Genomic DNA, 55,881 nt, shown 5'->3' with positions numbered 1-55,881 from the left:
CTCACCGAGAAGTGGGGCGTCTCCACGATCGCGCTGGTCACCGGCTGGTCGATGGGCGCCGGCCAGACCTACCAGTGGGCGGTGAGCCACCCGGAGATGGTGCAGCGCGCGGCCCCGTTCTGCGGCTCCAGCCGCACCGCGCCGCACAACCAGGTCTTCCTGGAGTCGCTCCGCGAGGCGCTGCGCGCCGACGCGGCGTGGGCCGACGGCGACTACGACCCCGCGCGCCCGCCGATCAAGGGCCTGCGCGCCTTCGCCCGGATCTACTCCGGATGGGGCTTCTCCCAGGCCTTCTACTGGCACGAGACGTGGCGCGAGCTGGACTTCACCTCGCTCGACGACTTCCTCTACGGCTTCTGGGAGCAGTTCTTCCGCGACGGCCGCGATCCGAACAACCTGATCGCGATGATCGGTACCTGGCACGCCGGGAACGTGGGCAACACCCCCGGGTTCGACGGTGACCACGAGGCCGCGCTGCGCTCGATCACGTGCCCGCTGCTGGCGATGCCCGCGGAGAAGGACCTCTACTTCCCGCCGGAGGACGAGGTGTGGGCCTCGCAGTTCATCGAGCACGGCGAGGTGCGGGTGATCCCCGGCGTGTGGGGCCATTTCGCGGGCGGCGGCGCCAACCCTGTCGACACGGCGTTCATCGACGCGGGCCTGCGTGAGCTGCTGGCGCGGCCCGGTCGGTCGCAGGCGTAGATCCCGCTCTCACGTTTCCTGCACCCCGCGCGTCTCCGGGGCATCTCGACCTGGATCTGTCACTGTCGCAAGGCTTCCGGTGGCTCGTGCAGTGCCGCCTGCGCCATGAATCCGCTTCCCGTGGTGGCGCCCTGCCACCGGTGGCGAAGTCCGCGCTCCTGGCGCTGGAGGCGGTGTGAAGCCCTGCCCTCGCGTCCGTTCGCACAACATGATCCGCAGGCAGTGTGACCCAGGTCATCATGAAGAAACTGTGAATTGCAGTTGGCAAATTGCATGTAGCCATGATTGAGTTCAGTTCGTCAAGACATCGAGGCCGTCCCCCGGCCGCGTAGAGGAGTCGAACAATCATGCGTCGAATCAAGATCGGTATGGCAGCTGCGGCCGTCGCGGCCTGCGCCGTCTCGGTGATGTCGGTGGGGCCCGCCTCCGCTCAGATCACCCCGCAGAACCCGTCGGGCCCCGTCAAGGGTGGCAAGCAGACGATCTCGTCGTCGGAGGGCGTCGCGGGTCAGATCTCACTGTTCGACCTCAAGGCGAAGCTGTTCCCGCCGCTCGCGGGCGATAACAAGTCGCGCCTGGCCTATGTCGACGGCAAGGCCGAGGGCACCATCACCCAGGCGCCGGGCGAGATCCAGGCGGCCACCGTCGAGGTGGGCTACGTGGTGGCCTGCGGCGTCAAGGACGGCGGCTTCGAGTCGTGGATCGGTTCCAACCAGTCCATCAGCGGCGGCGTGGGCGCCGTGGGCGCCATGGGCGGCCTGATCCCCGCCGGTGCGCTCGGCGGCGGCGTCGGCGGCACCCTGGGCCTGAGCCAGAACCAGGTCATCAAGACCGCACCGGGTGGCATCGTCTATCTCCCGGTGGGCACCAAGACGATTCAGAAGCCGAAGGTCGGCGAGAGCTTCGGCGTGCGCTTCGGTGAGAAGCGCGTGAGCATCGAGGGCTGCATCGGCAGCGTCGACGCCGTCGCCTACTCCACCCTCACGGTCTCCTCGCGGAATTTCGACGATATGAAGACCGTGTACAGCGAGGTCATGCGCTTCGCCTAGTCCGTGCGGAGTCCCCGGGAGGCCGGAGTGCGATCGTCGCGCTCCGGCCTCTCGTCGGTCATCGTCACGATCCGGTCGGCGCGGGCCGCGGTCGCCTCGATGAACACCGCATTGGTCTCATCGGTGCCCAGCGCACGGGCGCGCGCCTCGTCGATCGATCGACCGAATCGCCTGTGCCGCGCGATGAGCCGCTCCCGGCGCAGGTCCGGATCGATCGCGAGGAACCACACCTCGTCGATCGCCGCCCGCGCCGTGGGCCACGCGCCGGTGTCCGCGAGCAGGTAGTTCCCCTCGGTCACCACGAGTGGGACCCCGGGTGCCACCTCCACGGCGCCCGCAATCGACGCCTCGAGGCCGCGATCGAACCGGGGCGCGTACACCGTGGCGTCCGCGGCCCGCAGCCGGTGCAGCAGGTGGGCGAAGCCGGAATCGTCGAAGGTGTCGATGGCCCCCTTGCGTTCCCAGCTGCCGTGCGCGCGCAGTACGGGATCGTCGAGGTGGTATCCGTCCATCGGCACCAGTACCGCGTCGGCGCCCAGCGCCGCCACGAGCAGTTCCGCCAGTGTGGACTTGCCCGATGCCGGTGCGCCGGTGATACCCAGCACGGAGCGTCCCGGGCGGGCCGCCAGGGCGCGGGCGTCATCGACGAGCGCCTCGAACGAGTCCGTCATCGTGTCCCCCTCACCGTCTGCAGCCATGCCCGCACGCCCGGGTGGCGGCACTTGTCCGAGGCCCGGGCCGCCGCGGAGCGCAGCGCCTCCGGCACCGGCGTCCCACGGGCGATCTCGAACGCGTAGGCGCCGTGCAGCACGTCGCCGGCGCCGAGCGTATCGACCACGGCCACGGACGGCACGTCGACGGTGCCCGGCGCACCGTCGAGCAGGTAGCGGATCGGGCCGCCACCATCGGAGACGGCGACCATCCGTGGGCCCGGGAAGGGTTCGGGCGCCTGGAAATCCGCCGAACAGATCACATGCGTGGCGCTCGGCAGCAGCTCGGCGAACACCGGCCGCCACCGGCCGGCGTCGATCACGGTGGGTGCGCCGGCGGCCAGCGCCGCGGACAGGGCGGCGCGGGCCGCGTCCGGACCGTGCCCGTCGAGCAGCACGACATCGCACCCGGTGGCGTCGATCGGCGGGACCGCGGCGGGGTACCCGGAGCCGTCGTAGGAGACGATCTGCCGATCGCCCGATCCGGCGTGCACGGTGATCGCGGAGACCGGCGGCTCGAAGCCCGTGGGCGCCAGGTCGATCAGCTGCACACCGCACCGCGTCAGATCGTCGCGGATCAGGCGGCCGAGCGGACCGTCGCCCACCGGGGCGGCGAGCACCGCGGCCCCGCCGAGCGCGGCGAAGGTGGCGGCCGCGTTGAGCGCCGGCCCGCCGCCCGCGACGTCCTGCCGGGTGGCGGTGACCTTCGCGTTGGGGCGGGGCAGCTCGTCGACCCGCTGGATCACATCGACGGTGGCGAGCCCCACGAACAGTCCGCGCGGCGCGCCGGGTGGACGGGCGAGGTCAGGCCCCACCCGCTGCCTCCACGTCGGTCGGTTCCAGCGCGCCGGTCATCAGCGCCACGACATCGGCCATCGACCGCTGCTTCGGATCGACCACGGCGGCCCGCCGCCCCAGCCGGTGCACGTGGATGCGATCGGCCACCTCGAAGACGTGCGGCATGTCGTGGCTGATCAGGATCACCGGGGTGCCGCGGTCGCGGATCTCCCGGATGAGGTCGATCACCTGGCCCGATTCGCGTACGCCGAGTGCGGCGGTCGGCTCGTCCATGATGATCACCTTCTTGCCGAAGGCAGCCGCCCGGACCACCGCCACGCCCTGCCGCTGCCCACCGGAGAGGGTCTCGACCGCCTGTGTCGGTGACTTGATCCCGATCTTGAGGTCGGCGAGGTGCTGCGCCGCCGCATCGCGCATGGCCTTGCGGTCGAGCTGGCGGAAGACGCTGCCGAGCACACCGGGTTTGCGGATCTCCCTGCCCAGGTACACGTTCGCCGCGATGTCCAGCGCGGGGATCACGGCCAGATCCTGGTACACGGTCTCGATCCCCGCGTTGCGCGCATCGAGCGTGCTGCGGAAGTGCACCGGCCGGCCGTCGAGCAGGATCTCGCCCTCGTTCGGCACCAGCGCCCCGGACAGGGCCTTGATCAGGCTGGACTTGCCGGCGCCGTTGTCGCCGATCACCGCCAGCACCTCGCCCGCGCGGAGCTCGAAATCGGCGCCCGCGATGGCCTGCACCTGACCGTAGTTCTTCACCAGGCCGCGCGCCTGCAGCACCGGCGCGCTCATTGCAGCCTCCGTCGTGAGAGCTGGTCCAGCGCAACGGCTGCGATCACCAGGACGCCGGTCGCGATGTTCTGGTACAGGTTGTCGATCCCCACCAGGGTGAGGCCGTTGCGCAGCACGCCCACGATGAGCGCGCCCACCAGGGTGCCGAGGATGGCTCCCCGGCCGCCGAACAGGCTGGTGCCGCCGATCACCACGGCGGTGATGGTGTCGAGGTTCGCGGTCTGGAAGGCGTTCGGATCGGCGGTGGGGATGCGCCCCAAGGCCGCCCACGCGGCGATCGCCGCGATCACGCCGGAAACCAGGTACACGCCGAAGATCGTCTTCGAGGTCTTGATACCGGCCAGCGATGCCGAGACCGGATTCCCGCCCACGGCGTAGATGTGCCGGCCGGTGGCGGTGCGGTTGAGCACGTACCAGGCGGCCGCGTACACCGCGAGCAGTACCACCAACCCCACGGTGAGGGGGAATCCGAAGACGTCGAAGGAGGTTCCGAGCGCGGTGAGCGGACCGTCGGCCACCCGATAGGTCTGCGAACCGGCGTAGAGCTGGGTGGCGGCCGCGACGATGGTGAACATGCCCAGCGTCACGATGAAGGGCGGCAGTTTGAGCAGCGTCACCAGTGCCCCGTTCACCGCGCCGATCAGCATGCACACCGCCAGGGCGATCACCATGGCGAGCACGGGGTCGGTACCGGCCAGCTTGGCCAGGATCACCGTTCCCAGCACGCACGTGGCGCCGATCGACAGGTCGATCCCCGCGGTGAGGATGATCAGGGACTGCGCCACGGCCAGGATCCCGATCACCATGGACTGCTGCAGGATCAGCGAGATGTTGTAGCCCGTCGCGAAGCGCGGCGTGAGGATGAAGAAGATCACGCACGCCACGATCAGGGCGGCGAGCGGCCCGGCGAGCGGCTCGCGCAGGGTGCGGGCCAGGGTGAGGCGGGACAGGCTCACGCCTGGCCCCAGCAGTTCTGGGCGCCCCACGCGGTGTCCTTGGATTCCACGCCGGCCACCGGCTTATCGGTCACCAGCTGCGAGCCGGTGTTGACGAAGCCGGTGGGCTTGGTGCCGTCCTTGGCGAAGGCGACTACGGCGTCCACGCCCTGTTCGGCCATCTTCGCGGGGAACTGCAGCACGGTGGCGCCGATGATGCCCTTCTTCACGTTGTCGACGCCGGTGCAGCTGCCGTCGATGGACCCCACGGTGAGCTGCTCGGCCTTGCCCGCCTTCTTCGCGGCCTCGTAGCCGCCGGCCGCGGCGGGTTCGTTGATCGTGTACAGCGCGTTGGCATCCGGGACGCGCTGCAGGAGGTTCTCCATCGCCGTCTGCGCCTTGGTCTGGTCGCCGTTGGTGTTCTCCTTACCCACCACCTCGGGGCTGTTCTCGGCGAGCCCGATGCCCTGCAGGAAGCCCTGGTGCCGGTAGTCGGAGACGCTGCTGCCCGCGGTCCCGTCGAGCATGAGCAGCTTCGGCGGCTTCCCGGCGAGCGCGCCCTTGACCCAGGCGCCCTGGAGGCGGCCCGCCTCCCGGTTGTCGGTGGCGAAGGTGGCGTCCACGGCGTCCGCGGGCTCGGTGGCGGTGTCCAGTGCGATCACCACGACGCCGGCATCGCGGGCCTTCTTGATGGCGGCGAGGATGCCGGTGGACGAGTTGGGGGTGATCAGGATGCCCTTCGCGCCCTGGCTCACCAGGTTCTCGATGGCGGCCACCTGGCCCTCGTTGTCACCGTCGAACTTGCCGGCGAGGGCCACGAGGTTCGCGCCCTTGGCGTCGGCCTGCGCCTTCGCCGCCTCGCGGATCTTCACGAAGAAGGGATTGGTGTCGGTCTTCGTGATGAGACCCACCGTGACCCCGCCGCCCGACGAGCCGCCGCCGTCGCGGTTGCAGGCGGCCACCGAGGTGAGACCGAGGGTGAGGGCGCAGCACATCGCTGCCACGCGGACGCTCTTGCGGCTGGACATGGGAACTCCGTTCGACGGTTCTTCGTGTGTCGTGGGTCACACGAGGGTTCTGATGCCGGACGCTATACCCGCCGATCAATCCCGCGCAAGGGTTTGCGCAAACGCTTGCGCGGGTCCGGCACTGGTGCACAATCGAGTCATGGGGACCATGGCCGACGTCGCCGCGGCGGCGGGCGTTTCGATCAGCACGGTCTCGCACGTGATCAACGAGACCCGGCGGGTCGACCCGCGCACCCGCGAGGCCGTGCTGGCCGCGATCGGGTCCACCGGCTACCGCCGCAACGCGCTCGCGACGGCGCTCGCCACCTCACGGTCCGGCGTTCTGGCGCTGAGCATCTCGGCCGGGCGCAATCCGTACTTCGGGCCGCTGATGCGCGCCATCGAATCCCGCGCCACCGAGCTGGGATACACGCTCATGATGGGCGATTCGCACGACGACCCCGTGATCGAGAACCGGCTCGTGGAATCGCTGCTCGATCGCCGCGTGGACGGGGTGATCCTCGCGCCCGCACCGCGGTCGGAGCGGGAGACCATCCCCACGGTCCGCCGCAGCGGTACCCCGATCGTGCTGATCGACCGGCTCTCGCCCGCCGACGTCGACCAGGTGGCCTCCGAGGGCGCCGAGCCGGTGGCGCGGCTCACCGCCCACCTCGCGGAGCTCGGCCACCGGCGCATCGGGGTGCTCACCGGGCACCCGGGCATCCAATCGACGGTGGAGCGGATCGAGGGCTTCACCGCGGCGATGGCGCGAGCCGGGCTGCGTGCCGCGCCCCGGCACGTGCGCTGCGGCGATTCCCGTGCGGACGAGGCGCGCGCGCAGACCCTGGCGATGTTCCGCGCGCGGGGGCCGCGCCCCACCGCCCTGGTGGTGCTCAACAACGAGATGACGGTGGGCACGATGCGCGCCCTGCGCGAGCTCGACCTGCGCGTGCCGCACGACGTCGCGCTCGTCGCCTACGACGATTTCGAATGGTCGGACCTGTTCTCCCCCGGCCTGACCGCCGCCGCGCAGAACGTGGACGCGATCGGCCGCCGGGCCGTGGACCTGCTGGTGGAGCGGATCGACGGCTTCGACGGGCCGCGCAGGGTCGAGCGGGTGCCCACTGAGTTCCATCACCGGGACTCATGCGGATGTGAGCGCACGAGCGCCGGGGTTTAGTATCGAGCCATGGTCATCTTCTTCGAGATCCTGATGGCGGTGGCATCGGTCGCGATCTTCGCGTTCGCCATCTTCGTGATCTTCCGCGTCCTCACCGACGGCCAGTAATCGCCGTGAGTGACGAGCAGCAGCCCGAGGCGGTCCCCGGCGCTGGTCAGGAGGCGCTCGACGCTGCGATCGAGCGCGCCGAGACCACCTCGTCGCGGAACATCCCAAACCTGCCCGGCCTCCCGCTGGCGGATAACACCGCCAACCTGCGCCAGGGCCCCGATCTGCACCCCGGCCTGCTCGGCCTGCTGCCCCTGGTGGGCATCTGGCGCGGCGAGGGCGAGGGCCACGACGCCGCGGGCGACTACCACTACGGCCAGCAGATCATCGTGAGCCACGACGGCCAGAACTACCTGTCCTGGGAGTCGCGCTCGTGGAAGCTCGACGACAAGGGCGAGTTCTCGGAGCCCGACCTGCGCGAGTCCGGCTTCTGGCGGATCGGCGAGGACGACGAGATCGAGTTCCTCGTGACGCACGCCAGCGGTATCGTCGAGCTGTACTACGGCAAGCCGGTCTCGCAGACCGCGTGGGAGCTCGAGTCCGACGTGGTGATCCGCAGCAAGTCCTCGCCGCTGGCCGGCGCCGCGAAGCGGCTGTACGGCCTGGTCGAGCAGGGCGGCGCGCTCGCCTACGTCGAGGAGCGCGTGGACGCCGACGGGGAGCTCATCCCCCGGCTCTCGGCGAAACTGGGCCGCTACGCGGGCTGATCCGCACGGGCGGCCAGCCGCTCGAACTCCGCCTGCAGCTCGTCCGGATACTGCATCGGCAGTGAGTGGTTCCCCTCCGGCCATACCCTGACCGTCGCATTCGGCAGGGTCCGCGCCGTGCGGGCGGCGGCGTCCGCATCGGTGACCGCACTGCGCGCGCCGAGCCCCACGAAGACCGGCATCGCGAGCCGCGCGAGTGCCGCCGTGTCCAGTTGCACGGGCGTCGGCAGGGCCGCGCGGTACCCGGCCGCGCCGGCGTCGATCATCGCGCCGATCGCACTCGCGCTCGCCTCACCGTCGTCCGCGCCACCGATCGTCTCGAGCCCCTTGCGGCGCCACGATCCGGGGAGGAAGGGCAGGGCGGAGGGCAGCGTGGCGACGTACATCTGCCATTGCAGGCCGGCGAACACCAGCACGGGCTCCCACAGGGTCAGGCTCGCGACCCGGTGCGGGTGGTGCTCGGCGAGGTTCGCCGCGGTCCAGCCGCCGAAGGAGTGCCCGATCAGGTGCGCCCGGGCGATCCCGAGCGCGGTCAGCGTCTCGTCGAGCCACGCGGCCTGATCGTCGGGGCCTTCCAGCGGACGGTCCTGCACGCTCATTCCGGCATCGCCGAGCGCATCGATCGCGTACACCTCCCGATCGCCGAGCCGGCGCAGCGTATCGGCCCACATCGGCACTCCCGAGGACCGGCCGGGAATGAGGACCACCGGCGCGGTTCCGGGCCTCGGCGCTCCGAACCGGTAGGCGCGCACGATGCCGAATGCCGTTCGCACGTCCCGCGTCTCGGCCGGCGTCGGTAGTGCGGCGAAGGCGCGGTCGTACTGCGCCAGGTAGGCCGTGCGCGCTGCGGCGGAACGCCAGTATCCGACGGGGCTCGGGTCCCGCACCAGATAGGCGCCGATGGCGGTCGTGACGGCGGCCGCGGCGAGTCCGGCGGCCACCGTGCGGCGGATGCGCTGTCCCATGACGAACCTCTTTCCAATGCACTCGCATCGTAACAGTGTTGCGATGCGAGCGCATTGCTACGATCGGCGCATGCCGAAGCGGGTGGATCACGCGGAACGTCGCGCCGAGATCGATGCGCTCGTGTGGGCGATCATCGCCGAGGAGGGCATCGCCGCCGTCACGCTGCGGTCGATCGCGGCCCGCGGCGGCTTCTCGATGGGCCGGGTCCAGCACTACTTCCCCACGCGCGAGGCGATCATCGCGCACGCGCTCACATCCTTCCTCGCCCTCGCCGAGCAGGCCCACCCCATCCCCGACGACCGGAATGAGGCCCTGCTCGTCCTGCTCACCCACGCACTCCCGCACGACGGATCGCAGCCGCTCGGAGCCAAGGTCTGGTACGCCTACCTCGCCGAATCGATCACCGATCCGCAGATCGCCGAGATCGTCGGCGCAGCACTGCGCGGCAGCGAGGACCTCGCGACCGAGCTGCTCGACGGGGACCGCACCCGCGCCCGATTCCTGCTCGCCGCCGCCGACGGGTTCGCCTACCGAGCCCTGGCCGGCCTCATGACACCCGAGGCCGCCGAGGCGGCGATCCGCGAGCTCGTCGAAGCCCACCCTTGAACGCACCGTCAATCGGAGAACATCCACTAACTTCGAAGACCGTGATATGTCCCGATTAAGACCGTTTCTCTTGTGAACTATCGCACACGGACGGCCCCCTGGAGTGCGTCTCGAAGACGGCAGTCTCACACTCTGAAACATGATGTCCGGTCTGACACAGCAATGGGATTGCGCGTTGGGTGAATGGGTGGTGTGGGCTCCGAGCCGCCGTTCACGAGAGGCTATGAATGCGGCCGCACTGACCGATGGCGAACCGTCATTCATTCAGGAGGACCACCTCCGGAGCGGCACCGACGAGGAGCAGTCGATCCAGCGGCTCGTCTACGTCACCTTCACCATGAACGATGTCTACGACGAGGCCGTGATGGAGCGCGCGTTCACCGAATACGCACGCCGGCACAGCTCGTATCACGCGCAGTACGTCAAGTGCGACTGCGGCTATCGCGCCCGGTACATCGAGCCCGAGCAGATGGAGCTCGAGGTGGTCGCGAACTCGGAGTCGAACGGGCCCGGCGTCACGGCGAAGGACTACCTGCAGTCCGGCCTGCCCGGCCTCGACGAATGGTCGTCCTTCGCCTTCGGGGTCACGGGGATCGAGTCGGCGCGCGCGGATTCCGCGGCTCCGCAGTTCACGGTGCTCATCGCCGCGGATCACCTGTTCACCGATGCGATCTCCTTGTCGATCTCGTTCTACGAGTTGGTGTCCCGGTACTCCGCCTTGCGAGCGGGCCGGGAGTACGTCTCGCCGCCGGTGCGCTCGTATCGCGACTTCAGCGATGAGCAGCGGGCGCGGGCGCGGGAACTGAGCCCCGACCATCCGGAGGTCACCCGGTGGCGCGAGATCGTACGCCGGGCCGGCGGGATGCCGCGGTTCCCGCTCCCGCTCGGTGTCGAGCCCGGTCGCGGCGCGGCGCCGCAGATCGCGGTGGAGACGGCCTTCCTCGATCCGGACCGGGTCGCGGCCTTCGCGGCGGCCGCGAAGCGCTGTGGCGGCGCGATGGGCAGTGCCCTGCTGGCCGTGCAGGCGGAACTCGAACGCGAGCTCACCGGCAGTGATCTGTTCACCATGATGGCGCCGCGCTCGCACCGCCCGGATCCGACCGATCTGATGGCGGTGGGCTGGTACATCACCCTGGTCCCGGTGCAGTTCTCGACGGAAGGCGACTTCCCGACCCTCGTGCGCGCGGCGCATCAGGCACTGGCCACTGCGCGCGAACTCGAACGGCTTCCCGTGTTCCCGGTGATCGACGTTCTTCGCGATGATCCGGAATTCCCGGTGGAACACGGATTCGATGCCCCGATGCTTTCCTACATCGATATCACGCGCACTCCGGGAGCGGAATTGGCGCGCAGTCACGATGTCTCCATCTTCGCCAATGCCACCCCGATGCGCGAGGTGTACATGTGGATCAATCGCGATGCCGGAGGTCTCGATTTCCGCGCGATGTATCCGGGGAACCCGACGGCGGAGTCGTCGGTGCAGACCTACTTCACACTACTCCGGGATCGCCTCGGCGAGCTCTCGAACGCCTGACCCGGGCGGAGAACGCGCGTAAACTTATGGGATGGCAAGACGCGATGCCGTCCGGGGTGCCCGTCTCTTGGCGGCGGTGCTCGCCGTGAGCCTGGTGAGCGCCGCGTGCGCCGGGCCGGGTGCGCCGCCACCGGCCACCAGCACCTCCTCGGCACCCGCCCCGGGGGCGCTGCTGGAGCAGCGTCCCCTCACGGGAATCGACCCGACCACGCTGTCGGCGGGGTCGATGACCTACCTGCGCTACCGCTCGACCGCGCCGTCGGGCGGCCCGGTCGAGGTGTCCGGCGCGGTCTTCCTCCCGGTCGGAAGCCCACCGGAGGGCGGCTGGCCGGTCGCGGCCTTCGGCCATGGCACCTCGGGCGTCGCGAACACCTGCGCGCCCACCGCGTCGCCGGATCTGTTCGGCTCCGCTCCCGTCGTCGCGCAGCTGCTGGCGCGGGGCACCGCCGTGGTGATGACGAACTACCAGGGGCTGGACGGGCCGGGGCAGGCCCCGTACGGCGACGCCCTCTCGTCGGGATACGACCTGCTCGATTCCGTACGCGCGGCCCGCGCGACTGGACTCCCGCTGGCGGGGCGGACGGTGCTGGTCGGGGTCTCCCAGGGCGGGCGGGCCACCGAATCCGCCGCGGAGTCGGCACCGGAGTACGCGCCCGAGCTCGACCTGCGCGGGTCGGTGCTCCTCTCCCCCGGGCTGATCACGAGGTTCGCCGAGGCGGTGTCCGCCGGAACACTGAATGCGCCGGAGCAGTACCTGGTGCTCCCCTATCTGGTGGCGGGCGGGCGCTCCGTGAACCCCGGCTTCGGGTACGACCAGGTGCTGCGGGGTGACCTGCTGAGCGCGGCGCCGCGGCTCGCCGCCCAGTGCACCGGTCAGACCGGTCCGGCGGACCTCGCGATGGCGGCCGCCGCGCGCCCGGCCGATGCCGCTTTCGCCTCGCCCGATGCGGAGCGCTTCTTCCGCGAGCGCGAGCAGCGCACGAACCTGCCGCGCACCAAGCATGCGCTGCCCACCTACATCGGGCGCGGCGATAACGACCGGCTGGTGTCGACTTCGTGGACCGCCGAGGGCGTGGCCGCGATGTGCGCACTGGGCACGCCGGTGCAGGACGTGGTGGTGCCCGGGGGCCACGACGCGCCGGGGGCCATCGCCGATCGGTGGCTGGGCTGGATCGCGGACCTGCTCGGCCCGCAGCCGGCCTTCACTGCGACCTGTCCGGGGTGAGGGTACGGAAAACCCCTCCGGGCGTGAACCTCACGCGCCGAAGGGGTTTCCGTCATCTCAGGTGGGTGGCCGCCTAGCGGTCAGCCACCTCCTTGATCCTGAAATTCACCATTTCTCGGATCACCTCCTTTCCGTTGACGTCTCCGACGGTACGCCCGCGCGAAACCCTCGGCAACGGAATTTATCGAAGGATGTAACCGCAGGTCAGGACCCGTTCTCGCCGTACCAGCCGGCGATCTGCTTCGACGAGGCCCAGCGGGAGTAGGTGGGCGCCTGCGGCCACCCCTCGGGCGCGTCCTGCCACTCCTCCTGGCGGCCGTAGGGCAGCACGTCGAGTAGGCCGAAGGTGTAGGAGAGCTGCTCGGCACCGCGGCTGAAGGTCTGCCACACGTGGTACACCGTGTCGCCGTCGCGGATGAAGGTGTTGTAGGCGAAGCCCCCGCCGGGCCCCGCGCCCACCTCGGTGCCGAAATCCGAACCGGCGGTGGAGTACCAGGTCATCGTGTTCCCCACACGCTTCTTGTAGGCGAGGACCTCGTCCATCGGCCCGTTGGTGATCACCACCATCCGCGCGTCCCAGTTGTCCAGGAACTCGGTGCGCGCGTATTGCGAAGTGACGCCGGTACATCCGGGGCACTGCCACTCGTTCCCGTCGGTCCACATGTGGTGGTAGGTCACCAGTTGGCTGTGGCCGTCGAAGACCTCGGCCAGGGTCACCTCGGAACCGTCCTCGGCGATGAGCCGGTACTCCGGAAGCTGCACGGCGGGCAGCTGGCGCCGTTGCGCGGCGATGGCGTCGAGCTCGCGCGTCGCCGCCTTCTCCCGGATGCGCAACGTGTCGATCTCGGCCTGCCAGGTCTCCCGGTCGACGACCGGCGGAACGGCGGTGGCGGTAGTGGTGGACGTGGTGCTCATGGCGGACTCCTTGAAATGTTCACAGCGTACACATCTGTTATGTTCACACCGTACACTTCAGAGTCGGGAGGCACAAGGGGATGGCGTATCACCACGGAGATCTGGCGTCGGCACTGGTGGAGGCGGGTCTCGAGGTCACCCGCACCGGCGGACCGTCGGCCCTGACCATCCGTGAGGTGACCCGCCGCGTGGGCGTGAGCCCGAACGCCGCCTACCGGCATTTCCCCGACCGCCTGGCACTGCTGCGCGCGGTGAGCGCCGCGATCGAGGACCGCATGGCCGGGGCGATGGATGCGATCGGCGCGGGCGCCGGCCCCGTCGAACGCCTGCGCGCCGTGGGCCTGGGCTACATCGCCTTCGCGCTCGCCGAACCGGGCTGGTTCTCGGTGTGCTTCTTCGGCGACGAGGCCCCCACCCCCGATTCACTCGCCGAGATCGCGCCCTACGCCGCGCTCTCCGATGCGCTCGACCTCATGGTGCACGCCGGCCTGCTCCGCCCCGAGGACCGGCGATCCGCCACCTGGACCTGCTGGTCGATGGTGCACGGCTTCGCCGAGATGGCACTGCGCGGTCCGCTGCACCACCTCCCCGGCGATCAGCAATGGCCACTGGCCGAGGCCGCCGTCGACGCCTGCATCCGCGGCATCACGGCCTGACCGCTCACGAATTCGGGCTCAGCGCGCCTACGCGGGCAGATCTTCCCGTGTCGCGGCGCTGCGCCTCACATCGTGAACACGCACCCCGGCGGGTGGCGCCGCATGCCCCGCGACCACCACAGTGCGACCGGGGAAAAGCCCCGCCGGATCGAGGATCTCCCGCAGCAGCCGCGCCGCGTCGGCGCGGTCGAGGTGCTCGGTGGGCTCGTCCAGCAGCACGACGGGCGCCGTACTCACCAGCGCCCGGGCCAGCAGCAGGCGGCGGCGTTGCCCGCCGGACAGTGAGTCCGCGCCCTGCTCCAGCGGCGTCCGCACACCGTCGGGCAGGCCTTCGATCCACTCCCCCAGGCCCACCGCCCGCAGCGCGAGCCGCACCTCCTCGTCGCTCACATCGCCCCGCGCCACCCGGCAGTTCTCCGCGATCGAGGTGGCGAAGACGTGGGCGTCCTCACCGAAGAAGGCCACGGCCGCAGGGAGATCGGCGTAGTCGGCGGCGGGCCGTCCGTCCACGAGTACCTCGCCGCCGCGGCCGTCCAGCCCGGCGAGCGCGAGCAACAGGGTGGTCTTCCCCGCCCCGGACTCGCCGCGCACCGCCAGCCGCTCGCCCGGCGCGAGGGCGATATCGCCCAGCCGCAGGCTCGGGTGAGACGGTGCCGACGCGGTCCCGACGGGCACCGCGGGCAGGGTCAGCAGGGGCGCGAGGCGCGAGGCGGCATCGGCCGAGCGCACGTACTGGCGGGCGGCGTCGGGCAGCGGGGCGAGGGCTTCGAAGGCGCTGAGCGGCAACAGCACCAGGATCCCCAGCGTGGTGGGATCGGCGTGCCCCGCGCGGCCGAAGGCCAGCAGCAGCGCGGCGATCGCCGCGACACCGACGGCGAGCGGCAGCGCGGCATCGGCCAGCGCGCCGATCCGCGCGGACCGATCGACGGCGGACCGTCGGGCTGCCTCGGCGGCATCGGCCCGGTTCCGCACCTCGTCGAGGCGTCCGGCCACGGCGAGCTCCCCCGCGTGATCGAGCACCGCGGACGCGGCGGCACCGAAGTCCTCACTCCCGGCGGCCTCGGCGCGGGCGCGGTCCCCGCTCGCGCGGACCACGAGCCGGGGTGCGAGCACGCCCGCCACCACCAGGCACACCGCCAGCACCGCCCCGGCCGCCGGATCGACGAACCACATCCACGCCACGCCGGCCGCGGAGACGGTCGCGGCGACAGCGGCGGGAATCAGCGTGCGCACCAGCACGTCACCCACCGCGTCGACATCGGCGCCCGTCCGCGCGAGCAGCTCACCATCGGTGCGCCGCAGGGTGTCCGCGGGCGCCGCCGCGGCGAGCCGGGTGTACAGCGCCACCCGCAGTTCCGTCAGCCCCGACAGCGCCAACCGGTGCGTCGCGAGGCGTTCCACGTAGCGCATGAGGCCGCGGGTGATGCCCAGCGCCCGCACCGCGGTCACCGCGAGCGAGAGTGTGAGCACGGGCGGCATCGTCCACGCCTTGGTGATCAACCAGGCCGACAGTCCGGCGAGCGCCAGCGCGCTGCCGGCGGTGAGCACGCCCGCTCCCACCGCACCGGCCACCGCGATCGGGCGAACGCGCAGCGCGCGCAGGCACACGAGGAGATCACGCACGGCGCACCTCCAGCACCTGATCGGCGGCGGCGAGCACCTGCTGATCGTGCCCGACGATCACCACCAGCGCGCCGTCCTGGGCGCGGGCCCGCAGCGCCGCCAGTACCCGCTGTGCCAGCGCGGCATCGAGGTGGGCGGTGGGCTCGTCGAAGAGCAGCACTTCGCGGCCGAGCGCGAGGGTACGGGCGAGCGCGAGGCGCTGCCGCTGCCCGGCGGACAGTCCCACGCCACCGGTGCCCACGGGTCGCTGCCACCCGGCCTCGTCGACCACCTCGTCCAGGCCGGTCTCCGCGACGACGCCCGGCACCGTCTCCGGATCGGGGGCGCCGAGCAACGTGAAATTGTGTGCCAGCGTTCCCGGTTCGAGGTACGGGTGCTGTGGGCACCAGGCCACGCGGTCCCACCAGGCGGGCCCGCCGGCCAGAGGCGCACCGTCGACGGTCACGGTCCCGCCGTCGGCCGCGGTGAGTCCGGCGAGCACGGTCAGCAGGGTCGATTTTCCGGTGCCGTTGGGCCCGGTCAGCACGGTGACGGTGCCGGGGCGCAGCCGCGCCGAGAAGTCCGACGGTGCCGCCCCGTCGCGTCCGTGCACGGTGACGCCCCGCAGCTCGATGATCCCGGGCGCGGCGGTGCCCCGGCCGGTGACGGGCGAAGGATCGTCGAGCAGCGCGAAGACGCGCGAGGTGGCCTCGAGTCCCTGCTCGGCGGCATGGAACTGCGCACCGACCGAGCGCAGCGGCCGGTACACCTCGGGCGCCAGGATCAGGGCGAAGACGCCGGGCAGCAGATCCATATCGCCGAAGACGAGCCGCAGGCCGATGCTCACCGCGACGAGCGCCACGCACAGGGTGGCGAGCAGTTCGAGCGCCATCGAGGAGAGGAAGGCGATGCGCAGGGCGCCCATGGTCTCGGTGGCGTTGCGGTCGCCGAGGTCGCGCACCGCGCGCTCGGGTCCGCGCTGGCGGCCCAGGGCGCGCAGCGTGGGAAGCCCCGCCACCAGATCGAGCGGTCGCGCCGAGAGCCGGGCCATGGCCTCGAGCCGGCGCCGGGTGCGCTCGCGCGTGAGCAGGCCGATCAACACCATGAAGATCGGCAGCAGCGGCAGGGTGCCCAGTGCGATGGCCCCGGAGATCGGGTCGGCGAGGAAGATCACGAGAACCAGTGCCGGGGTGGCGATCACGCTGAGCGCGAGCGCCGGGAGGTAGCCGGTGAGGTAGGGCGGCAGCTCGTCCAGGCCGCGAGTGAGCGCGGTCCGCAGCTCCTCGCGGTCCGTGCCCCCGGGCAGCCGGCCGGGACCGATCGCACCCAGCGCGGCGGAGCGCAGCTGGGAGACCGTGCGGTCTGCGGCGCGCCGTTCGATCCGACCGCGCAGGTACGCCGCCAGCACGCGCACCGCCGCCGCCACCGCGGCCACGATCAGCGGACTCCGCAGGTCCGCCATGGGTACCGCGCCGCTCACCAGGCGGGCGAGCACCGTCGCCGTGCCGTAGGCGAGCGCGATCAGCGCGAGCGTCTCCACCACCCCGCACGCCACCACCGTCGCCAGGAGCCCGCGGGAGGCCCGCGCGTACCGCAGCAGTCGCGGGTCCACGGGGCCCCGCGGAGCGGTGGCCGTCGGATCCGCGGCGGGAGCGGCGGTGTCAGACACGAGGACTGAGGCCGATCGAGGGCGGAATCTGCTCGGCGGAGATGCGCTTGCGGAAGACCCAGTAGGTCCAGGCCTGGTAGATCATCACCATCGGCAGCAGCACGATGGTGCACCAGGACATCACCACCAGGGTGTAGTGCGAGGAGGCGGCGTCGGCGATGCTGATCGACCGCGCGGGGTCGGTGGCGTTGAGGACGTTCGGCGCCAGCGAGCCGAACATCAGCACGCTCACCGCGGCCACCACGGCACAGGTCGACAGGAACGCCGCCAGCTCCTTGCCTCCGCGGATCAGCAGGCCGGCGGCCACCAGCCCGGCGGCGGCCACCGCCACGGCGGCCCAGGTCCAGCCCTTGCCGTGGGCGAGCTGCGTCCACACGGCGAAGCCGGCGCCGATCACCGTGACCGGCAACCACATCCGGCCGGCGATCCTGCGGGCGTCGTGGCGGACGGTGCCGTCGGACTTGAGCGCTACGAAGATCGCGCCGTGCAGCAGGAACAGGCCGAGCAGGGCGAGTCCGCCGAGCAGGCCGTAGGGGTTGAGCAGGTCCCAGACCTCGGAGGTCATCCGTCCGCGTTCGTCGATGTCCACCCCGGCGAGGATGTTCGCGAACACCAGGCCCCAGGCGAAGGCGGGGATCCAGGAGCCCAGGCCGATGCCGAAATCGGCCCAGCCGCGCCAGCGCGGATCGTTGATCTTGCCGCGCCACTCGATCGAGCACACCCGGGTGATCAGGCCCACCAGGATCGCGAGCAGCACCAGGTAGAAGCCGGAGAAGACGGTGGCGTACCACACCGGGAAGGCCGCGAACATGGCCGCGCCGGCGGTGATCAGCCACACCTCGTTGCCGTCCCAGACGGGGCCGATGGTGTTGAGCAGCACCCGTCGCCGGGTGTCGTAGTCCGCGGGGTGGCGACGCTTGTCGCCCATGATCGGCATCAGCATGCCCACGCCGAAGTCGAAGCCCTCCAGCACGAAGTAGCCGGTGAAGAGGAAGGCGATGGCGAGGAACCAGTAATCGGGGAGAGTCATGTCCGGCTCCTAGTACGCGAAGGAGAGCTGGTCCGAGGGCTTACCCGCGCCGGGTGGCGCACCGTCGGGATCGTCACCGTCCGGCCCGTCCGCGGGGGCGTCGTCCGGGTTGTGCAGGTGCGGTCCCTCGATCACGTAGCGGCGCAGCAGCGCGAACCACAGCAGGTACAGCACGCCGTAGACGGCGGCGAAGGTCACCAGGGAGAAGGCCATCATGGCCGTCGAATGGCCGGAGACCGCCTCGGCGACGGTGAGCCGGATGGTCTGATCGCCGTTCGGGTTCGGCACCACCACCCAGGGTTGGCGGCCCATCTCGGTGAACACCCAGCCCGAGGTGTTCGCCAGGAAGGGCGTGGGCAGGGCTATCAGGCAGATCCTGCTGAACCATCGCTGGTCCGGGATCCGTCCACGGCGGGTGACCCACAGGCCGGCCAGCGCCAGCACGCCCGAGCCGATCGACCAGCCCATCATGGCGCGGAACGCCCAGTACGAGACGAACAGGTTGGGGCGGTAGTCGCCGGGGCCGAACTTCTCGACGGCCTCGGCCTGCAGTTCGGTGACGCCCTTGAGGGTGGAGTTGGGATCACCGTTGGCCAGGAACGAGGTGAGGTACGGGACCGAGAGCACGTGCTGCACGGATTCGCAGTCGTTGTGGGTGCCGATCGTGAGCAGCGAGAAGCTGGCTCCGGTCTCGGTGTGGCACAGCGATTCCGCCGAGGCCATCTTCATCGGCTGCTGCTCGAACATCAGCTTGGCCTGGGCATCGCCGGTGATGGCGAGTCCCACGGCCGATACCAGCATCACGCCGAGGCCGAACCGGGTGAGCGGGCGGAACATCTGCGCGAGCTCCAGTGCATCGGGGTCGCCGCGGCGCATACCGCGCACCATCCACCAGCCGCCGATCGCGGCCACGAAGGTGCCGGCGGTGAGCCACGCACCGAAGACGGTGTGCGGGAAGGCCGCCAGTGTGGTCGAGTTGGTGAGCACCTCCCAGATGCTGGTGAGCTCTGCCCGCTTGGTCTCCGGGTTGTAGGTGGCGCCCACCGGGTGCTGCATCCACGAGTTGGCGGCCACGATGAAGTAGGCGGAGGCGTTCACGCCCAGGGCCACCAGCCAGATGCAGCCCAGGTGAACGAGTTTCGGCAGCCGCGTCCAGCCGAAGATCCACAGGCCGAGGAAGGTGGACTCCATGAAGAAGGCCACCAGGCCCTCCAGGGCGAGCGGGGCGCCGAAGACGTCGCCCACGAACTTGCTGTACTCGCTCCAGGCCATGCCGAATTGGAACTCCTGGACGATGCCGGTGGCCACGCCCAGGGCGAAGTTGATGAGGAAGAGCTTGCCGAAGAAGTTCGTGCCGCGCAGCCAGGCCTTCTTACCGGTCACCAACCACAGCGTCTGCATCGTCGCGACCATCGGCGCCAGGCCGATGGTCAGCGGCACCAGGATGAAGTGCATCACCGTGGTCATGCCGAACTGCCAGCGGGCGATCTCCAGTGCGGTCATGCTTCGCTCCCTGGGCCGAGGGGGCGGATCGGCGCCGTTGCCGACCCGTGTTACTACCACTCGTAGTATCTACTACGGATAGTAGTAGATACTCAGCGCTATCCCAAGCACTGAGGCAGGAGTCACCTCACGCCGCGGATCGCACTCTGCAACCGTTCGCCATCGCATACACTCCGGACAGATCACGTCTCCGGGGGGAGTCCAATGAATCCGCAGCGCTTCGATTCGCCGTACCGTCCGTGGCCACCGCAGCCTGGGCAGGCGCGACCCAGTCGGCCCGCTCGCTCCACCGGAGCGCTGATCGGCATTGTCGTCGCCGCGACGGCCGTTGTCATAGCGCTGATCGTCGTAGGGACGGCGGTCGCCCTGAACCGCGCCGAGCGCCCAGCCGCAGCGTCGGCAATGAGCAGCGGGCGCGCACCGTCGGTCACCACCCCGTCGAAGCCGATGGGCATCGGACCCGGCTTCGGACTTTCCGACCCTCCGCCCAAGGAACCGCTCATCACCACCGTCACGAACAGCACTATCGGCGGCGACAAAGACTGGCTACATTTCCAGACCGGCGGAGGTCGAACGATCGACCTCAAGGCCACGCTAGTCCGGCCCGGCCGCGACTACCCCGACTGCCGGACGCTCGACAGGTCCGGCAAGCTCGCGCGCCTCGGCTGCACGCAATCGGCTGACATGGTGCACTCCGCGGACGGCGGGCAATTGTTCCTCAACACGGTGGTCTTCTCCATGCGGGACGAGGCCGCGGCGCAGACCGCCGAATCCGGCTACCAAGACCACGACCTGACCGAACTCGACGGTACCTATCGCACCGGGTACGCCAAGGCCAAGTACCGGATTTCGACCGTTCGCAACTTCTTCGTCGTCACACTGGCCACCGCAGCAGCGGCAACACCCGAGGCCACGATGAGCCAATACCTTCGCGTTTATCACGGCAGTGTGGACGGCGTGTTGATCGCCATGAATATGGGCCGCAAGTGATCCTGGCCCAGCGGTGATGCCAGTTCACGGTGCCTGGGGAGGAGCCCTGTGAATCCATTGTCACCGCCCGGCGTGCCCGATGAGGAGCGCGCATCGTTCGACTCGGATCTGCCGCAGCCGGAGGGCGCGTTCGTCTCCGCGCACCGGCCCCGCAATCCGACCTACGACGAGCCCGATCCGGCCGAAGAGTCAGAGCCCTCGTGGGCCGAAGCGGAGGACATTGCCCCGGCTTCCACCCCCGAACCTGATGAGGCAGCAGCACCCTGGTCGGACGCCGGCGGCGAAGTCGACGACTACACCGACGACTACGTCCAGGCCACCGACGAGCCGTCGGTGTCGAGTGTTTTCATCGATTGGCTCGGAAAGCTCTGCATCGGCATCGTTCTCATGATGATAGCCATCGGTGCTGCCACCGGCTTCACCTCGTGGCGCGTCGGTCAAACGGTGCCCACTCCCACTGGGTCACCGACCGCGGCGAGCCGCGATGCGGGAAGAGCGCTCTATCAGGACATGGGCGGCCGCAAGGATTGGAACTACCGATCGGGGCCGGTGCAGTTGCAGGCGACCTGGGTCAGTGGCGTCGACTACGCCACCTGCGCCGACATCGACGCGACCGGGAAGCTGGCGCAGTACCGCTGCCGGAACGCGGCGGAATCGACGCACTCGGCGGAGAACGGCCAGCTACTGCTCACCCAGTACCTGTTCGCGCTGCCCGACGAGGCCCGTGCAGGTGCCGCCGCCACGAGCGTCATCCCGCCGGACGTCCGCACGCGTCCCGACACCACAATCGACGGCGCGACCACCCGCGACGCACGCGTCACAGCTGAGAAGAACATGGTCCTGCTCACCATCGTCACCGCGACCGCGGCGGTCCCACCCTCCACCGTGGACACCTATCTCACCCACCGCCACGGCGACACGCTCGGCGCCCTCAGCCTCCGGTGACCGCGGACCGTCGCTCCATGCGGCGCTGGTGCAGGACGCTGGCCGCCACCACGAACACCGCGAGGCCGGTCGAGAGGCCGACCGCGCTGCGCTGGCTGGGATCGACGATCATCGCCACGATGATGAAGACGATGAACGCGATCACCGCGTACGTGGCCCACGGGAAGAACCACATCCGCAGCGGCGAGGGCTCGGTGGCCCTGCGGCGCAGAGCGATCTGACTGAGCGCGATCACCAGGTACACGAACAGCGCCACCGCGCCGGTGGTCGCCAGCAGGTAGCCGAAGAGCTTCTCCGGGAGCACGTAGTTGCCGATCACCGCGAGGAAGCCCAGCAGCATCGACGCCAGCACCGAGACCGCGGGCACGCCGCGCTTCGTGGTGCGGCCCGCGGCGGCGGGAGCGTCGCCGCGCTGCGCGAGCGAGTACAGCATCCGGGACGCCGTGTAGAGCGCGCTGTTGAGGCACGAGGCCACCGCCACCAGAACCACCACGTCCATGATCCCCGCGGCCGCCGGGATGTTCATACCCTGGAGCACCGCCTGGTACGAGCCGGTCGCCGAGTCCAGCGAGTTCCACGGCACCAGCGCGACCACCACGAAGATCGACCCGATGTAGAACAGGCAGATCCGCCACACCACGGAGTTCACGGCCTTGGTGATGCCCTTGGCCGGCTCCGGCGATTCGGCGGCGGCGATCGTCACGATCTCCGAGCCCATGAACGTGAACATCGTGGTGAGCATCGCCGCGATCACTGCGCTCGCCCCGTTCGGCATGAAGCCGCCGGTGTCCCAGAGGTGGTGCACGCCGGACACGCCCGAGCCGGGCAGCAACCCGAAGATCGCGAGCACGCCCAGCGCCAGGAAGGCGGCGATCGCCAGCACCTTGATCAGGGCGAACCAGAACTCGAACTCGCCGTAGTTACCCACCGAGAGCAGGTTCGTCACCGTCAGCAGCACCACCACCAGCAGCGCCCACGACCACTGCGGGCCGCCCACCACCTTCGCCATGATCACCGCCGCGGCGGTGGCCTCCACCGGGATCACCAGCACCCAGAACAGCCAGTACAGCCACCCGATGCTGCACCCCGCCCAGCGTCCCAGGGCCCGCTCCGCGTAGGTCGAGAAGGAGCCGGTGTCCGGCTGCGCCGTGGCCATCTCGCCGAGCATCCGCATCACCAGGATCACCAGCAGCCCGGCCAGGGCGTACGAGATGAGAACCGCCGGACCGGCCAGTTTGATCGCGTTCGCCGAGCCCACGAACAGTCCCGCCCCGATCACACCCGCGATCGAGATCATCGTGATGTGCCGGGGCTTGAGGCTCGTCCCCAGTTCGTTACCGCCCGAGCGATCGGCGACCTGCGTATTCATCCACGGGACACTAGCGCCGTGACGGAACCGCCGCAGGGCATGCCGGGATTGTCCGAATGATCCCCAAAAGCCCGCGCGCGAGCGATCTTTCAGGGGGTGTTCGCGATACCCGACTCCAGCAGCGAGCGCACCGTCTCGTCCATCGGGGCATCGGGAAGGGCCCGACCGTTGAGGGTGTGCACCCGCGCGCACAGGGTGATCGACGAGATCAGCCACACCCCGTCGTTCATCACCAGGTCCACGGGGAACAGCGGCTCGATCGCGGTCTCGACGCCCTTGTCGTGGGCGGCGTCGAACAGCGCGCGCACGCTGGTCCCGGGCAGGATGCCTTGCTCGTCGGGCGGCGTCACCAGCGTGCGGCCGCGGGCGATCACCACGGTGGCGCGCGGCGCCTCCAGGACCCGCCCCTCGCTGGAGGTGAAGATCACGTCGTCGGCGCCCTGCTCCGCCGCGTACCGGGTGGCCGCCATGTTCACCGCGTACGAGAGGGTCTTGGCACCCATCAGCAGCCACGGCGCGTTCTGCGCGAGCTCGGTCGAGTAGCCGCGATTGAGGGTGATCGCCGAGACCCCGTCGCGCCGGGCCGCCAGCGCCCGCTCCGGGACCGGCGAAACGGTGACGTAGGCGGTCGGCGTCGAGGGATCGGACTCCCGCCCGCGGGTGTAGACGAGGCGGAGCGCACCGTCGACCCCCTCGCCCGCGGCCTCCGCGAAGAGCACCGCCGCGCGTTCCATCGCGGCCCACCAGGCACCGTCGTTCGGGGCCGGCAGGCCCAGCGCGGCGGCGGACCCGGCTAGCCGGTCCAGGTGCGCCCGCGCCTTGAGCGGGCGCCCGCCGCGCACGAGCACGGTCTCGAAACAGCCGTCCCCGCGGACGGCGCCGAGATCGTCGGCGTAGAGCAGAGGAGTCGAGGGATCGTGCGCGGAGCCGTCGAGGGTCACCACCACGGAAGCGTCGGCCATGGCCGCAAGATTAGGGCACGCGGAATCGGGCCGCCCGGGCGGCGGGCGTAGAGTCGAGTAGTGGTCGATTCCGAACATGTCACGTCCGGTATAGCGAATCCCGACGACACCCCGGATGCCGGTGTGACCTGGCATTTCGGTGACCCGTTCGGGGAGCAGCGCGCCGCCGAGCGCGGCGCCGCGGTGGTCGACCGATCGCACCGCCGCGTGATCACCCTGACCGGCCCCGAGCGGCTGTCGTGGCTGCACTCGATCACCAGCCAGCACCTGACTTCCCTGCCCGACGGCGCCTCGGTGCAGAACCTCAACCTCGACGGCAGCGGCCGCGTGCTCGACCACTTCTGGGTCACCGATGTCGACGGCACCACGTACATCGACACCGAGCCCGCGGCGCTCGCGCCGAAGGAGGCGCCGCTCTCCCCCGACCTCGCGACCTACCTGCAGCGGATGGTCTTCCGCGCGCAGGTGGAGGTGCGCGACCGTCCGGACCTCGCGGTGGTCACCGTTGTCGGCCCCGACGCGGCCACCGTCGCCGAGGGGGTCTCCGGGATCCGTCGCGCCGAACCCGACGAGGTGAACCTCATCGTGCCCCGCGACGATCTCGCCGGCACCGTCGCCGCCCTCGTGGCCGGCGGGGCGCAGCCGGCCGGCACCTGGGCCTACGAGGCCCGACGGGTCGCCGCCGCCCGTCCCCGCGCCGGCCTCGACACCGACGACAAGACGATCCCGCACGAGGTGAACTGGATCGGACCGGCCGTGCACCTCGACAAGGGCTGCTACCGCGGGCAGGAGACCATCGCCCGCGTGCACAACATCGGCCGCCCGCCGCGCCGGCTGGTGCTGCTGCACCTCGACGGCTCCGCCGACGCCCGGCCCTCCACCGGTGATCCGGTGACGCTCGACGGGCGCACCGTCGGGCGGCTCGGCACCGTGGTCGAGCACGCCGACTACGGCCCCATCGCCCTCGCGCTGATCAAGCGGTCGATCCCCGACGATGCGAAGCTCGACGCGGGCGGCGCCGCGGCGGCGATCGACACCGACGTCACCCCGGCGGCCGATTCCGGCGATCAGGCCGGACGGTCCGCCGTCGACCGGCTGCGCGGCCGGTGACACACCCCGGGACGCCGCCGATGCAGCAGGTGCTCGCGGTGTGCGTCGTCGCGCAGGAGCACCACCTCGATCCCCGCAAACCGGAGCAGCGCACCGCCATCGACAAGCGGCCCGCCGAGGGCCCCGTCGAGGTCGGCCCGCTGGGCCCGCTCACCGACCACGTCTGCGATCCCAAGCACCACGGCGGCGAGGAACAGGCCGTGTACGCCTACTCGCAGCACGAGGCCGACCGCTGGGCGCAGGAACTGGGCCGGGAACTGCCGCTCGGCTGGTTCGGGGAGAACCTCCGCGTGGACGGCCCCACCACCGACCTCGTGGTGGGCACCCGGCTCCGGGTGGGCGCGGTCCTCGAACTCGAGGCCACCATCCCGCGCACCCCGTGCCGGACCTTCGCGCTGTGGTCGAAGGAGGACGGCTGGCTCAAGCGGTTCACCGAGCGCGGCGATACCGGCGCCTACTTCCGGGTGCTCACACCGGGACCGGTGGCCGCCGGCGACCCGGTGGCCGTGGTGCACGTGCCCGAACACGGCGCCACCCTTCGAGATCTGTTCCATGCGACACGTCCGGAGCGACTCGAAAACCTCCTGACCGGCCGTGACCTGCCACCGAAGGTGGAGCGGGACGCCCGTCGGGCTCTCAATAGAGCAAAGTGACACCCAGGCGGCAGCAGCATCGCCGATCGCACGCTAAACTGGACCCCAGGAAGAATTTGTACACGGAGAAAGGGGCCGCCACCCGCCGGGCAATCCGGTAGCTGGCCGCCCCTTCATTGCGCAAGGGGGTCCCCCATGGGCCGCGGCCGAGCAAAGGCGAAGCAGACCAAGGTGGCACGGGAGCTGAAGTACAGCACGCCGAGCACCGACCTGAAGAGGCTGCAAGACGAGCTGGCGGGTGGCGGGCACGACGAGGCTGATGTACTCGCCTCTCACCCCGAGTGGAGCGATGTCGCAGGCGAGCCGTACCGCGAAGAGGAGTGGCGCCGCGCCTGAGGCGCGCCACCTCCGCTCACACCCTGAACGCCGAAGGGAACCGCAACCCGGATCGGGTCGCGGTTCCCTCGACGTTGTGCGCTAGAACTTCGGATGTGAGCCGCTCAGCACGGCACCGCCGGGCGCAGCCCCGCCGTCCTGGCTGGACTTCTTGATCGACCCCAGCACCCAGCTGTCGATGTGGCGTGCCGTGAGCACGGCCAGAGCGCGATCGACGTCCTCGGGCGCCACGATCGCGACCATGCCCACGCCCATGTTGAAGGTCTTCTCCATCTCGGCCTGCTCCACCCGGCCGCGCTGCGCGATCAGGGCGAAGACGGCCGACGGGCTCCACGTGTTGCGGTCGAGGTCGGCCACCAGGCCGTCCGGGATCACGCGCGCCAGGTTGGCCTCCAGGCCGCCGCCGGTCACATGGCAGAAGGTGCGGACCTGGGTCTCCTGGGTGAGCCGCAGGCAGTCCAGAGCGTAGATCGCGGTGGGCTCGAGCAGCTCCTCGCCCAGGGTGCGGCCGAACTCCTCGACGTAGCCACCGAGATCCATGTGGCCCCACTCCAGGAGCACCTTGCGGGCCAGGCTGTAGCCGTTGCTGTGCAGGCCGGAGCTCTTCATGGCGATCACCACGTCGCCCGCGCGCACGTTGTCGGGGCCGAGCACCTCATCGGCCTCGACGACGCCCACGCCGGTCGCGGACAGGTCGTACTCGCCCTCGCCCATCAGGCCGGGATGCTCGGCGGTCTCGCCGCCCAGCAGGGCGCAGCCGGCGCGCACGCAGCCCTCGGCGATGCCGCCGACCAACTCGGCGACGACCTCCGGGACCACCTTGCCCACGGCGATGTAGTCCTGCAGGAACAGCGGCTCGGCGCCGGTCACCACGAGATCGTCGACCACCATGGCCACCAGGTCGATGCCCACGGTGTCGTGCTTGCCCATGGCCTGCGCGACGGCGATCTTGGTGCCCACACCGTCGGTGGAGGCGGCCAGCACGGGCTCGCGGTACTTCTTCAGGGCGAACAGGCCGGCGAAGCCGCCGAGACCGCCCATGACCTCCGGGCGGGTGGCGCGCTTGGCGTGCGGCTTGAACAGCTCGACGGCGCGGTCACCGGCCTCGATGTCGACTCCGGCGGCGGCGTACGAGGCGCCCTGCGGCGGCTGGTTAATGGAATCCGTCACGGGGTCATAGGCTACCGGACTCCGAGCCCGCCAGCCCCCGCCGGATTACGGCCGCCGCAGCGCCGAGGCGTTGTCGTTCTCCGCGCGCAGCGGGTCACCGTCGGGCGAGCCCGACTTGAGCATGTTCTCCAGCACGGCCTTGCCCATCGACGTGGACTCGGGCAGAGCGATGGGGTACTCGCCGTCGAAGCAGGCGCGGCACATCTGGCTGCCCTCGTGTTCGGTGGCGGCGGTCATCTCGTCCAGCGAGATGTAGCCCAGGCTGTCGGCGCCGATCGCGGCCCGCACCGATTCGACCATGGCCTCCATGGAGTCGGCGCCGCCGCCGTTGGCGATCAGCTCGGCCGGGGAGGCGAAGTCGATGCCGTAGAAGCACGGCCACTTCACCGGCGACGAGGCGATGCGCACGTGGATCTCGGCGGCGCCGGCCTCGCGGAGCATCCGGATCAGAGCGCGCTGGGTGTTGCCGCGGACGATCGAATCGTCCACCACCACAAGGCGCTTGCCGCGAATCACCTCGCGCAGCGGGTTCAGCTTGAGCCGGATGCCGAGTTGGCGGATGGTCTGGCTGGGCTGGATGAAGGTGCGGCCCACATAGGCGTTCTTCATCAGGCCCTGGCCGTAGGGGATGCCCGATTCCTGGGCGTAGCCCACCGCGGCGGGGGTACCCGACTCGGGCACCGGGATCACCAGATCACCCTCGGCGGGGTGCTCGCGGGCCAGGCGGCGACCGATGTCGACGCGGGTCGAGTGCACCGAGCGGCCGTGGATCACCGAGTCGGGGCGGGCCAGGTAGACGTACTCGAAGATGCAGGTCTTCGGTGTGGGCTCGGCGAACTTGGTGGACCGCACACCGTCCTCGTCGATGGCCAGCAGCTCACCCGGCTCGATGTCGCGCACGAATGAGGCGCCCACGATGTCGAAGGCCGCGGTCTCGGAGGCCACCACCCAGCCGCGGTCGAGGCGGCCGAGCGAGAGCGGGCGCACGCCGTGCGGGTCGCGCGCCGCGTACAGCGTGTGCTCGTCCATGAAGGTGAGGCAGAAGGCGCCCTTCAGCGTGGGCAGCAGCTCCATCGCGGCCTGCTCCAGCGTGCGGTCCGCGGCGGCGTGCGCGAGCAGGGCGCCCACCACATCGGAGTCCGAGGAGGCGGCGTTGCCGGGGTTGCGTCCGGAGATGCCCAGGTCGGCGGCGCGCTGGGCGAGCTCGGCGGTGTTCACGAGGTTGCCGTTGTGCCCGAGCGCCACGCCGTTGCCGGCGTTGGTGGTGCGGAAGATCGGCTGGCTGTTCTCCCACGTGGTGGAGCCGGTGGTGGAGTAGCGGCAGTGGCCGATGGCCACGTGGCCGGGCATCGAGCTCAGCGTCTGCTCGTCGAAGACCTGGCTCACCAGGCCGAGATCCTTGAAGACCAGCACCTGCTGGCCGTCGCCCACCGCGATGCCGGCGGCCTCCTGGCCGCGGTGCTGCAGGGCGTAGAGGCCGTAGTAGGAGAGTTTGGCGACGTCCTCGCCGGTGGCCCAGACGCCGAAGACTCCGCATTCCTCGCGGGGCTCCTGCTCGTCCTGGTCCTGCTCGACGACGGTAAGCGGAAGCTGCTGCACGGCGACTCCTGAGGCTGGCTGGGGCGGGCCGCTTCCGATTCTACGGGTGCGAAGGCCCCGAATCGAATCGACGAGTAGGTTTTGCGCCATGGGGAACAAGATCGACCCCGCGCAGACGCGGGCGGCGGTGCTGGCGGTGCGGGATTGGATCGAGAACGACGATGCGCCGCAGCCGCCGCGGGCCGCGGTCGCGGCGGCCGTGCGGAGCACCGCGCGCACCCTCGCGCAGGACGCGCCGGGCGGTTCGGTGGAGGTCCGGGTGCCGCCCTTCGTCGCGGTGCAGTGCATCGACGGTCCGCGGCACACCCGCGGCACGCCCCCGAACGTGGTCGAGTGCGTGCCGCGGGTCTGGCTCCGGCTGGCCACCGGTCTGCTCGATTTCGACGATGCCACCGAGGCGGCGTCGGTGCAGGCCAGCGGCCTGCGGGCGGGCGAGGTGGCCCACCTGCTGCCGCTGCTGCGGCTCTAGCGCGCGGCGTTCACCTTGTTCACCGCGGCGGTGAGGGCCTTGGCGACGTCGCCGCGGTCGGCGACCGGGTTGGCGCCCGCGCCGGCGCCGGTGATCAGCACGGCGTAGCCGCGGGCGGTCGTGCCGGCGAGCAGCTGCTCCTGCTTGATCGGCTTGGTCTTGCCGTCCACGGTCACGGTGCCGGTGGACTTCGCGAGCACGGCCTTGCTGCCGGCGGGGGCGCCGGGCAGCGTCACGGGCGACGACGAGACGTCCATGACCAGCTTGTCCCTGGTGCCGGCGATGTCGTTCATCTCCACCCGGACGTTGTCACAGCCGGGCGGGTTGGCCAGCGCCTTGTTGATGTCGCCGCCCTCGGAGAGCACCTCGGAGATCGCGGACTTCTTGGCCTCGTTGACGCCCACGACGATCGGCTGGTTGCCGGCGCGCTCGAAGGCGCCCCGGTCGATCACGGGCGCGCACTGCGCGGGCGTGACCTTGGCCTTGGTGAGGCCGTCTCCCACATCGCGCAGGATGCTGGCGAGCTCCTTCGAGGACACCGGCTTCACCTCGTACCCGGCCGGGAATTCGGCCTGGGTGAGCAGCAGCTGGGCGGCCGGGGTGGTGGGCTTGCCGGGGGCCGGTGCGGCCTGGGCGATGCCCGCCGGGGCGGCGAGCGCCAGAGCGGCGACGACGACGGCGGCCCGTCGGAGTGCGTGCATGGGGGTTCCCTCCGGGTGGGTGTGAAAGCTGTGAGCGACGTTAAGAAATCTAACACCCGAAATGCACCACCACGAAGGGCCCCGATACCGATCCGGCATCGGGGTCCCGTGCGCCCACGTCAGCGGGCGTCGCGGACCTTCGCGGTGGCCTTGGTGAGCGCCTGGGCGAATCCGGCGCGGTCCAGGCGCCCGCCCTGCGAGCCGGACGCGGTGACCACCACCGTGTAGCCGCGCACCTGCGCCACGCCCTCGAGCTGGTTCACGTTCACCTTGCGCTCACGGCCGGGCTTTCCATCTTTGCCCGCCACGACCACGGTGCCGGTGCCCTGGGTCGAGATCACGGTCGCGCCGGCCGGCTGGCCGGGCACCTGCGTGAGCGACAGTTTGATGTTGATGACCGCCTTGGCGGGGAGCTGCGCGGTGGGTTCGAGCTCGACCTTGACGTCGCTGCAGTTCTGCAGCGTGGTGCGGCTGAGCGCGGCCTGCTCGGTGGAGAGCACCTCCACCAGACCGGTGGACATCTGCTCGTTGAAGGCGCTGATCATGGGCAGGTTGGTGGCCTTGTCCTGCAGCGCGGGCGTCACCTTGGGCGCGCACTCGGCGGGCGTCACCTTCACGCGGCTGGCGAACTGGCTCAGCGGTGCCACGATGTCGAGCTTCTCGGCCACGGAGAAGGGCATTATCTCGTAGCCGGCGGGGAATTCGCCCTCCCCGAGCAGCAGCTGCTCGACGGGCGTCGTCGGCTTGTCGCCCGGCGCGGCCTGGGCCACGGCGAGGGGAGCGATCAGGGCGGCGACGGCCGTGCCCGCGGCGAGGGTGGTACGCAGAGAACGCACGAGAACTCCTGAATTTCGTTGCACCGACTCATGAATTGCGTCAGCGCGAATGGTTATCCGCCTGCACTGTAAACCAGCGCTTGCAATTGCGAATAGGTGTCGGCCGGATCACCATTTCTCGCCCGGTTCTCCCCCGGCGGGCCCACGGGTTCTGTCAGGCTTCGGGCATGGGAGCCGATGTCGACGCCAGGGTGTTCACGCGCGAGGACCGGATGCGGTTCCGCCGGCAGGTGCAGCGCGGGACCGATGCGATCGCCCGCATGCTGGCCGAGGGCCTGTTCACGGACGACGGTGCGCCCCCGGAGCCGCTGCTCGGCATGGAGGTGGAGCTCAATCTGGTCGACGACGGCATGGAGCCGGCGATGGCCAATGCGGAGGCGCTCGACGCCATTGCCGATCCCGATTTCCAGACCGAATTGGGTCAGTTCAACATCGAGATCAATGTAGCGCCGCGCCCCTTCGTCGATCAGCACACGATCAGCCTCGAGGATTCACTGCGCGCGTCGTTGAATCGCGCCGATGAACGGGCCCGCGCCTCCGGTTCGCATCTGGTGATGATCGGCATGCTGCCCACGCTCGGTGAGGAGCATTTCGCGAAGCAGTGGTTCTCGGCGAACCCGCGCTACGACCTGCTCAACGAACAGGTCTTCGCGGCCCGCGGCGAGGACATCGAGATCGATATCGAGGGCGCGCCGATGCCGGGGGCGATCGTGGGCGAGCGCCTCGACATCACCTCGGACACGATCCTTCCCGAGGCGGCGTGCACCTCGCTGCAGCTGCACCTGCGGGTGGCGCCGGAGGATTTCGCCGCCCATTGGAACGCGGCGCAGGCGATCGCGGGCGTGCAGGTGGCGATCGCGGCGAACTCGCCCTTCCTGGCGGGGAAGGCGCTGTGGCACGAGTCGCGGATCCCGTTGTTCGAGCAGGCCACCGACACCCGGCCGATCGAGTTGCGCAATCAGGGGGTGCGGCCGCGGGTGTGGTTCGGGGAGCGGTGGATCACCTCCACCTTCGACCTGTTCGAGGAGAACACCCGCTACTTCCCGGCGCTGCTCCCGGTGTGCACCGATGTCGACCCGCTGGAGGTGGTCGACCGGGGCGAGGCGCCCGAGCTGCCGGAGCTGCGGATGCACAACGGCACCGTGTACCGATGGAACCGTCCGGTGTACGACGTGGTCGACGGCCATGCGCACCTGCGGGTGGAGAACCGGGTGCTCCCCGCGGGGCCCACGGTGGTGGACACGATGGCGAACGCCGCCTTCTACTACGGGATGGTGCGTGCGCTGGTCGAGGCCGACCGCCCGATCTGGACGCAGATGAGCTTCGACGCCGCCACCGAGAACCTGCACTCCGGGGCCCGCGACGGCTTCGATGCGGGCCTGTACTGGCCGAACGTGGGGTGGATCCGCCCCGACGAGCTGGTCTTGCGCCGCCTACTGCCGCTGGTCGACGAGGGCCTCAAGGCCTACGGGGTGGGCTCGCGGTCGCGGGACCGGTACCTCACGCTGCTGGAGGGACGGTGCGTGCAGCGGCAGACCGGATCGTCGTGGCAGCGGGCCGCCGTCGCCGCCCGCGAGGCCGCGGGCGAGACCCGCGAACGCGCCCTGCGCGGCATGCTCGCCGATTACGTCGAGCTGATGCACGAGGGGGAGCCGGTGCACACCTGGGCGGTGTGACGGGCCTCAGCCGAGTAGGTGCCGCAGCGCGCCGCCGAGGTCCGGGGTGCGGAACGGATGGCCGCGGTCCTCGAGGACGGCGGGCCGCACCCGCTGGCTGGCGAGCGCGAGGTCCTGTGCGCCCTCGCGGCCGAGGAGCAGCGCGGGACCGAAGGAGGGCACGGGGAACAGGGTGGGCCGGTGCAGCACGTGGCCCAGTTCCCGGGTGTAGTCGGCGTTGCGCACCACGGACGGGGCGACGGCGTTGACCGGTCCGGAAAGCGTGGTGTCCCACAGGCTTCGGTGGTAGATGTCGACGAGGTCGTCGATCCCGATCCAGGGCTGCCACTGCTCGCCGCTGCCGAGACGTCCGCCGAGGCCGGCCCGGAACAGGGGCAGTTGCAGTTTGAGGGTGCCGCCCTGCGGTGATTGGACGATGCCGGTGCGCACCGAGACCACCCGGGTACCGTCTCCGGCGCCCTCGCGGGCGGCGTCTTCCCAGCGGCGCACCACGTCGGAGAGGAAGTCGGCGGTGGCGGGCGGCGCGGATTCCTCGGTGAGCACCTCGTCCCCCCGGTCCCGGCCGTAGACACCCACAGCGGAGGCGCTCACGAAGGTCCGCACGCCCGCTGCGGTGGCGGCGCGGGCCAGCAGCCGCGTGGGTTCGATGCGGCTGTCGGCGATGGCTTCCTTGTGCTCTCGGGTGAACCGGCCGGCGATCCCGGCGCCCGCGAGATGGATCACGGCGTCGACGCCGTCGAGCGCCGCCGGGTCGGGGGCCTCCGGGTTCCAGGTGCGCTCGGAATCCGCGCCGGGCTCCCCGCGCACCAGCCTGATCACCCGGTGTCCACCGGTGCTCAGAAACGCCGTGAGCGCCGTGCCGACGAGTCCGGACGCGCCGGTCACCGCGACCGTCGACGGGCCCAGTCCCGCCTCCGCGGCCCGACGGTGCGCGGCGAGGTCGGCCGCCAGCTGCCGGTACCGGTACTCGATGACCTCCGAGAGGAGTTGCTCGGGCACCGGCGTCCGTACGTCGTCGCTCACCCGGGTGTGCTGCGGGTCCACGGGTTCGAAGTCGTGGATGTGCCGCCACGGGAACAGCCCGGCGGGCAGCGAGCGGGCGCCGTCCACCGCCACCTCGTCGACGAATCGGCGGCCGGGCACGTACGCGCTCGGATCGTGCTTGGCGAACCACTGCAGGCCGCCCGGCAGGTCGATCACGGTGACTCCGTCCGCGAGCGAGGAGGCCTGCGAGTCCAGCCGCATCGGCACCCAGGGCGCCATCAGTCGGGTGAACGCCCCGGGCCGGGAGAACCACGCGAAGACCTCGTCGACGGGTGATTCGATGACTGCTGATCTCCGGATGCCCATGCTCCTCACGGTAGCGCCGCCGGGGGTGCGCGGCCATGCCGGAAATCTCACGCCATCGCGCCCCATCCGCACGGGCGTCGGCTCCGAATACGGGGCATGAGAACGGAGAACAGGCGGCTGGCGGTGGTCGGCAGCGGCGTGGCCGGGCTGGTCGCGGCGCACGTCCTGAGCAGGACCGCGGCGGTCACCCTGTACGAGCGCGATCGTCGGCTGGGGGGCCACGCCCACACCCATCAGGTGGATCTCGGGGTGGGTCACCCGGTGTCCGTCGATTCGGGTTTCATCGTGCACAACGACACCACCTACCCCGTGCTGTGCGGCCTGTTCGACGAGCTCGGTGTGGCCACGCGCGACACCGAGATGTCGATGTCGATCCGCGACGATGCGCACGGCGTGGAGTTCGCGGGCGGCAAGGGCCTGCGCGGTCTACTGCCCACCGCCCGGCACCTCACGGACCCCCAGCACCTGCGCCTGCTCGCGGAGGTGCCGCGTTTCCACCGTGCCGCGCGCCGGCACCTGGACGAGGGCGGGGAGGATCTCCCGCTCGCCGAGTTCGTGCGCCGCGAGCAGCTCAGTGATCGTGTGGTGCGGCACTTCCTGCTGCCCCTGGTGGCCGCGGTGTGGTCCTGCCCGCCCGGCCGGGTCGGCGAGTACCCGGCGCGCTACCTGTTCCGGTTCCTCGCCAATCACGGGATGCTGTCGGTGGGGAGATCGTTGCAGTGGCGCACCGTGGTCGGTGGTTCGGCGCGGTACGTCGAGAAGATCGCGGCCGGGATCGCGGATGTGCGCACGGGTGCCGGGGTGCGCAGCCTGCGCCGGGAGGCCTCGGGGGTGCGGATCCTGGACGACACCGGCCGCATCGAGCAGTTCGACGGTGCGGTGGTCGCCGTGCACCCGCACCAGGCGCTCGCCCTGCTGGGCGATCCGACTCCCGCGCAGCGCGCGCTCCTGAGCGCGATCGAGTACTCCCCGAATCCCGGTCTGCTGCACACGGACACCTCGCTGCTGCCGCGCCACGAGAACGCCCGCGGCTCCTGGAACTACCTGGCGACCGGCGACGCGGGGCGGGTCTCGGTGACCTACGACCTCACCCGCCTGATGGGTCTGCCCACGGGCGGCGACCGCGCGCTGGTGACGCTCGGGGGCGACGAACTGGTCGATCCGTCCCGGGTGATCGCGGAATTGGACTACGAACACCCTGCGTTCACCACCGCATCGGTGGCCGCGGCGCAGCGTCTCCCGGAGCTGTCCGATGGGGTCCTCGCCTTCGCCGGGGCCTACCACGGGTGGGGCTTCCACGAGGACGGCGCGGCCTCGGGCCTGCGGGCGGCGGAACGGCTCACCGGAGCGAGATCATGAGGGCGGCCCTGTACGACACCGAGATCGGGCACGCTCGGCGCTCGCCGGTCCGGCACTCCTTCCGGCACCGGAGCGCCAGCTGGTTCATCGACGTCGACGCGCCACCGGACCTTCCGCGCTGGCTGCGGCCGCTCGCGACCTTCCGCGCCCGGGACCATCTCTCCCCGGTGCGCAGCGGCGCGGACACCCTGCGCGCGCGGGTCGAGCAGACCCTGCGCGCGCAGGGCGTCGCTCCCCCGGGCGGCAGCATCACCGCCCTGCTCAACGCGCGGTGCCTCGGCTACGTCTTCGATCCACTCACCGTGTTCTGGTGTCACGACCGCGCGGGTTCGGTGCGGGCGGTGATCGCGGAGGTGCACAACACCTACGGCGGCCGGCACGCCTACGTGCTCGAAGCCGGCGCCGAATCGGGCGCCGTGGTGGACAAGGATTTCTACGTCTCACCGTTCAACCCGGTGGAGGGCCGCTACCGGCTGCGGATGCCCGAGCCGGGTGCGCGGCTGGCGATCGACGTGGTGCTCGAACGCCCGGATCAGGCGCCCTTCGTCGCCACGTGGCGCGGCACCCGCAGACCCGCCACCGCGCGCGGCGTGCTCGCCTCCCAACTGCGCGCGCCCCTGGCCCCGCTGGTGGTCTCGGCCCTGATCCGGGTGCACGGCATCCGCCTCTGGGCGGCCGGCCTCCCCCTCGTGCCCCGCGACCGCGCCCGGCCCACCGCCCGCACCACCACCGTCCCCGTCCCCGTCGAACAGGAAGCGAACCCGTGACCGCTGAACTCGAGGCCCGACGCACCGACCGTCCCCACCCGACCGCGCCCGCCCCCACCGGCGCGCGCGCCGCACTGCTCGGCCGCGGCGCGCGAATCCTGTTGACCCACGCCTGTGCACGCTGCGGTGTGTCGCTGTCGAGCACCGCAGACCCGGCACCGGCCGGGCCGGCCATCGTGCTGCACGACCCGGATGCGGTGGCCCGCCGGATCGGGACCTCCCGGCTGATCGGATTCGGCGAGGCCTATGTCGCCGGCGAGTGGGATTCCCCCGACCTGGCCGGGACGCTCACCGCGCTCGCGGGGCGCATGCCCCGCCTCGTTCCCCGCTGGCTGCAGGCACTGCGTCCACTCGCCGCGGTGCGGCGGCCGCGCACCGAGCTCGGTACGCCCGATCACGTGCAGGACAACGTGTCCCACCACTACGACCTGTCGAACGAACTGTTCGCGCGTTTCCTCGACGAGACGCTCACCTACTCCAGTGCGCTGTTCTCCGCCGCGGAACTCCCCGACGGCGCGCCCGGTGTCACCCGCGCTCCCGCGGTGGCGGAGGTCCCGCGGTCCGCCCTGCCTGACGCGCAGGCCGCGAAGATCGACCGGCTCCTCGACGCTGCGGGCGTCGGTCCCGGCACCCGGGTCCTGGAGGTGGGTACCGGCTGGGGCGAGCTCTGCCTGCGGGCGGCCCGCCGCGGCGCCGAGGTGCGCTCGGTGACCCTCTCGGTCGAGCAGCGCGATCTGGCGATGCAGCGGGTGGCCGAGGCCGGCCTGTCGCACGCGGTCCGGATCGACCTGCTCGACTACCGGGACGTCTTCGGCGAGTACGACGCCGTGGTCTCGGTCGAGATGATCGAGGCGGTCGGTGCCGCGCACTGGGACGAGTACTTCGCCGCGTTGGCTCGATTGCTCGCTCCCGGTGGACGGATCGCTGTGCAGGCGATCACCATGCCGCACGATCGCATGCTGGCCACCCTGCGCACGTACACCTGGATCCAGAAGTACGTCTTCCCCGGCGGCATGCTGCCCTCCACCGAGGCGATCTCCGCCGCTGCGGGGCGCGCGGGCCTCACCGTGCAGGCCCGGCACCGGTTCGGTGCGCACTACGCCGAGACCCTGCGGCTGTGGCGCGAACGCTTCCTCGACGATCCCGATTCACTGCCACCGCCCGCGGATTCCACTGCCTTCCAACGCCTCTGGGAGTTCTACCTGGCGTACAGCGAGGCGGGCTTCCGTTCCGGGTACCTGGATGTGCAGCAGATCGTGCTCGGTGCGCAGGTGCGGCGATGATCGGTTTCCTCCTCGTGACCGCGGCCTCCCTGGTGGTGCTGGCGGCGGTGCAGGCGATCACCTTCGCGGTGGGCCGGACCATCGGCCGGTACAACGTGGTCGATGTGGCCTGGGGCGCGGGGATCGTGGCGGTCGCGTGGATCGCTCTGTTCCTCGGCGACGGTGACCGCACCCGCGGCTGGATCATCACCGCGATCGTCACGGTGTGGGGCCTGCGCCTGTCCTGGCACATGTGGGTCAAATCCGCGGGCAAGGGCGAGGATCCGCGTTACACGGACATGCTGGACCGGGCCGGTGGCGGCGGCACCGGCATGGTGATCCGCAAGATCTTCGTGGTCCAGGGCGCCGCGCAGTGGTTCATCTCGCTGCCCGTGCAGGTGTCCGCGGTGAGTGGCCCCACGAGCGGAGCCGCGCTCATCGTGGCGGCCGCTGGGCTCGCTGCAGCGCTGACCGGCATCGGCTTCGAGGCCGTGGGCGATCACCAGTTGCGGGCCTTCAAGGCCGATCCCGCGCACCGCGGGATGATCATGGACCGCGGCCTGTGGGCGTGGACCCGGCATCCCAACTACTTCGGCGACGCCTGCACCTGGTGGGGCATCTGGCTGATCGCCGCGAGCGCCTGGCCGGGCGTGCTCACCGTGGCCTCGCCCGCGCTGATGACCTACTTCCTCGTCCACGCCACCGGCGCCCGCCTGCTCGAGCGGTTCATGAGTGCGCGCCCCGGCTGGGACGAGTACGCCGCCCGCACGTCCTTCTTCGTTCCGCGACCACCCCGCCGTGTGCGCCACTGATCCGGCCGCGGTGCGGTTCCCGGTTCCGCACCGTCCGGGTGCTGCCGCCGCCCGGGCCCGGTACCCTTCGGTGCAACGAAGGAGGGGCATCGATGGCCCGTGCTCGATCCGATGCGGATGCGCTGCTGCCCCGCGTGGCCGGCGGCGACGTCGGCGCCTTCCGCGATCTCTACGACCGGACCGCGCACCTGGTCTTCGGGACCGCCGTCCGGGTGATCGGAGATCGCGGCTACGGCGAGGAGATCACCCAGGAGGTGTACCTGGAGGCCTGGCACAAGGCGTCGGATTTCGATCCGGACCGCGGCTCCGCGCAGGCCTGGCTGGTGACCATCGCGCACCGTCGGGCCGTGGACCGGGTGCGGGCTGAACGCGCCCGCGGCGACCGGGAGAACACCTTCGCCACCGACGCCTACCAGCGCCCGCACGACACGGTCTCCGAGGCGGCGGAGCGCAACGAGGACGCGACGGCGGTGGTCGACTGCCTCGACACCCTCAGTTCCCCGCAACGCGATGCGTTGACGCTGGCGTACTACGGCGGGCACACCTACCGCGAGGTGGCCGAGCAGTTGGACGCTCCCCTGCCCACCATCAAGACCCGCATCCGCGACGGCATCGCCCGACTGCGACGGTGCCTCGGCCCGCTGGCGGGTGATCCGACGTGAACGCCACCCCACCTCTTCCCCCGGACGAATTGCTGGACCTCGCCGAGCCCTACGCCCTCTACGCCTTGGAGGCGGACGAGATCCGCCGCGTGGAGGCCTCCCTCGATGCGACCGAGGCCGACACCCGCAGGCATTTCGACGGCCGGGTCCGCGACGTCCGCGAGACCATGGCCGCGCAGGCCGAGACCTTCGCCGAGCAGCCCGCCCCGGGCACCTTCGATCGCATTCTCGGCGGTCTCGTCGGCGAGTCCGGCGCCACACCGCTGCGTGCCCCGTCCACACCGGCGCGCGGCGCTCGCTCGCGGCGCCGGATGCAGGCGCTGGTCGCGGCGGCCATGGTGATCGTCGCCGTCGCCGTCGGCGTGCTCGTCGGCCGCGGCATCGGCACCGATTCCGCCCCGGGCGCACCGGACTCGAGTGCGGTGCTCGCCGCGCCGGACGCGCGGACCACTCAGGCGCGGGTCGGGAATGCCACGATCTCGCTGGTGTACTCGCGGGAGAAGAACGCGGGTGTGGTGCTCATGAACGACGTCCCGCCTCCGAAGGACGGCACCGTCTACCAGATGTGGCTGATGGATCCGGGCGGCGGCGCACGCTCGCGCGGCACGATGACGCAGCAGGACGTCCGGCCCACCACGACGGCTGCGGTGCCGGGGCTCGACGGTGCCACCACGTTCGGCATCTCGATCGAGGCGCCCGGCGGCGCGACGACACCGTCCGACCAGATCGTGGCGACGTTGGACATCGCCGGATCCTGACCGCGTCGGACCGGGGCTAGGGCACCCGGCTCACGCACACGTAGCCGTGGCCGCACCGCAGCTGCTCCGGCGACGGCGGCAGTTCCGGCCGCCACAGCGGGTGCCGGACGAAGCCCGGCTCCACCGGCTCGGTGCCCGCCAACAGGTCCCGTCCCTGCTGCGGCGTGTACGTGTACAGCCGGTCCGCCGTCGCCGCGTACTGCTCGCGCACCCAGTCGATCTCGCTGGCCACCTCGGCATCGGTGAAATCCTCGGTGATCACCAGGATCGCGACGTGACTCCCCGGGGCGAGCACCCGCAGGTAGCGCTGGATCATCTCCTGCGCCTCGTCCGGGGGAATGAACAGCAGTACTCCCACCAGGATCAGCCCCACGGGCCGCGAGAGGTCGAGTAGCCCCTGCGTGGTGGGATGTGCCAGTACGGATTCCGGATCACGAAGGTCGAGATTGATGACGGCCGCCGCCTCGTGGCCCTCCAGCAGGTACCGCGCGGTCTGGAAGGTGACGAGCTCCTTCTCGACGTACACCACGCGGGCGCCGGGATGGATGCCGCGCGCCACGTCGTGCACGTTGCCGCCGGTGGGGATCCCGGAGCCCAGGTCGAGGAACTGATCGATACCGGCGTTCGCCATGAGCTGCACCACGCGACGCACGTAGGAACGGTTCAGCCGGGCACCGATCGCCCAGTGCGGTGCGCGGCGCTCGATCTCGCGTCCCACGGCACGGTCGGCGATGGAGTAGCTGGTGCCGCCGAGGAAGTAGTCGTACAACCGGGCCGCGGTGGGGCGTTCGACGCCGAACATCCGCGGTCCGTACGGCGATCGGTCGGTGATCGGCTCGGGCTCTGTCATGATGAAGGCAAGTTAACCCACGGCGTCCGCGTGCGCCAGGAGGAGCCGGGATGTCGGAGTCTGTGCCACCGCTCAGCGGCCTGGTGCGGCGTGAGCGCATCGCCGAACACCTCGCGGACGAGTTCATCAGCGCCGTGGTCGATCACGTGTACCTGCCGATCGCGGCGTCGGCGTACCGGGCCGCTCTCACGGAGGGATTCGAGCGGGTGCTCGACGCGGTGGAGGCGGAGGAGTTCGTCCCCGATGCGGGGCGCGAGCTCGGCGAGCTGTTGGTGTCCCTGCAGGTCACCAAGCCGGTGGGCGCCACGGCATGTGCGCGGATCGTCGCAGCCATCCCCGATGTGCTCTCGCCCGAGCCCTCGGACCGGTCGCGGCGCCGCGCGGCGCTGCTCATCGCGGAATTCACCGGTGGCTACACCGCGGCGCTCACGGACAAGATCTTCGAGGGGCAGGCCCTGGTCTACGGGGCCGCAGAGCTCGCCCGCCGGTCGGCTGAGGAGGGCGCGCGCCAGGCGCAGGCCAGGACCCGAATCATGTTCGAGCACGCCCGCTCCCCCGTCTTCATCGCCGACGAGGACGGCCGGGTCCTGGAGGCGAGCCCGATGATGGCGACGATGATGGAGTCGAACCGCGCGCTGCTCGGTCCGGAGGGCGACGATGTGCGCCGCCTCCTCGCCGACGATCCTCGGGAGGTGGCGCACACGCTGGAGGAATTGGCCGCACTCGACGACGAGTCGGTGACGCGTTTCCTGGAGCACCGCACCCTGGTGAGCGGTGGCGACATCAGCGTCGGCCGGTGGGCGCTGAGTCGGGTGCGCTCCCACGACGACCGTCCCGCACTCATCGTGGGAGTGGGCCACGACGTCACCGAGCTGCGAGTGATGCACGCGCGGCTCGATCATCTGGCCCATCACGATCCGCTCACCGGGATCCCGAACCGGCGCAGCCTGGAGTCCGCCGTCGCCAAGGCCACCCGCACCGGTCCGGTGGGGTTCTGCCTGATCGACCTGGACGGTTTCAAGGCCATCAACGACAGGCTGGGGCACGCCACGGGCGATCAGCTCCTCATCGCCGCCACGCAGCGACTGCAGGCGGCGCTCGCCGGGAAGGGCGCGCTCTACCGGGTGGGCGGCGACGAGTTCGCGGTCCTGGTGCTCTCACCGTTCGAGCCGCACGACGCTGTCGGCGTGGTGCAGCGCGCCCTCGCGCGGCCACTGGAGGTGCAGGTGCCGGGTCCACGCGGCGACGACATCACGGTGCCGGTGCGCGTGGGCGCCAGTATCGGCATCACGACCTCCGCGCCGCAGCGCAGCACCGTCGAATCCCTCATCGCGGCGGCCGATCCCGGGCTCTATCGCTCCAAGGACGCGCGCCGCTCCTGATCGCCGGCCGCCGGGCGGCGGGCCATCACGGTGCCGATCGCGAACAGCACCAGCACGAGCACGGTGGTGCTGATGATCTGTCCGCGGGTCGCCTCCACCGTGAGCCCGAGCAGCAGGATCGCGAGCACCGCGAACAACGTCGCGTACGACAGGTAGGGGAACAGCCACATCTTCAGCGGCAGCGGCGTTCCGTCCCGGTCGGCGCGGCGGCGCAGCACGATCTCCGAGGCGATGGTGGCCAGCCAGGTCACGATCAGGGTGCTGCCCACGAGGCTCAGCAGGTTGTCCAGGACCGCCGCCCCCCAGAAGTAGGTGGCGGGCACGGCGAGGAAGCCGGGGATCACGGTGCAGATCACGCCGATCACCGGCACGGCGCGCCCGTCGAGGCGGCTCACGCTCCGGGGTGCCATGCCGCGTTCACTGAGCGAGAAGATCATCCGCGAGGCGCCGTACAGGTTCGCGTTGAGCGAGGACAGCAGGGCCACCACGATGACGGCGCCCAGCATGGACGCCACGGCAGGCATCCCGGCCGCGTTGAGCACAGCGGTGAACGGGCCCTCCGCGACGGCGGGATCGTTGAACGGCAGCGCGATCACGATCACCGTCACGGTGCCCACGTAGAAGATCAGGATGCGCCAGACGATGGCGCGGATCGCTTGGGTCACACTGCGTTCCGGGTCGGCGGTCTCGGCGGCCGCGACGGCCACCAATTCGATGCCGCCGAAGGCGAAGGCCACCAGCAGCAGCGCCGCGATCACGCCCTGCCAGCCGGTGGGCATGAGCTCGGCCAGGTTCTCCAGGCCGGGCGACGGTGCGCTGGTCCAGCCGAGCAGGAAGGCGGTGCCCAGGATCAGGAAGAGCACGACGAAGGCGATCTTGATGAGCGAGAACCAGAATTCGAACTCGCCGAACTTACCGACGCCGGCCAGGTTGATCACGGTGAAGGTCACCATGAACACCAGCGCCCACACCCACGGCGGTGGGCCGCCGATCAGGCCGTGCAGGATGGCGGCCGCCGCGACCGCCTCGGCGGCCACCACCAGCGCCTCCTGCACCCACCACAGCCAACCCACCGCGAACCCGGCGCCGGGCCCCAGAGCGCGACCGGCGTAGTGGGAGAAGGCACCCGGGTTGGGGTCGGCGGCCACCATCTCCCCGAGCATCCGCATCGTGAGCACCACGATGGTGCCGGCGATGAGGTAGGCGACGAGCACGGCGGGGCCGGCCGCGGCGACGGCTTTACCGGAGCCCACGAACAGGCCGGCACCGATGGCGGCGCCGAGGCTCATCATCACGAGGTGGCGCGGGCGCATGCCCTTGTGCAGACCGGATGTCATCGGAGTTCCTCCCGGATGGCGATGACGGCGTCGAGGGCCTCACCGTAGCTGGTGGACAGGGGCGAGAGGCCCAGGCGGATGCCGTCCGGGTTGCGGAAGTCGGGCACGATGTCCCGCTCCCACAGCCGGGCGGTCACCGCGCGGAAACCGGGATGCGCCACGGTCACGTGCCCGCCGCGGCGTTCGTCGTCGCGGGGAGACACCACGCGCACACCGAGATCGGCGAGCAGCGCATCCGCGGCCTCGATCACGAAGCGGCCGAGGGTGATCGACTTCGCCCGGATCGCGGCGATGCCCACCTCCTCGATCAGACCGAGCGCGGCCATGAGCGGCACCATCGCGAGGATCGGGGGTGTGCCGGAGAGGAATCGGCGCATCCCCTCGGCGGGCCGGTAACCCTGCGCCATACCGAAGGCGTCGGCATGCCCCATCCAGCCCTGGATGGGCTGGGTCAGCGCGGCCTGGTGCCGCGCGGCCACGTAACCGAAGGCGGGCGCGCCGGGTCCGCCGCAGAGGAACTTGTAGGTGCAGCCCACCGCGAGATCCACATCGGCGGCATCGAGGCGCACGTCGAGGACACCGGCCGAGTGGCACAGGTCCCACAGCACCAACGCGCCGTGCTCGTGCGCGAGGGCGGTCAGGCCCTCCAGATCCGCGATGTAGCCGGACTTGTAGGAAACGTGGCTCAGTAGCACCACGGCGACATCGGATCCCAGTACGGCGGCCAGCTCATCCGCCGTGACACCCGCGGCGGGGTCCGGGTCGATCCAGCGCAGTTCGACACCCGTCTCGGCGGCGACGCCCTCGGCGAGATACCGATCGGTGGGGAAGTTCTCCCGGTCCAGCACCACGACGCGACGGTCCGCGGGGGCCGCGGCGAGGGCGGCGCGCAGCAGCTTGTACAGGATCACCGAGGTCGAATCGGCCACCATGGTCTGGCCGGCGGCGGCACCGAGGACCGCTGCAGCGAGCCGGTCCCCGAGCGTCAGCGGGAGATCGAACCAGCCGTCGTCCCAGCTGCGGATGAGCCCGGTCCCCCACTCGCCCGGCACGAACCGGGCGAGCGCATCGGCGGCGGCGCGCACGGGGCGGCCGAGCGAATTGCCGTCGAGATAGGCGCGGATCTCACCGTCGAACTCGCCGCGGCAGTGTGCCAGTGGATCGTGTGCATCGAGGTCGGCCGCGCGGGCGCGCAGCGCCGCCGCGGGGTCGGCGTCGGTCATCGGGCCTCCTGGGGGTCGCGGAACACTGGTAGGGCTTCGAGTGCGGCGCGCAGGCCCGGCGGCGCCGCCGTCGCGGAGACGGCGCGGCGGATGTCGTCGCGTCCGAGTCCCGCTTCGGCCAACAGGTCGAGCTCGCGCCGGTTGACGCCGGGCGGCAACGGCCCGTTGCCGAGGTCGGTGCCGTAGAGCACCTGCGCGCCCGCCTCGGCGAGAACCCGGAGATTACTGATCGCCGCCGCGGATTCCGCTGTGCGGGTGCCCCATCCGTGGATGTCCAGGGTACTGATCACGTACGGGAAGGCCTGTGCGAGCGCGGTGTCGAGGGCCTCGTCGAAGGGGGTGTGGGCGAGCACGTCCACACCCGCGTCCGCCGCCGTCCCCACGGTGCCGCCCTCGCAGTGGGCCACCACCTCGCGGCCCGCGGCATGCGCGGCGGCGACGATCGCGGTCAGCACCGCGGGCCCGGGCACCGGCCCGGCGGCGGCGTTGAGCGCCACCTTGATCACGGCGCTGCCGGATGCCATCTGTTCCGCGACGGCCTCCGCACCGTCGGCGGCGGAGCGCACCTCGCGCCAGCTCCCCGGCGCGGCCCATGCGCGGTCGCTCGGGTATCCGCCCGGGACCGTGAGGAACCGGCCCGCGTACACCCGGTCGGGGCGCCGCGGACCGTCCGGCCCACCGAGGTCGACGGCGGCGGCGACACCGGCGAGGTCGGCGCCGCCGAGCAGCATCTCGTGGATGTGGAAGTCCACGATCGGCAGGTCCAACCAGTCGGGCGCGCAGGCGGTCTCGCCGTCAGGCATCCCGGACCTCGGTGCGCACCGCGTACAGCTCCGGGAAGAAGGTGAGATCGAGTGCCTTCTTGAGGAATCCGACGCCGGACGATCCGCCGGTGCCGTGTTTGAAGCCGATGGTGCGCTGCACGGTACGCAGGTGCCGGAACCGCCAGAACTGGAAGTTGTCCTCCAGATCCACGAGCTCCTCCAGCGCCTCGTAGACGTCCCAGTTCTCCTCGACGTTCTCGTAGACATCACGGAGCACCGTGACCAGGTCCGCGTTGAACTCCCAGGGTTGGGAGACGTCACGATCCAGGATCTCCTGCGGGATGGGCATTCCGCGCCGCGCGAGGTAGCGCAGGAACTCGTCGTACACACTGGGTTCCACCAGCAGCTCCGAGAGCAACGCGTGCCCCTCCGGATCGGCCTCGTGGATCGCGAGCATGCCCTCGTGCTTGTTGCCGAGCAGGAACTCCACGGCACGGTAGTTCACCGATTGGAAGCCCGAGGAATTCGCGAGGGCCCCACGGAACTGGGCGTATTCGGTGGGGGTGAGTGTCGCCAGCACCGACCACTGCTGGGTCAGGGTCTCCTGGATGTGCTTGACCCGCGCCAGCCGCTTCATCGCGACGTCCAGCCGGTCCTGTTTGAGCTGTTCGGTGACATCGCGCAGCTCGTGCACGGTCAGGTGCAGCCACAGCTCCGAGGTCTGGTGCTGGATGATGAACAGCAGCTCGTCGTGATGCGGCGGATCGCTGCGCGGGTGCTGCGCGGAGAACAGCGTGTCCAGGTCGAGGTACGAGCCGTAGCTCATCCGATCACTGAAGTCCCGGACGATGCCGTCTTCGATCTCCCGCAAATGTCACCCCTCTCGATCACCGTCCGCACACCTCAATGTGCGAAATTGTGACCGTCGTCACATCAGTTCTCCGACGGTAGCACCGGAGTGCGACGGCACCCCGTCGCGATCAGGAGAACAGCGCGGGCAGCGTGCCCTCGTGGGTGGCGCGCAGCTCGGCGAGCGGCACGGAGAACCGGCCCTGCACCTCGACGGCGTCGCTCCCCTGATCCACCACGCCGATCCGCGCCGCGGGCAGACCGCGGGCGGAGCACATCGCGGCGAACCGGGTCTCCTCGGTGCGCGGCACGGCCACCAGAACGCGGCCCGCCGACTCCGACAACAGCTGCACGAAAGCGTCCGAACCCTCGGGCAGGATCAGCCGGCAGCCGGTCTCCCCCGCGAGCGCGCCCTCGACGACCGCCTGCCACAGGCCGCCCTCGGAGAGGTCGTGCGCGGCGGAGACGAGGCCGTCGCGCGAGGCGGCGGTGAGCACATCGGCCAGCAGCTTCTCGCGCTGCAGGTCCACCTTCGGCGGCACGCCGCCGAGGTGGTCGTGCTCGACCTGCGCCCAGATGGAGCCGTCGAACTCGTCGTGGGTGTCGCCCAGCAGGTAGAGCGTCTCGCCGGGTTCGGTGCCCAGGCCCGTGGGGATGCGACGGCGCACATCGTCGATCACGCCGAGCACGCCCACCACGGGGGTCGGCAGGATCGCGGTGGAGCCGGTCTGGTTGTAGAAGCTCACGTTGCCGCCGGTCACCGGGATGCCGAGTTCGACGCAGGCGTCGGCGATGCCGTGCACGGCCTGCTGGAACTGCCACATCACACCCGGGTCCTCGGGCGAGCCGAAGTTGAGGCAGTCGGTGACGGCCTTCGGGGTGGCACCGGTGACGGCCACGTTGCGGTAGGCCTCGGCGAGCGCGAGCTGTCCGCCGGTGTACGGATCGAGGTAGGTGTACCGGCCCGAGGCATCGGTCGAGAGCGCGATGCCCCGCTGCGTCGACTCGTCGATGCGCAGCACGCCGCCGTCCGCGTTCTCGGCGAGCACGGTGTTGCCGCGCACGTAGCGGTCGTACTGCTCGGTGATGAACTTGCGCGAGCACAGCGCCGGCGAGGCCAGCATCTTCAGGGCGGTGGCGCGCAGCTCGTCGTCGGACGCCGGGCGGCGCAGGCCCGCCGTGGTGTCGGCGATGAGCGCGTCCATGAACGCGGGCCGCTGCACGGGGCGCTCGTAGACGGGGCCGTCGTGGGCGATGGTGCGGGCCGGGGCGTCGACCACGGTCTCGCCGTTCCAGGTGATCACCAGGTGCGGGCCGTCGGTGACCTCGCCGATCACGGTGGCCAGCACGTCCCACTTGGCGCACACGGCCATGAACTCGTCGACGTTCTCCGGCGTCACCACGGCGCACATGCGCTCCTGCGACTCCGAGGAGAGCACCTCGGCCGGGGTCATGCCGGTGGCGCGGGTGGGCACCTTCTCCAGGTCGATGTGCATGCCACCCGAGCCGGCCGCGGCCAGCTCCGAGGTGGCGCAGCTCAGGCCGGCACCGCCGAGGTCCTGGATGCCCACCACCAGCTTCTCGCGGTACAGATCGAGACAGCACTCGATGAGCACCTTCTCGGTGAACGGATCGCCCACCTGCACGGCCGGCAGCTTCTTGGGCTTGCTGCCCTCCTCGAAGGTCTCCGAGGCGAGCACGGAGACGCCGCCGATGCCGTCGAGGCCGGTGCGGGCGCCGAACAGGATGATCTTGTTGCCCTGGCCCGAGGCGAAGGCCAGGTGCAGGTCCTCGGTGCGCAGCACGCCGGCACAGAGAGCGTTGACCAGCGGATTGCCCGCGTACGAGGCATCGAAGACGGTCTCGCCGCCCACGTTGGGCAGGCCGAGCGAGTTACCGTACCCGCCCACGCCGCGCACCACACCGTCGAGCACGCGGCGGGTGTCGGGGGCATCGGCCGGGCCGAACCGCAGCTGGTCCATCACGGCGATCGGGCGCGCACCCATGGCCATGATGTCGCGGACGATGCCGCCCACGCCGGTGGCGGCGCCCTGGTAGGGCTCCACGTACGACGGGTGGTTGTGCGACTCCACCTTGAAGGTGACGGCCCAGCCGTCGCCCACGTCCACCACGCCGGCGTTCTCGCCGATGCCCGCGAGCATGGTGGAGCGCATCTCGTCGGTCGTGGTCTCGCCGAAGTAGCGCAGATGCACCTTGGAGCTCTTGTAGGAGCAGTGCTCGGACCACATCACCGAGTACATGGCGAGCTCGGCATCGGTGGGGCGGCGGCCCAGGATCTCGCGGATCCGCTGGTACTCGTCGTCCTTGAGGCCGAGCTCCCGGTAGGGCTGGTCGACGTCGGGCGTGGAGGCGGCTTCAGAGACCGTGTCTACGTGCACCCACCCAGTTTAGAGGCCGCCCGCGGCGGCGTTGACCGCGAGCCACCGCGCCACCACGAGCCGTGCCTGCGCGGCCGGTTCGCCGTCGGAGGGACGGAGCACCAGTTCGGGCTCCACCGGCGCCTCGTAGGGTGCGCTGACGCCGGTGAAATCGGGCACCTCACCCGCCCGCGCCCGGGCGTACATGCCCTTGGGGTCGCGCCGTTCGCACTGCTCGATGGGGGTGTCCACGTACACCTCGCAGAAGGGCAGTCCCGCGGCCTCGTGCTCGCGCCGGATCCGCTCGCGGTCGGCGCGGTAGGGGCTGATCAGGGCCGCGACCGCCACCGTCCCGGCATCGGCGAGGAGCTGCGCCACGGCGCCCACCCGGCGCACGTTCTCCGCCCGGTCCGCGGCGCTGAAGCCGAGATCCGAGTTGAGGCCGTGGCGCAGGTTGTCGCCGTCCAACCGGTAGGCCGGGATGCCGCGGGCCACCAGGAGGCGTTCGACCTCCGCCGCGACCGTGGACTTGCCCGACGCCGAGAGCCCGGTGAGCCACAGCGTGCCGCCACGGGTGGCACGCTCGGAGCGGTCGAGGGCGGCGCCGTGCCACACCACGGCGGAGTTCTTCAGGGTGGGCCCCGAGATCATGCCCGCCGCGACCGTCTCGTTGGTCTGCGGGTGCACGAGCACGAAGCTACCGGTCGTGCGGTTGCGCCGGTACGGATCGAACAGGATGGGACGCCGTGCGGCCAATTGCACCCGTCCGATGTCATTGAGCTGCAGATTCGTCGCAGATCTGTCGCGATGGAGCGTGGTGGTGTCCAGCCGGTAGTCCACCTCCTCGACGCGCACCAGTTCCGACGAGTTGGCGTGCAGCATCCGGTATTCGGCGCCCTGCGCCAGCTCGGCGGTGTCCGAGAACCAGCACACCATGGTGTCGAGGTCGGCGGCGGACTGCGGCCGGTTCGCCGGGCGGCAGAGCATGTCGCCGCGGCCGATGTCGAGCTGATCCGCCAGGCGCACACACACCGCCTCCCCGGCCGTGAGCTCCTTCGCCGGAGTGCCGCCGGGCCGGTACAGCTCGGTCACGGTCGTCGAGAAGCCGGACGGTAGGGCCACCACCTCGTCGCCCACGGCGAACGATCCGGAGGCGACGGTGCCGGCCACGCCGCGGAAGTCGTGCAGCGCCCGCGGATCGGTCCCGGGAGCGGCGGCGCCCTGCGGCCGGATCACGTACTGGATCGGCAGCCGGGCGTCGATGAGGTTCCGGTCGCTCACCACGTGCACGTTCTCCAGGTGGTAGAGCAGCGAGGGACCGTCGTACCAGGGCATGTTCGGCGAGCGTTCGGTGATGTTGTCGCCGAGCAGCGCGGAAACGGGGATCGACTCCACATCGTGCACCTCGAGCTTGGCGGCGAATTCGGTGAACTCGGCGCGGATCTGATCGAACCGCTCCTGCGCGAAGCCGACCAGGTCCATCTTGTTGATGCACAGCACCACGTGCTGCACACCGAGCAGCGAGGTGAGGAAGGTGTGCCGGCGCGACTGCGCGGTGAGCCCGTGCCGCGCGTCCACGAGGATCAGCGCCACATCGGCGGTCGATGCCCCGGTCACCATGTTCCGGGTGTACTGCTCGTGCCCCGGGGTATCGGCGACGATGAACTTCCGTGCGGGCGTGGCGAAGTATCGGTGCGCCACGTCGATGGTGATGCCCTGCTCACGCTCGGCCCGCAGCCCGTCGGTGAGCAGCGCGAGGTCGACGCCCGCCTCGCCGCGCGCCCGGGTGGTCGCGGCGACCGCCGCGAGCTGGTCCTCGAAGACCGCCTTCGATTCGTAGAGCAGCCGTCCGATCAGGGTCGACTTGCCGTCGTCCACACTGCCCGCGGTCGCGATCCGCACCATCTCCATCAGAAGTAGCCCTCCTTCTTGCGGTCTTCCATCCCGGCCTCGGAGATCCGGTCGTCGGCGCGGGTGGCGCCGCGCTCGGTGATCCGGGTCGCGGCCACCTCGGCGACCACGGCCTCGGCGTCGGTGGCGTCGGATTCGACTGCGCCCGTGCAGGTCGCATCGCCGACGGTGCGGAAGCGCACCGTCCGGACCGCGGGCGTCTCGCCGGGCTCGGGCTGCACCAGCGGGCCCACCGACAGCAGCATGCCGTCGCGTTCGATCACTTCGCGCTCGTGCGCGTAGTACAGCGCCGGCAGGTCCACCCGCTCAGCGGCGATGTACTGCCAGATGTCGAGCTCGGTCCAGTTGGACAGGGGGAAGACGCGGATGTGCTCGCCGCGTGCGTGCAGGCCGTTGAAGATGTTCCACAGTTCGGGGCGCTGCGCGCGGGGGTCCCACTGCCCGAACCGATCCCGGAAGCTGAAGATGCGCTCCTTGGCGCGGGCCTTGTCCTCGTCCCGGCGGGCGCCGCCGAAGGCCGCGTCGAAGCGGTGCTCGGCGATGCTGCGCAGCAGCGTGGCGGTCTGCAGCCGGTTGCGGGTGGCGCCCGGTCCGGTCTGCTCGACCACGGCGCCGGAGTCGATGTCGTCCTGCACGCTGCCGATCTCGAGGCGCACGCCCATCCGGGCGGCGAGATCGTCGCGGAAGGCCAGCACCTCGTCGAAGTTGTGGCCGGTGTCGATGTGCAGCACCGGGAACGGGATCGCGGCGGGCCAGAAGGCCTTGGCCGCGAGGTGCAGCATGACCACCGAATCCTTACCGCCCGAGAACAGCAGCACGGGACGCTCGAAGGAGGCGGCGACCTCTCGGAAGATGTACACCGCCTCCGCTTCGAGCTCGGCCAGATGGGCCGGCACCGTCGTGGGGGCCGGGGCGACGGGAGCGCTCATCACTCTCTCCAATGGTTCATATTTGTACCGCATCGGTCCATTTCTGATACCTGGAGATTAGAACGCGTTCTCGTCGCCTGTCAACGGGCCTGCGCCACCTCCGCGCCGCCGCCCGACGGTGCGCCCTCGGCCGCGGGCAGATCGTGGTCGTCGACCATGGTCTCCTCGTCGAAGGGCGCGCGGCCGTCCAGCACCTCCACCGTGCGATCACGGTCGATGGTCTTGGTCCAGGTGCCGATCAGCAGCGTCGCGATGGCGTTGCCGGAGAAGTTGGTGAGCGCGCGGGCCTCGGACATGAACCGGTCGATGCCCACGATCACCGGCACACCGTCGAGCAGGTCGGGGCGGTGGGTCTGCAGGCCACCGGCCAGCGTGGCCAGCCCGGCGCCGGTGACGCCCGCGGCGCCCTTCGAAGCGATCATCATGAACAGCAGCAGCGAGAACTGCTGCCCGATCGAGAACGGGGCGCCCATGGCGTCGGCGATGAACAGCGAGGCCATGGTCAGGTAGATCGCGGTGCCGTCGAGGTTGAAGGAGTAGCCGGTGGGCACCACGATCCCCACCGTCGACTTCTCGACGCCGGCGTGCTCCATCTTGGCGATCAGGCGCGGCAGCGCGGACTCGCTGGAGCTGGTGGCCACGATCAGCAGGTACTCCCGTGCCAGGTAGCGGGCGAGCTTGAACACGGACAGGTTCGCCACGAAGCGCAGCAGCAGGCCCAGGATCACGAAGACGAACACCAAGCAGGTGGCGTAGAAGGCCACCATCAGCCAGGCGAGTTGCTTGACCGCCTCGAATCCGGTGGCACCCACCACCGCCGCGATGGCCCCGAAGGCGCCGACCGGCGCCAGCCACAGGATCATCACCAGCACCCGGAAGACCAGCTTCTGCACCATCGCGACGCCGCGCAGGATCGGCTCACCGGCGCCACCCATGGCCTGCAGGGCGAAGCCCACGAGCAAGGCGACCAGCAGGGCCTGCAGCACGCTGCCCGAGGTCAGCGAGGAGAACAGGGTGTCCGGGACGATGCCGCGGATGAAGTCCCAGGTGCCGCCCGCCTCGTGCGCCTGATCGGCGTACTTGGCGCCGCCGCCCGCCTCGGCGGGCAGGTTCAGACCGGTGCCGGGCTTGAGCAGGTTGCCGACGACGAGGCCGATGCCGAGCGCGAAGGTCGACATCACCACGAAGTAGGCCATCGCCAGCCCGCCGATCTTGCCGACCGATGCCGCCGCGCGCACCGAGCCGATGCCCAGCACGATGGTGCAGAAGATCACCGGCGCGATCATCATCTTGATCAGGTCGACGAAGATGTCGCCGAGCGGCTTGAGCCCCTTGCCGAATTCGGGGAACAGCATGCCGACCGCCACACCGGCGATCACCGCGACGATCACGGCCAGGTACAGGTAGTGCGTCTTGTCCTTCTTGCGGCGCACCGGCCCGCCGGAAGTATCGTTGTCCGTTGCTGCCGTCATGGCGATCTCCTTCGTCGTGCTTGACGAGTTCTGATCGTGCGGCACACTGTGACTTGGAACACTCTTGTGTTCATTGTGTGCACGAAACCGGTGCATCGATCGGGACGGGTGGTGACGGCGCGCGTGGACTCACGACGGTCGCCGTCGCTCGCCACCCAGGTGTTCCTGGCGCAGGTCGCGCTGCTGATCACGGTGGCCGTTCTGGTGACGGCGCTGGTGGTGTGGGACGACCGCGGCGAGCGCGACCGGGCGGCGGAGCAGCAGACCACGGCGGTGGCGGTCTCGGTCGCCACGTCACCCGATACGGCCCGCGCGATCGCCTCCCCCGACCCGACGGCCGCGCTGCAGGACCGCACCTCGGCGCTGGCCCGCCGGCTGGGCGTGGACTTCATCGTGGTGATGGCGCCCGATCGCACCCGCTACACGCACGCCGATCCGTCCCGGATCGGGGAACCCTTCTCGGGCAACATCGACCGGGCGCTCGCCGGGGAGACCTTCACCGAGACCTACACCGGCACGCTGGGACCGTCGATCCGCGCCGTGACCCCCGTCTACGACGGGACCGGACGGCTCGTCGGGCTGGTCTCGGCGGGCGTCACGCGGGCCCGGCTCAGCGATCAGCTCGCCGCCACCCTGCCGGGCGTGCTGCTGGTGTCCGCGCTCGCCCTGGCCGTCGCGATCGCGGCCTCCTGGTTGATCGAGCGTCGTGTGCGGCGGCAGACCCTCGGGCTGGCACCGGCCGATCTGCGGGAGCTGTACGAGCACCACGACGCGGTGCTGCACACCCTCACCGAGGGCGTGATCGTCTTCGACGACACCGCCCCCGGCGGCCCCGCCGCCGTGGTCAACGACGAGGCCCGCCGCCTGCTGGACCTGCCCGACGGGGCCGTGCGCACCACCGACCTCCCCGAATCCCTGCGCGGCGACACCGATCTCACCGACGAGCTGCACGTGACCGCCGACCGGGTGCTGCTGGTGAACCGTCGACCGGTCTCGGGACCGACGGGGCGGGTCGGCGTGGTGACCACCGTGCGCGACCGCACCGAGCTGCAGGACGTACTGGGCGAACTCGATTCGGTGCGGTCCTTCGCCGATGCGCTCAGTGCGCAGGCGCACGAGAACGCCAACCGGCTGCACGCCGTGGTCACGATGATCGAACTGGGCCGCGGCGATGCGGCCGTGGAGGTGGCCACGGCCGATCTGGCCGCCTCGCAGGGGCTGGTCGACCGGCTCGCCACCGCGGCCGAACCGGCGGTCACCGCCCTCTTGGTGGGCAAGACCGCCGAGGCGGCGGCAGCGGGTGTGGAACTGACGGTGGCGGAGGGCTCCGAGCTCAACGGCGGCCCGGTGGACGCCTCCGAGATGCTCACACTGCTGGGCAATCTCATCGACAACGCGATCGACGCCGCGGGCCCCGACGGCTGGGTCGAGGTATCGAGCGGTGCGACGGGCCCGGAGTGGACGCTGGCGGTGGCGGACAGCGGACCGGGGATGGATCCGGGCGAGTTCGAACGCGCTCGGGCACGGGGCTACTCCACCAAGGATGCGACGGGGCGGGTGCAGGGCCGCGGGCTCGGCCTCGCCCTGGTCGACCGCCTGGTCGGAAGGTACGGCGGGACCATCACCGCCGCTGTGCATCCCGCGACCATCGAGGTACGACTGCCGATCGAGGGGGCACGATGACACTACGGGTACTGATCGTCGAGGACGAGCTGCGGATCGCCCAGGCACACGCGGAGTACGTCTCGCGGATCGAGGGATTCGCGGTGGTGGGCTCGGCCGCTACGGCCACCGACGGGCTGCGTGCCGCCGCTCGCGCCGCGGCTGCGGGAAACCCGGTCGACCTGGTCTTGGCCGATGTCGGGCTGCCCGACCGGAGCGGTCTCGACATGGCGCGCGAACTGGCCACGATGTCCCCGCGCCCGGACGTCATCATGGTCACCTCCGCACGCGATATCGAGACGGTGCGCGCGGCCGTGGCCCGCGGCGCGATGCTGTACCTGATCAAGCCCTTCACGTTCGCGGCCTTCGCCGCGAAGCTGGAGCGCTACCGCGAGTTCCGCCGCACCCTCGGCGCGGGCGATGCGGACCAGCGCGATGTCGATGCAGCACTGGCCGCGCTGCGCGACCCGGCCCCGGCACCGTCGACCCCGAAGGGCATGGCGCCGTCCACCCTGGCCCTGATCACCGCCGCGGTGCGCGACGCCGGTCAGCCGATCGGGGCGGGCGAGGTGGCGAGCCGGACCGGTATCTCCCGCGTCACCGCGTGGCGCTACCTGGAGCGGCTCGCCGACGACCGGGTGGTCGAGCGCGTCACCGATTACGGCGGACGCGGGCGGCCCGAGGTGCGCTACCGCTGGCTCTGATCGCCGCCGATCCGGGCCGAGATCCGGTCCGCCGCGGCCACCAGGGCCGCGGCCCGTTCGGCGATGCCGGCCTCGTCGAGATCGGCGCTGACGTACAGGCTGGCCACCATCGCCTGCGCACCCTCGCCGTCGTAGACGGGGGCCGAGATCACGCTCACGGTGTGCGCGCCCGCCTCGTTCTCGCCGCGCAGGTACACCCGGTCGCCGATCCCCGCCACCACCTCGCCGAGCACGGCGCGCAGCTCGGCGGGGATGTCGCCGGGCACGCCGGCCATCAGCCGGTACAGCTGCTGCCCGGCGGGGGTGAGCAGCTCCACCAGGTAGCCGTCGGCGCGGCAGGCCTCGATCACGCGGGGCAGCCGGTCGCCGTCGGTACGGGCCACATCGCGGGACAGCCACTCCTCGAGCCGCCCGGTGCGGTCCCAGAGCACGTACATCAGGCCGATGGGCGGGGTGAACGGGTAGCTGTCGCCCACCCGGACCATCGCCGGGCGGTCGGGGTCGACGGCCACGTCCAGCACCGTGACCCGGTCGCCGACCACACCCGACAGCGAGACCGGATGGCCGAATCGCGACCACAGCCCGGCCAGGATGTCGCCGCCCGCGGGGTCGGCGCGCAGGGACTTGCGGGCGGCCCGCCCGAGCGGGATCAGCGCCGGCCCCAGGCGGTAGCTCTTGTCCCGCTCGTCGCGAATCAGGTAGCCCGAATCCACCAGGGTGGTAACGATTCCCAGGCACGTGGGCTTGCTGAGGCCGACGCGGCGGGACAGTTCGGACAGGCCGAACCGCTCGGTCTCGTGCCGTGCCAGGAATTCCAGCACGGCCACCACCCGCTCGGCCGGCGGCGAGGTCCTGCCGGTTTCCGTCATTGCTTGACACCCTTCGCTCCGTGGGCCTACGGTTTTGGAACAAGTTCTACCATATTGGTCCATATTTGAACCACTTCCCGAGGTGTGAATGTACTCCCAGCCGCTCACCGAGGCGATCTCCGAGGCCGAGGGCC

General features: G+C 70.7%; 53 protein-coding genes (2 of these 53 only partly in view). 25 read left to right on the top strand and 28 right to left on the bottom strand.

The genetic code is table 11. From position 1 onward, the window contains the following. Positions 1–702 carry the 3' portion of an alpha/beta fold hydrolase gene (locus ABD108_RS07785; RefSeq protein ID WP_343929967.1) on the top strand. 345 nt of this gene lie to the left of the window's left edge, so only the last 702 of its 1,047 coding nucleotides appear in the window; the start codon falls outside the window, past its left edge; its stop codon occupies positions 700–702. Positions 703–1,049: 347 nt separating this feature from the next. After that, on the top strand, positions 1,050–1,751 hold the full coding sequence (locus ABD108_RS07780) for an MspA family porin (RefSeq protein WP_220657857.1): 702 nt from the start codon (positions 1,050–1,052) through the stop codon (positions 1,749–1,751). Here the strand turns inward: ABD108_RS07780 and ABD108_RS07775 are convergent. Genes ABD108_RS07775 through ABD108_RS07755 form a run of 5 tightly spaced genes read right to left on the bottom strand, consistent with a single transcriptional unit; the run spans position 1,748 to position 6,011 of the window. Beyond that, positions 1,748–2,422 carry a nucleoside/nucleotide kinase family protein gene (locus ABD108_RS07775; RefSeq protein WP_343929966.1) on the bottom strand — a complete coding sequence of 225 codons (675 nt, stop codon included), beginning with the start codon at positions 2,420–2,422 and terminating at the stop codon, positions 1,748–1,750. The two genes, ABD108_RS07780 and ABD108_RS07775, sit on opposite strands and share 4 nt — an antisense overlap. Continuing rightward, on the bottom strand, positions 2,419–3,276 hold the full coding sequence (locus tag ABD108_RS07770; protein ID WP_220657855.1) for a PfkB family carbohydrate kinase: 858 nt from the start codon (positions 3,274–3,276) through the stop codon (positions 2,419–2,421). Before ABD108_RS07770 ends, ABD108_RS07775 begins: the two co-directional genes overlap by 4 nt. Beyond that, a complete protein-coding gene (locus ABD108_RS07765; protein WP_220657854.1) occupies positions 3,266–4,048 on the bottom strand; it encodes an ATP-binding cassette domain-containing protein in 783 nt (260 codons plus the stop codon). The genes ABD108_RS07770 and ABD108_RS07765 overlap by 11 nt, the downstream gene beginning before the upstream one ends. Further along, positions 4,045–5,034, bottom strand: a complete 990-nt coding sequence (locus ABD108_RS07760; RefSeq protein ID WP_220657853.1) for an ABC transporter permease — start codon at positions 5,032–5,034, stop codon at positions 4,045–4,047. The genes ABD108_RS07765 and ABD108_RS07760 overlap by 4 nt, the downstream gene beginning before the upstream one ends. Then, positions 5,001–6,011 (bottom strand): substrate-binding domain-containing protein, encoded by a 1,011-nt coding sequence (locus tag ABD108_RS07755; RefSeq protein ID WP_343929965.1) that lies wholly within the window; start codon positions 6,009–6,011, stop codon positions 5,001–5,003. Before ABD108_RS07755 ends, ABD108_RS07760 begins: the two co-directional genes overlap by 34 nt. Positions 6,012–6,150: 139 nt before the next feature. Here ABD108_RS07755 and ABD108_RS07750 point away from each other — a divergent pair, with 139 nt between their 5' ends. Both ABD108_RS07750 and ABD108_RS07745 read left to right on the top strand, forming a co-directional pair. Next, a complete protein-coding gene (locus ABD108_RS07750) occupies positions 6,151–7,170 on the top strand; it encodes a LacI family DNA-binding transcriptional regulator (RefSeq protein WP_220657851.1) in 1,020 nt (339 codons plus the stop codon). Between the two features lie 113 nt (positions 7,171–7,283). Further along, on the top strand, positions 7,284–7,925 hold the full coding sequence (locus ABD108_RS07745) for a heme-binding beta-barrel domain-containing protein (protein WP_220657850.1): 642 nt from the start codon (positions 7,284–7,286) through the stop codon (positions 7,923–7,925). Here the strand turns inward: ABD108_RS07745 and ABD108_RS07740 are convergent. Beyond that, positions 7,913–8,890: an alpha/beta fold hydrolase gene (locus tag ABD108_RS07740; protein ID WP_343929964.1), complete on the bottom strand. Its 978-nt coding sequence runs from the start codon at positions 8,888–8,890 to the stop codon at positions 7,913–7,915. The genes ABD108_RS07745 and ABD108_RS07740 overlap by 13 nt on opposite strands. Positions 8,891–8,960: 70 nt before the next feature. Between ABD108_RS07740 and ABD108_RS07735 the strand changes: the two genes are divergently transcribed. From ABD108_RS07735 to ABD108_RS07725, 3 genes are all read left to right on the top strand, one after another. Continuing rightward, entirely contained in the window at positions 8,961–9,497 is a 537-nt protein-coding gene (locus ABD108_RS07735; protein WP_343929963.1) for a TetR/AcrR family transcriptional regulator, read from the top strand. A 223-nt stretch (positions 9,498–9,720) separates the two neighbouring features. Further along, positions 9,721–11,031 carry a condensation domain-containing protein gene (locus tag ABD108_RS07730; protein ID WP_343929962.1) on the top strand — a complete coding sequence of 437 codons (1,311 nt, stop codon included), beginning with the start codon at positions 9,721–9,723 and terminating at the stop codon, positions 11,029–11,031. A gap of 31 nt (positions 11,032–11,062) precedes the next feature. After that, positions 11,063–12,256: a lipase family protein gene (locus tag ABD108_RS07725; protein ID WP_343929961.1), complete on the top strand. Its 1,194-nt coding sequence runs from the start codon at positions 11,063–11,065 to the stop codon at positions 12,254–12,256. 204 nt (positions 12,257–12,460) lie between these two features. Here the strand turns inward: ABD108_RS07725 and ABD108_RS07720 are convergent, their stop codons facing one another. Then, the gene (locus ABD108_RS07720) at positions 12,461–13,171 is read right to left on the bottom strand and encodes a DUF899 family protein (protein ID WP_343929960.1); all 711 of its coding nucleotides are present in this window, start codon (positions 13,169–13,171) and stop codon (positions 12,461–12,463) included. Positions 13,172–13,251: 80 nt separating this feature from the next. On the opposite strand from ABD108_RS07720, the gene ABD108_RS07715 reads away from it, so the two are divergent. Beyond that, the gene (locus tag ABD108_RS07715; RefSeq protein ID WP_305111142.1) at positions 13,252–13,827 is read left to right on the top strand and encodes a TetR/AcrR family transcriptional regulator; all 576 of its coding nucleotides are present in this window, start codon (positions 13,252–13,254) and stop codon (positions 13,825–13,827) included. Between the two features lie 27 nt (positions 13,828–13,854). Here the strand turns inward: ABD108_RS07715 and cydC are convergent, their stop codons facing one another. The 4 genes from cydC to ABD108_RS07695 are packed head-to-tail and all read right to left on the bottom strand — an operon-like array spanning position 13,855 to position 19,631. Then, a complete protein-coding gene (gene cydC / locus ABD108_RS07710) occupies positions 13,855–15,450 on the bottom strand; it encodes a thiol reductant ABC exporter subunit CydC (protein ID WP_343929959.1) in 1,596 nt (531 codons plus the stop codon). Further along, a complete protein-coding gene (gene cydD, locus ABD108_RS07705) occupies positions 15,443–17,098 on the bottom strand; it encodes a thiol reductant ABC exporter subunit CydD (protein WP_343929958.1) in 1,656 nt (551 codons plus the stop codon). The genes cydC and cydD overlap by 8 nt, the downstream gene beginning before the upstream one ends. Continuing rightward, positions 17,091–18,128, bottom strand: a complete 1,038-nt coding sequence (gene cydB, locus ABD108_RS07700; RefSeq protein WP_343929957.1) for a cytochrome d ubiquinol oxidase subunit II — start codon at positions 18,126–18,128, stop codon at positions 17,091–17,093. The genes cydD and cydB overlap by 8 nt, the downstream gene beginning before the upstream one ends. Before the next feature lie 9 nt (positions 18,129–18,137). Then, positions 18,138–19,631, bottom strand: coding sequence for a cytochrome ubiquinol oxidase subunit I (locus tag ABD108_RS07695; protein WP_305111146.1), 1,494 nt, complete (start codon positions 19,629–19,631; stop codon positions 18,138–18,140). A gap of 204 nt (positions 19,632–19,835) precedes the next feature. Here ABD108_RS07695 and ABD108_RS07690 point away from each other — a divergent pair, with 204 nt between their 5' ends. Together ABD108_RS07690 and ABD108_RS07685 are read left to right on the top strand one after the other, a co-directional pair. Next, positions 19,836–20,621, top strand: a complete 786-nt coding sequence (locus ABD108_RS07690) for a hypothetical protein (protein WP_220657840.1) — start codon at positions 19,836–19,838, stop codon at positions 20,619–20,621. Positions 20,622–20,669: 48 nt separating this feature from the next. Beyond that, the gene (locus ABD108_RS07685) at positions 20,670–21,566 is read left to right on the top strand and encodes a hypothetical protein (protein ID WP_343929956.1); all 897 of its coding nucleotides are present in this window, start codon (positions 20,670–20,672) and stop codon (positions 21,564–21,566) included. Here the strand turns inward: ABD108_RS07685 and ABD108_RS07680 are convergent. Continuing rightward, a complete protein-coding gene (locus ABD108_RS07680; RefSeq protein ID WP_220657838.1) occupies positions 21,553–22,935 on the bottom strand; it encodes an amino acid permease in 1,383 nt (460 codons plus the stop codon). The two genes, ABD108_RS07685 and ABD108_RS07680, sit on opposite strands and share 14 nt — an antisense overlap. 89 nt (positions 22,936–23,024) lie before the next feature. Then, on the bottom strand, positions 23,025–23,897 hold the full coding sequence (locus ABD108_RS07675) for an aminodeoxychorismate lyase (protein WP_343929955.1): 873 nt from the start codon (positions 23,895–23,897) through the stop codon (positions 23,025–23,027). Between the two features lie 60 nt (positions 23,898–23,957). Here ABD108_RS07675 and ygfZ point away from each other — a divergent pair, with 60 nt between their 5' ends. From ygfZ to ABD108_RS07660, 3 genes are all read left to right on the top strand, one after another. Next, the gene (gene ygfZ, locus ABD108_RS07670) at positions 23,958–25,007 is read left to right on the top strand and encodes a CAF17-like 4Fe-4S cluster assembly/insertion protein YgfZ (protein WP_343929954.1); all 1,050 of its coding nucleotides are present in this window, start codon (positions 23,958–23,960) and stop codon (positions 25,005–25,007) included. 20 nt (positions 25,008–25,027) lie between these two features. Further along, the gene (locus ABD108_RS07665; protein ID WP_343930085.1) at positions 25,028–25,660 is read left to right on the top strand and encodes an MOSC domain-containing protein; all 633 of its coding nucleotides are present in this window, start codon (positions 25,028–25,030) and stop codon (positions 25,658–25,660) included. 135 nt (positions 25,661–25,795) lie between these two features. Next, entirely contained in the window at positions 25,796–25,996 is a 201-nt protein-coding gene (locus ABD108_RS07660; RefSeq protein WP_220657834.1) for a DUF3073 domain-containing protein, read from the top strand. Positions 25,997–26,077: 81 nt separating this feature from the next. On the opposite strand, the gene purM is transcribed toward ABD108_RS07660, so the two are convergent. Both purM and purF read right to left on the bottom strand, forming a co-directional pair. Beyond that, positions 26,078–27,166, bottom strand: a complete 1,089-nt coding sequence (purM, locus tag ABD108_RS07655; protein WP_220657833.1) for a phosphoribosylformylglycinamidine cyclo-ligase — start codon at positions 27,164–27,166, stop codon at positions 26,078–26,080. Between the two features lie 45 nt (positions 27,167–27,211). Further along, positions 27,212–28,855: an amidophosphoribosyltransferase gene (gene purF / locus ABD108_RS07650; protein ID WP_425579768.1), complete on the bottom strand. Its 1,644-nt coding sequence runs from the start codon at positions 28,853–28,855 to the stop codon at positions 27,212–27,214. Here purF and ABD108_RS07645 point away from each other — a divergent pair. Next, positions 28,854–29,234 (top strand): sterol carrier family protein, encoded by a 381-nt coding sequence (locus tag ABD108_RS07645; protein ID WP_220657831.1) that lies wholly within the window; start codon positions 28,854–28,856, stop codon positions 29,232–29,234. The genes purF and ABD108_RS07645 overlap by 2 nt on opposite strands. Here ABD108_RS07645 and ABD108_RS07640 read toward each other — a convergent pair. Further along, positions 29,231–29,935, bottom strand: a complete 705-nt coding sequence (locus tag ABD108_RS07640) for a hypothetical protein (RefSeq protein WP_343929953.1) — start codon at positions 29,933–29,935, stop codon at positions 29,231–29,233. The genes ABD108_RS07645 and ABD108_RS07640 overlap by 4 nt on opposite strands. Before the next feature lie 119 nt (positions 29,936–30,054). After that, a complete protein-coding gene (locus ABD108_RS07635; RefSeq protein ID WP_220657829.1) occupies positions 30,055–30,771 on the bottom strand; it encodes a hypothetical protein in 717 nt (238 codons plus the stop codon). Between the two features lie 167 nt (positions 30,772–30,938). Between ABD108_RS07635 and ABD108_RS07630 the strand changes: the two genes are divergently transcribed. Next, positions 30,939–32,447 carry a glutamate-cysteine ligase family protein gene (locus tag ABD108_RS07630; protein ID WP_343929952.1) on the top strand — a complete coding sequence of 503 codons (1,509 nt, stop codon included), beginning with the start codon at positions 30,939–30,941 and terminating at the stop codon, positions 32,445–32,447. A gap of 6 nt (positions 32,448–32,453) precedes the next feature. On the opposite strand, the gene ABD108_RS07625 is transcribed toward ABD108_RS07630, so the two are convergent. Continuing rightward, entirely contained in the window at positions 32,454–33,797 is a 1,344-nt protein-coding gene (locus ABD108_RS07625) for a TIGR01777 family oxidoreductase (protein ID WP_343929951.1), read from the bottom strand. A gap of 96 nt (positions 33,798–33,893) precedes the next feature. Here ABD108_RS07625 and ABD108_RS07620 point away from each other — a divergent pair, with 96 nt between their 5' ends. From ABD108_RS07620 to ABD108_RS07595, 6 genes are all read left to right on the top strand, one after another. Further along, complete coding sequence (locus ABD108_RS07620; RefSeq protein WP_343929950.1) at positions 33,894–35,156, top strand: NAD(P)/FAD-dependent oxidoreductase; 1,263 nt, start codon at positions 33,894–33,896, stop codon at positions 35,154–35,156. After that, a complete protein-coding gene (locus tag ABD108_RS07615) occupies positions 35,153–35,923 on the top strand; it encodes a DUF1365 domain-containing protein (protein ID WP_343929949.1) in 771 nt (256 codons plus the stop codon). The genes ABD108_RS07620 and ABD108_RS07615 overlap by 4 nt, the downstream gene beginning before the upstream one ends. Continuing rightward, positions 35,920–37,206 carry a class I SAM-dependent methyltransferase gene (locus ABD108_RS07610; RefSeq protein WP_343929948.1) on the top strand — a complete coding sequence of 429 codons (1,287 nt, stop codon included), beginning with the start codon at positions 35,920–35,922 and terminating at the stop codon, positions 37,204–37,206. The genes ABD108_RS07615 and ABD108_RS07610 overlap by 4 nt, the downstream gene beginning before the upstream one ends. Next, positions 37,203–37,997 carry a DUF1295 domain-containing protein gene (locus ABD108_RS07605; RefSeq protein WP_343929947.1) on the top strand — a complete coding sequence of 265 codons (795 nt, stop codon included), beginning with the start codon at positions 37,203–37,205 and terminating at the stop codon, positions 37,995–37,997. Before ABD108_RS07610 ends, ABD108_RS07605 begins: the two co-directional genes overlap by 4 nt. Before the next feature lie 92 nt (positions 37,998–38,089). After that, the gene (gene sigK, locus ABD108_RS07600) at positions 38,090–38,659 is read left to right on the top strand and encodes an ECF RNA polymerase sigma factor SigK (RefSeq protein WP_220657822.1); all 570 of its coding nucleotides are present in this window, start codon (positions 38,090–38,092) and stop codon (positions 38,657–38,659) included. Further along, complete coding sequence (locus ABD108_RS07595) at positions 38,656–39,417, top strand: anti-sigma factor (protein ID WP_343929946.1); 762 nt, start codon at positions 38,656–38,658, stop codon at positions 39,415–39,417. The genes sigK and ABD108_RS07595 overlap by 4 nt, the downstream gene beginning before the upstream one ends. Positions 39,418–39,433: 16 nt before the next feature. Here ABD108_RS07595 and ABD108_RS07590 read toward each other — a convergent pair whose 3' ends face one another. Further along, on the bottom strand, positions 39,434–40,267 hold the full coding sequence (locus ABD108_RS07590) for an SAM-dependent methyltransferase (protein ID WP_343929945.1): 834 nt from the start codon (positions 40,265–40,267) through the stop codon (positions 39,434–39,436). A gap of 50 nt (positions 40,268–40,317) precedes the next feature. Between ABD108_RS07590 and ABD108_RS07585 the strand changes: the two genes are divergently transcribed. Further along, complete coding sequence (locus ABD108_RS07585) at positions 40,318–41,649, top strand: sensor domain-containing diguanylate cyclase (RefSeq protein WP_305111161.1); 1,332 nt, start codon at positions 40,318–40,320, stop codon at positions 41,647–41,649. Here the strand turns inward: ABD108_RS07585 and ABD108_RS07580 are convergent. The 8 genes from ABD108_RS07580 to ABD108_RS07545 form a co-directional block, all read right to left on the bottom strand. Further along, positions 41,619–42,986 carry an amino acid permease gene (locus ABD108_RS07580; protein ID WP_343929944.1) on the bottom strand — a complete coding sequence of 456 codons (1,368 nt, stop codon included), beginning with the start codon at positions 42,984–42,986 and terminating at the stop codon, positions 41,619–41,621. The two genes, ABD108_RS07585 and ABD108_RS07580, sit on opposite strands and share 31 nt — an antisense overlap. Then, positions 42,983–44,209: a kynureninase gene (locus ABD108_RS07575; RefSeq protein ID WP_343929943.1), complete on the bottom strand. Its 1,227-nt coding sequence runs from the start codon at positions 44,207–44,209 to the stop codon at positions 42,983–42,985. The genes ABD108_RS07580 and ABD108_RS07575 overlap by 4 nt, the downstream gene beginning before the upstream one ends. Continuing rightward, a complete protein-coding gene (locus tag ABD108_RS07570) occupies positions 44,206–45,012 on the bottom strand; it encodes an amidohydrolase family protein (RefSeq protein ID WP_220657816.1) in 807 nt (268 codons plus the stop codon). Before ABD108_RS07570 ends, ABD108_RS07575 begins: the two co-directional genes overlap by 4 nt. Next, positions 45,005–45,799, bottom strand: coding sequence for a tryptophan 2,3-dioxygenase (locus ABD108_RS07565; RefSeq protein WP_220658569.1), 795 nt, complete (start codon positions 45,797–45,799; stop codon positions 45,005–45,007). Before ABD108_RS07565 ends, ABD108_RS07570 begins: the two co-directional genes overlap by 8 nt. A 154-nt stretch (positions 45,800–45,953) precedes the next feature. Further along, the gene (purL, locus tag ABD108_RS07560; protein ID WP_343929942.1) at positions 45,954–48,221 is read right to left on the bottom strand and encodes a phosphoribosylformylglycinamidine synthase subunit PurL; all 2,268 of its coding nucleotides are present in this window, start codon (positions 48,219–48,221) and stop codon (positions 45,954–45,956) included. A 9-nt stretch (positions 48,222–48,230) separates the two neighbouring features. Continuing rightward, positions 48,231–50,111, bottom strand: a complete 1,881-nt coding sequence (gene cysC, locus ABD108_RS07555) for an adenylyl-sulfate kinase (RefSeq protein WP_343929941.1) — start codon at positions 50,109–50,111, stop codon at positions 48,231–48,233. Then, entirely contained in the window at positions 50,111–51,040 is a 930-nt protein-coding gene (gene cysD, locus ABD108_RS07550; RefSeq protein ID WP_220657813.1) for a sulfate adenylyltransferase subunit CysD, read from the bottom strand. The genes cysC and cysD overlap by 1 nt, the downstream gene beginning before the upstream one ends. 80 nt (positions 51,041–51,120) lie before the next feature. After that, on the bottom strand, positions 51,121–52,512 hold the full coding sequence (locus ABD108_RS07545; protein ID WP_220657812.1) for a cation:dicarboxylate symporter family transporter: 1,392 nt from the start codon (positions 52,510–52,512) through the stop codon (positions 51,121–51,123). A gap of 111 nt (positions 52,513–52,623) precedes the next feature. Between ABD108_RS07545 and ABD108_RS07540 the strand changes: the two genes are divergently transcribed. Together ABD108_RS07540 and ABD108_RS07535 are read left to right on the top strand one after the other, a co-directional pair. Further along, positions 52,624–54,195 carry a sensor histidine kinase gene (locus tag ABD108_RS07540; protein ID WP_343929940.1) on the top strand — a complete coding sequence of 524 codons (1,572 nt, stop codon included), beginning with the start codon at positions 52,624–52,626 and terminating at the stop codon, positions 54,193–54,195. Next, a complete protein-coding gene (locus ABD108_RS07535; RefSeq protein ID WP_343929939.1) occupies positions 54,192–54,878 on the top strand; it encodes a response regulator in 687 nt (228 codons plus the stop codon). The genes ABD108_RS07540 and ABD108_RS07535 overlap by 4 nt, the downstream gene beginning before the upstream one ends. Here ABD108_RS07535 and ABD108_RS07530 read toward each other — a convergent pair. After that, the gene (locus ABD108_RS07530) at positions 54,863–55,747 is read right to left on the bottom strand and encodes an IclR family transcriptional regulator (RefSeq protein WP_220657810.1); all 885 of its coding nucleotides are present in this window, start codon (positions 55,745–55,747) and stop codon (positions 54,863–54,865) included. The two genes, ABD108_RS07535 and ABD108_RS07530, sit on opposite strands and share 16 nt — an antisense overlap. A gap of 88 nt (positions 55,748–55,835) precedes the next feature. Here ABD108_RS07530 and ABD108_RS07525 point away from each other — a divergent pair, with 88 nt between their 5' ends. Continuing rightward, on the top strand, positions 55,836–55,881 hold the 5' portion of the coding sequence (locus tag ABD108_RS07525) for a hypothetical protein (protein ID WP_343929938.1). 1,112 nt of this gene lie beyond the right edge of the window; the window shows 46 of its 1,158 coding nt (coding positions 1–46); its start codon is at positions 55,836–55,838; its stop codon lies beyond the right edge, outside the window.

It is taken from the genome of Tsukamurella strandjordii (genome assembly GCF_039525985.1).
Lineage (GTDB): Bacteria > Actinomycetota > Actinomycetes > Mycobacteriales > Mycobacteriaceae > Tsukamurella > Tsukamurella strandjordii.
Note: the sequence above shows the minus strand (reverse complement) of the source record. Positions and strands in the feature narration are given on the sequence as shown.

Excerpts from the sequence above, each read along its gene's own strand:
- ABD108_RS07780 (WP_220657857.1), top strand. The coding sequence starts at position 1,050 with ATGCGTCGAATCAAGATCGGTATGGCAGCTGCGGCCGTCGCGGCCTGC.
- ABD108_RS07775 (WP_343929966.1), bottom strand. The coding sequence starts at position 2,422 with ATGACGGACTCGTTCGAGGCGCTCGTCGATGACGCCCGCGCCCTGGCG.
- ABD108_RS07765 (WP_220657854.1), bottom strand. The coding sequence starts at position 4,048 with ATGAGCGCGCCGGTGCTGCAGGCGCGCGGCCTGGTGAAGAACTACGGT.
- ABD108_RS07755 (WP_343929965.1), bottom strand. The coding sequence starts at position 6,011 with ATGTCCAGCCGCAAGAGCGTCCGCGTGGCAGCGATGTGCTGCGCCCTC.
- ABD108_RS07750 (WP_220657851.1), top strand. The coding sequence starts at position 6,151 with ATGGGGACCATGGCCGACGTCGCCGCGGCGGCGGGCGTTTCGATCAGC.
- ABD108_RS07740 (WP_343929964.1), bottom strand. The coding sequence starts at position 8,890 with ATGGGACAGCGCATCCGCCGCACGGTGGCCGCCGGACTCGCCGCGGCC.
- ABD108_RS07735 (WP_343929963.1), top strand. The coding sequence starts at position 8,961 with ATGCCGAAGCGGGTGGATCACGCGGAACGTCGCGCCGAGATCGATGCG.
- ABD108_RS07730 (WP_343929962.1), top strand. The coding sequence starts at position 9,721 with ATGAATGCGGCCGCACTGACCGATGGCGAACCGTCATTCATTCAGGAG.
- ABD108_RS07725 (WP_343929961.1), top strand. The coding sequence starts at position 11,063 with ATGGCAAGACGCGATGCCGTCCGGGGTGCCCGTCTCTTGGCGGCGGTG.
- ABD108_RS07720 (WP_343929960.1), bottom strand. The coding sequence starts at position 13,171 with ATGAGCACCACGTCCACCACTACCGCCACCGCCGTTCCGCCGGTCGTC.
- ABD108_RS07715 (WP_305111142.1), top strand. The coding sequence starts at position 13,252 with ATGGCGTATCACCACGGAGATCTGGCGTCGGCACTGGTGGAGGCGGGT.
- cydB (WP_343929957.1), bottom strand. The coding sequence starts at position 18,128 with ATGACTCTCCCCGATTACTGGTTCCTCGCCATCGCCTTCCTCTTCACC.
- ABD108_RS07695 (WP_305111146.1), bottom strand. The coding sequence starts at position 19,631 with ATGACCGCACTGGAGATCGCCCGCTGGCAGTTCGGCATGACCACGGTG.
- ABD108_RS07690 (WP_220657840.1), top strand. The coding sequence starts at position 19,836 with ATGAATCCGCAGCGCTTCGATTCGCCGTACCGTCCGTGGCCACCGCAG.
- ABD108_RS07680 (WP_220657838.1), bottom strand. The coding sequence starts at position 22,935 with ATGAATACGCAGGTCGCCGATCGCTCGGGCGGTAACGAACTGGGGACG.
- ABD108_RS07675 (WP_343929955.1), bottom strand. The coding sequence starts at position 23,897 with ATGGCCGACGCTTCCGTGGTGGTGACCCTCGACGGCTCCGCGCACGAT.
- ABD108_RS07665 (WP_343930085.1), top strand. The coding sequence starts at position 25,028 with ATGCAGCAGGTGCTCGCGGTGTGCGTCGTCGCGCAGGAGCACCACCTC.
- ABD108_RS07660 (WP_220657834.1), top strand. The coding sequence starts at position 25,796 with ATGGGCCGCGGCCGAGCAAAGGCGAAGCAGACCAAGGTGGCACGGGAG.
- ABD108_RS07645 (WP_220657831.1), top strand. The coding sequence starts at position 28,854 with ATGGGGAACAAGATCGACCCCGCGCAGACGCGGGCGGCGGTGCTGGCG.
- purF (WP_425579768.1), bottom strand. The coding sequence starts at position 28,855 with ATGGCGCAAAACCTACTCGTCGATTCGATTCGGGGCCTTCGCACCCGT.
- ABD108_RS07640 (WP_343929953.1), bottom strand. The coding sequence starts at position 29,935 with ATGCACGCACTCCGACGGGCCGCCGTCGTCGTCGCCGCTCTGGCGCTC.
- ABD108_RS07630 (WP_343929952.1), top strand. The coding sequence starts at position 30,939 with ATGGGAGCCGATGTCGACGCCAGGGTGTTCACGCGCGAGGACCGGATG.
- ABD108_RS07625 (WP_343929951.1), bottom strand. The coding sequence starts at position 33,797 with ATGGGCATCCGGAGATCAGCAGTCATCGAATCACCCGTCGACGAGGTC.
- ABD108_RS07620 (WP_343929950.1), top strand. The coding sequence starts at position 33,894 with ATGAGAACGGAGAACAGGCGGCTGGCGGTGGTCGGCAGCGGCGTGGCC.
- ABD108_RS07615 (WP_343929949.1), top strand. The coding sequence starts at position 35,153 with ATGAGGGCGGCCCTGTACGACACCGAGATCGGGCACGCTCGGCGCTCG.
- ABD108_RS07605 (WP_343929947.1), top strand. The coding sequence starts at position 37,203 with ATGATCGGTTTCCTCCTCGTGACCGCGGCCTCCCTGGTGGTGCTGGCG.
- sigK (WP_220657822.1), top strand. The coding sequence starts at position 38,090 with ATGGCCCGTGCTCGATCCGATGCGGATGCGCTGCTGCCCCGCGTGGCC.
- ABD108_RS07590 (WP_343929945.1), bottom strand. The coding sequence starts at position 40,267 with ATGACAGAGCCCGAGCCGATCACCGACCGATCGCCGTACGGACCGCGG.
- ABD108_RS07585 (WP_305111161.1), top strand. The coding sequence starts at position 40,318 with ATGTCGGAGTCTGTGCCACCGCTCAGCGGCCTGGTGCGGCGTGAGCGC.
- ABD108_RS07580 (WP_343929944.1), bottom strand. The coding sequence starts at position 42,986 with ATGACATCCGGTCTGCACAAGGGCATGCGCCCGCGCCACCTCGTGATG.
- ABD108_RS07575 (WP_343929943.1), bottom strand. The coding sequence starts at position 44,209 with ATGACCGACGCCGACCCCGCGGCGGCGCTGCGCGCCCGCGCGGCCGAC.
- ABD108_RS07570 (WP_220657816.1), bottom strand. The coding sequence starts at position 45,012 with ATGCCTGACGGCGAGACCGCCTGCGCGCCCGACTGGTTGGACCTGCCG.
- ABD108_RS07565 (WP_220658569.1), bottom strand. The coding sequence starts at position 45,799 with ATGAGCTACGGCTCGTACCTCGACCTGGACACGCTGTTCTCCGCGCAG.
- cysC (WP_343929941.1), bottom strand. The coding sequence starts at position 50,111 with ATGGAGATGGTGCGGATCGCGACCGCGGGCAGTGTGGACGACGGCAAG.
- cysD (WP_220657813.1), bottom strand. The coding sequence starts at position 51,040 with ATGAGCGCTCCCGTCGCCCCGGCCCCCACGACGGTGCCGGCCCATCTG.
- ABD108_RS07545 (WP_220657812.1), bottom strand. The coding sequence starts at position 52,512 with ATGACGGCAGCAACGGACAACGATACTTCCGGCGGGCCGGTGCGCCGC.
- ABD108_RS07535 (WP_343929939.1), top strand. The coding sequence starts at position 54,192 with ATGACACTACGGGTACTGATCGTCGAGGACGAGCTGCGGATCGCCCAG.
- ABD108_RS07530 (WP_220657810.1), bottom strand. The coding sequence starts at position 55,747 with ATGACGGAAACCGGCAGGACCTCGCCGCCGGCCGAGCGGGTGGTGGCC.